This is a genomic window from Lactiplantibacillus sp. 30.2.29, assembly GCF_018991255.1.
GTDB lineage: Bacteria > Bacillota > Bacilli > Lactobacillales > Lactobacillaceae > Lactiplantibacillus > Lactiplantibacillus pentosus.
Genome location: NZ_JAGYGU010000002.1, coordinates 230,685 through 273,624 on the forward strand (window position 1 = coordinate 230,685; position 42,940 = coordinate 273,624).

At 47.0% G+C, this 42,940-nt stretch carries 38 protein-coding genes (1 of these 38 running past the window's edge); 11 read left to right on the forward strand and 27 right to left on the reverse strand.

What is annotated here, in order from left to right:
* The 5 genes from KGF65_RS02400 to KGF65_RS02420 form a co-directional block, all read right to left on the reverse strand.
* Nucleotides 1-271, reverse strand: partial view of a sugar O-acetyltransferase gene (locus tag KGF65_RS02400; RefSeq protein ID WP_216747967.1) — the 5' portion only. It extends 332 nt beyond the left edge of the window; 271 of the gene's 603 nt are visible here — the first part of the coding sequence; its start codon is at nt 269-271; the stop codon falls past the left edge of the window.
* Between the two features lie 14 nt (nt 272-285).
* A complete protein-coding gene (locus KGF65_RS02405; protein ID WP_050339727.1) occupies nt 286-849 on the reverse strand; it encodes an NUDIX hydrolase in 564 nt (187 codons plus the stop codon).
* Between the two features lie 115 nt (nt 850-964).
* Complete coding sequence (locus tag KGF65_RS02410; protein ID WP_101873033.1) at nt 965-1,324, reverse strand: HIT family protein; 360 nt, start codon at nt 1,322-1,324, stop codon at nt 965-967.
* 12 nt (nt 1,325-1,336) lie between these two features.
* Nucleotides 1,337-2,083: a 3-oxoacyl-ACP reductase gene (locus KGF65_RS02415; protein WP_101873032.1), complete on the reverse strand. Its 747-nt coding sequence runs from the start codon at nt 2,081-2,083 to the stop codon at nt 1,337-1,339.
* Entirely contained in the window at nt 2,083-2,304 is a 222-nt protein-coding gene (locus tag KGF65_RS02420) for a DUF2829 domain-containing protein (protein ID WP_003639475.1), read from the reverse strand. Before KGF65_RS02420 ends, KGF65_RS02415 begins: the two co-directional genes overlap by 1 nt.
* Nucleotides 2,305-2,468: 164 nt before the next feature.
* Between KGF65_RS02420 and KGF65_RS02425 the strand changes: the two genes are divergently transcribed.
* The 4 genes from KGF65_RS02425 to KGF65_RS02440 all read left to right on the forward strand — a co-directional run bounded on the left by KGF65_RS02425 (nt 2,469) and on the right by KGF65_RS02440 (nt 6,882).
* Nucleotides 2,469-3,560: a DUF871 domain-containing protein gene (locus KGF65_RS02425; protein WP_101873030.1), complete on the forward strand. Its 1,092-nt coding sequence runs from the start codon at nt 2,469-2,471 to the stop codon at nt 3,558-3,560.
* A gap of 41 nt (nt 3,561-3,601) precedes the next feature.
* Nucleotides 3,602-4,783 carry an enhanced intracellular survival protein Eis gene (locus KGF65_RS02430; RefSeq protein ID WP_216747968.1) on the forward strand — a complete coding sequence of 394 codons (1,182 nt, stop codon included), beginning with the start codon at nt 3,602-3,604 and terminating at the stop codon, nt 4,781-4,783.
* A 279-nt stretch (nt 4,784-5,062) separates the two neighbouring features.
* Nucleotides 5,063-6,364, forward strand: coding sequence for an MFS transporter (locus KGF65_RS02435; protein WP_105923832.1), 1,302 nt, complete (start codon nt 5,063-5,065; stop codon nt 6,362-6,364).
* A gap of 125 nt (nt 6,365-6,489) precedes the next feature.
* A complete protein-coding gene (locus KGF65_RS02440) occupies nt 6,490-6,882 on the forward strand; it encodes a tautomerase family protein (protein WP_050339733.1) in 393 nt (130 codons plus the stop codon).
* Between the two features lie 171 nt (nt 6,883-7,053).
* Here the strand turns inward: KGF65_RS02440 and KGF65_RS02445 are convergent, their stop codons facing one another.
* Nucleotides 7,054-7,563: a transcription repressor NadR gene (locus KGF65_RS02445; protein WP_101873026.1), complete on the reverse strand. Its 510-nt coding sequence runs from the start codon at nt 7,561-7,563 to the stop codon at nt 7,054-7,056.
* Between the two features lie 142 nt (nt 7,564-7,705).
* On the opposite strand from KGF65_RS02445, the gene KGF65_RS02450 reads away from it, so the two are divergent.
* Nucleotides 7,706-9,142 (forward strand): nicotinate phosphoribosyltransferase, encoded by a 1,437-nt coding sequence (locus KGF65_RS02450; protein WP_216747979.1) that lies wholly within the window; start codon nt 7,706-7,708, stop codon nt 9,140-9,142.
* 240 nt (nt 9,143-9,382) lie between these two features.
* Here the strand turns inward: KGF65_RS02450 and KGF65_RS02455 are convergent, their stop codons facing one another.
* The 14 genes from KGF65_RS02455 to KGF65_RS02520 form a co-directional block, all read right to left on the reverse strand.
* Complete coding sequence (locus tag KGF65_RS02455) at nt 9,383-10,054, reverse strand: TetR/AcrR family transcriptional regulator (RefSeq protein ID WP_101873024.1); 672 nt, start codon at nt 10,052-10,054, stop codon at nt 9,383-9,385.
* A 4-nt stretch (nt 10,055-10,058) separates the two neighbouring features.
* Entirely contained in the window at nt 10,059-11,306 is a 1,248-nt protein-coding gene (locus tag KGF65_RS02460) for an ABC transporter permease (protein WP_105923831.1), read from the reverse strand.
* On the reverse strand, nt 11,284-12,027 hold the full coding sequence (locus KGF65_RS02465) for an ABC transporter ATP-binding protein (RefSeq protein WP_101873022.1): 744 nt from the start codon (nt 12,025-12,027) through the stop codon (nt 11,284-11,286). The genes KGF65_RS02460 and KGF65_RS02465 overlap by 23 nt, the downstream gene beginning before the upstream one ends.
* A gap of 372 nt (nt 12,028-12,399) precedes the next feature.
* A complete protein-coding gene (locus KGF65_RS02470; protein WP_216747969.1) occupies nt 12,400-12,777 on the reverse strand; it encodes a PTS glucitol/sorbitol transporter subunit IIA in 378 nt (125 codons plus the stop codon).
* Between the two features lie 23 nt (nt 12,778-12,800).
* Complete coding sequence (locus tag KGF65_RS02475; RefSeq protein ID WP_050339742.1) at nt 12,801-13,829, reverse strand: PTS glucitol/sorbitol transporter subunit IIB; 1,029 nt, start codon at nt 13,827-13,829, stop codon at nt 12,801-12,803.
* Nucleotides 13,830-13,843: 14 nt separating this feature from the next.
* Complete coding sequence (locus KGF65_RS02480; RefSeq protein ID WP_050339744.1) at nt 13,844-14,395, reverse strand: PTS glucitol/sorbitol transporter subunit IIC; 552 nt, start codon at nt 14,393-14,395, stop codon at nt 13,844-13,846.
* 10 nt (nt 14,396-14,405) lie between these two features.
* A complete protein-coding gene (locus KGF65_RS02485; protein WP_050339746.1) occupies nt 14,406-14,903 on the reverse strand; it encodes a transcriptional regulator GutM in 498 nt (165 codons plus the stop codon).
* Nucleotides 14,903-16,747, reverse strand: coding sequence for a PTS sugar transporter subunit IIA (locus KGF65_RS02490; RefSeq protein WP_253954348.1), 1,845 nt, complete (start codon nt 16,745-16,747; stop codon nt 14,903-14,905). Before KGF65_RS02490 ends, KGF65_RS02485 begins: the two co-directional genes overlap by 1 nt.
* A gap of 38 nt (nt 16,748-16,785) precedes the next feature.
* Nucleotides 16,786-17,586, reverse strand: coding sequence for an SDR family oxidoreductase (locus tag KGF65_RS02495; protein WP_050337647.1), 801 nt, complete (start codon nt 17,584-17,586; stop codon nt 16,786-16,788).
* 261 nt (nt 17,587-17,847) lie between these two features.
* Complete coding sequence (locus KGF65_RS02500) at nt 17,848-19,158, reverse strand: D-serine ammonia-lyase (RefSeq protein WP_216747971.1); 1,311 nt, start codon at nt 19,156-19,158, stop codon at nt 17,848-17,850.
* Nucleotides 19,159-20,447: 1,289 nt separating this feature from the next.
* Nucleotides 20,448-21,890 (reverse strand): 6-phospho-beta-glucosidase, encoded by a 1,443-nt coding sequence (locus tag KGF65_RS02505; RefSeq protein WP_101873019.1) that lies wholly within the window; start codon nt 21,888-21,890, stop codon nt 20,448-20,450.
* Between the two features lie 17 nt (nt 21,891-21,907).
* Nucleotides 21,908-23,347, reverse strand: a complete 1,440-nt coding sequence (locus KGF65_RS02510; RefSeq protein WP_101873018.1) for a 6-phospho-beta-glucosidase — start codon at nt 23,345-23,347, stop codon at nt 21,908-21,910.
* A 189-nt stretch (nt 23,348-23,536) separates the two neighbouring features.
* On the reverse strand, nt 23,537-23,884 hold the full coding sequence (locus tag KGF65_RS02515; protein ID WP_003639489.1) for a PTS lactose/cellobiose transporter subunit IIA: 348 nt from the start codon (nt 23,882-23,884) through the stop codon (nt 23,537-23,539).
* Nucleotides 23,885-23,984: 100 nt separating this feature from the next.
* Entirely contained in the window at nt 23,985-24,302 is a 318-nt protein-coding gene (locus tag KGF65_RS02520) for a PTS sugar transporter subunit IIB (RefSeq protein ID WP_003639490.1), read from the reverse strand.
* 191 nt (nt 24,303-24,493) lie between these two features.
* On the opposite strand from KGF65_RS02520, the gene KGF65_RS02525 reads away from it, so the two are divergent.
* The 3 genes from KGF65_RS02525 to KGF65_RS02535 all read left to right on the forward strand — a co-directional run bounded on the left by KGF65_RS02525 (nt 24,494) and on the right by KGF65_RS02535 (nt 27,896).
* Entirely contained in the window at nt 24,494-25,201 is a 708-nt protein-coding gene (locus KGF65_RS02525) for a GntR family transcriptional regulator (protein WP_050337656.1), read from the forward strand.
* A gap of 92 nt (nt 25,202-25,293) precedes the next feature.
* Complete coding sequence (locus tag KGF65_RS02530; protein WP_050337658.1) at nt 25,294-26,028, forward strand: glycosyltransferase family A protein; 735 nt, start codon at nt 25,294-25,296, stop codon at nt 26,026-26,028.
* Between the two features lie 1,193 nt (nt 26,029-27,221).
* Nucleotides 27,222-27,896 (forward strand): histidine phosphatase family protein, encoded by a 675-nt coding sequence (locus KGF65_RS02535; protein ID WP_050337660.1) that lies wholly within the window; start codon nt 27,222-27,224, stop codon nt 27,894-27,896.
* Here the strand turns inward: KGF65_RS02535 and KGF65_RS02540 are convergent.
* Entirely contained in the window at nt 27,880-28,362 is a 483-nt protein-coding gene (locus tag KGF65_RS02540; RefSeq protein ID WP_216747972.1) for a hypothetical protein, read from the reverse strand. The genes KGF65_RS02535 and KGF65_RS02540 overlap by 17 nt on opposite strands.
* Nucleotides 28,363-28,567: 205 nt before the next feature.
* Nucleotides 28,568-29,401, reverse strand: a complete 834-nt coding sequence (locus KGF65_RS02545; RefSeq protein ID WP_088770865.1) for an HAD family hydrolase — start codon at nt 29,399-29,401, stop codon at nt 28,568-28,570.
* A 705-nt stretch (nt 29,402-30,106) separates the two neighbouring features.
* Here KGF65_RS02545 and KGF65_RS02550 point away from each other — a divergent pair.
* Nucleotides 30,107-31,126 (forward strand): ketopantoate reductase family protein, encoded by a 1,020-nt coding sequence (locus KGF65_RS02550; RefSeq protein ID WP_216747973.1) that lies wholly within the window; start codon nt 30,107-30,109, stop codon nt 31,124-31,126.
* A 430-nt stretch (nt 31,127-31,556) separates the two neighbouring features.
* Nucleotides 31,557-32,489: a DMT family transporter gene (locus KGF65_RS02555; protein WP_216747974.1), complete on the forward strand. Its 933-nt coding sequence runs from the start codon at nt 31,557-31,559 to the stop codon at nt 32,487-32,489.
* A 136-nt stretch (nt 32,490-32,625) separates the two neighbouring features.
* On the opposite strand, the gene KGF65_RS02560 is transcribed toward KGF65_RS02555, so the two are convergent.
* From KGF65_RS02560 to KGF65_RS02570, 3 genes are all read right to left on the reverse strand, one after another.
* The gene (locus KGF65_RS02560; protein WP_101873014.1) at nt 32,626-33,576 is read right to left on the reverse strand and encodes a phosphoglycerate dehydrogenase; all 951 of its coding nucleotides are present in this window, start codon (nt 33,574-33,576) and stop codon (nt 32,626-32,628) included.
* Between the two features lie 413 nt (nt 33,577-33,989).
* A complete protein-coding gene (locus tag KGF65_RS02565) occupies nt 33,990-34,562 on the reverse strand; it encodes an NADPH-dependent F420 reductase (RefSeq protein WP_050337669.1) in 573 nt (190 codons plus the stop codon).
* Between the two features lie 338 nt (nt 34,563-34,900).
* Nucleotides 34,901-37,345 (reverse strand): hypothetical protein, encoded by a 2,445-nt coding sequence (locus KGF65_RS02570; RefSeq protein WP_105923825.1) that lies wholly within the window; start codon nt 37,343-37,345, stop codon nt 34,901-34,903.
* 229 nt (nt 37,346-37,574) lie between these two features.
* On the opposite strand from KGF65_RS02570, the gene KGF65_RS02575 reads away from it, so the two are divergent.
* A complete protein-coding gene (locus KGF65_RS02575; protein WP_003639501.1) occupies nt 37,575-38,021 on the forward strand; it encodes a flavodoxin in 447 nt (148 codons plus the stop codon).
* Between the two features lie 173 nt (nt 38,022-38,194).
* Here KGF65_RS02575 and KGF65_RS02580 read toward each other — a convergent pair whose 3' ends face one another.
* Nucleotides 38,195-41,488 carry a bacterial Ig-like domain-containing protein gene (locus tag KGF65_RS02580; protein ID WP_105923824.1) on the reverse strand — a complete coding sequence of 1,098 codons (3,294 nt, stop codon included), beginning with the start codon at nt 41,486-41,488 and terminating at the stop codon, nt 38,195-38,197.
* A gap of 23 nt (nt 41,489-41,511) precedes the next feature.
* The coding region (locus tag KGF65_RS02585; protein WP_216748753.1) for a bacterial Ig-like domain-containing protein at nt 41,512-42,940 on the reverse strand (1,429 nt) is incomplete at its 5' end.

Sequence of the window (42,940 nt, forward strand, 5' to 3'; positions counted from 1 at the left end):
CCAGCATGACACAGTCATAGTTGGCGTAGAAGTCATCGCCTAAATGAATGTTGCGCCCAAACTCCACCCGAAAATTAGGATTGACGAAGGGTCGTTTGCCAGCTGAACCGACCAGTTGGCGCAGCAGTGTTTCTTTGGTTGCTAAGTCGGCCGTCGCATTGACCGCATTCGTGGTCAAGGTCGCTTGGTCGCGGATGGCCGTCAGCTCATCATCGGTATCCCGATACGGTTGGCCAGTCGACATATAAGCAAATTTTTCATCTAAGTTCATGCGCGTTCACACTCCTATTTACGGATAAAGTTCAAGTACCAAGTCAAGGCACAGATGCCTTGAGCCGAGTGAATCTGACCTTGCCGAAGTAAATCAATGACCTTGTCCAGTGGCACGAGCTGCGTGTTGACGTACTCATCCGCGTCAAAATGCCGTTCTGCCCGTTCATTCGGGTCGATGTGGGTCAAAATCAGACTGACCGTCTCATTGGTGAAGCCTTCTGAAGAACTGATTTCGGTCATCACTTGCGGGTCATGGGCCACGTAGCCCGTCTCTTCCTGCAGCTCACGTTTCGCCGCCGTTAAAGGATCTTCGCCCGGATTGATTAATCCAGCCGGCAAGCTAATCGTCTCCGCGTTGCGGCCAACCCGGTATTCTGAGCCTAACACGACCTGGTCATCCGCCGTAATCGCCAAAATCGTCACGGCATTTCCGTGTTGAATCAAGTCACGTTTGACTTCCAAGCCATCCGGCGTTTCAATCGTCTGTTTGACCAAATCAAAAATTGGCCCATGATAGACTGGTGTCGTCGACAAGACTTTGCCGGGCCGACCGACCTTTTCAAATATATCTGCCATTTGTTGTGGCTCCTTTGTTTGACTTCTTAAGTGGAAACTTCTTAATTTGGTAACTTCCTAATTCGTGATAAATCTAGACCGCACCACTGACTAAAATCCAATCAGCGTTTTAATGTTACTGCGCCTCGTGAGGCAGCATCTTGCGAATGCCCCCAGCTGGATTCGGCACGTCACCGTGGTAGCGTGGAATCAAATGAATATGGCAGTGCATCACCGTTTGTCCAGCAGCCGCATCGACATTGATGCCAATATTATAGCCATCCGGATGCCGTGCTTCATCGAGCATGACTTTCGCTTGGTCGAGTAACGTTAACATCGCCGTCCGTGTCGTTTCAGGAACATCAAAATACGTCGCGTAGTGCGCCTTAGGGATGATCAATAGGTGTCCCGGGCTCACCGGATGCAGGTCATAAAAGGCCGCCGCTAATTCATTTTCTAAGACATACGGTTGCGGCTGACAAAAAATACAAGCCATCGCGTTCACCCCCTACTTTGCGAGCCACCCGCCGTCAATCGGAACGACGGTGCCATGAATATAATCGGCGTGGGCACTCGCTAAAAATAACGTTAAGTCCGCAACTTCTTGCGGCTGGGCCCACCGTTTGGCAGGGGTCTCATCCGCCACCCACTTCGCCATCTTGCCATCACCAGCAAAATCAGCGGCGTTCATCGGGGTATCAATGGCGCCTGGTGCCAAACAATTGGCCCGGATTCCCTGACTCGCATAATCTAAATCGAGCTGTTTGGTGTAGCCAATCACGGCGTGTTTCGCAGCGGTGTAAGCCGCCCCACCGCCACCACCAACCAAACCAGCAATCGAGGCCATGTTCACAAAGACACCGTGGTGCTTTGCCAACATCTCCGGTAACACTGCGTTAGTCACAATGAACTGACTGGTCAAGTCGGTGGCAATGATTTCTTGCCAGGTTGCTAAATCCGTCGCGAGTGTTGGTTGATAACCATCCAACTTGCCGGCGGTGTTGCAAACGATTGATGGTGTGCCCAAGGCTTGAATTCCCGCAGCAATCGCCGCCGTCAAACCGTCAGCGTCCGTCACGTCAGCGACTTGGTAATGCAAGGCTGTCGTCGTTGCTAAAGCTGCGGGTTGGGGTTGGCGGTCAATCGCAATCACCCGTGCGCCCTGCGCTAGAAAACTTTGGGCCTGTGCGAGACCGATGCCAGATGCCGCACCCGTCACCAGGACCGTTTGCCCCACGTATTCTTCAAATTGCATTAGTCAACCAATTGCCAGTCAGTGGCTAAAATATCACAATCCGTTGGTGACCACATACTATAGGCTTCATCCGCCGTTTTAATCAAAAAGTAGGGATTCAACGGATCGCCTTTAAAGGTCGTCGTCGCTTGCAATTCAACAAATAATTCCGTGCCTTCCCAGCCTGTCCGTACTGCCCGTTTACCCGCTTTTAACTCTGGTAAAATTGCTTCAAATGTCATCATGTTGCCTCCAATTATTAATACCCAAATCGTATCATAATCCCGCAACAAGTGACAGGCAAAAATTGGTACCAACAAATTGTCTGTTTTGCTGGTACAGACCAATTATTTGTGCGATAATGTAAACGAATACAGAAATTAATTAATACTTGGAGGAATTTTAAATGAGTAAACTCGGTGTTTCGGTTTATCCCGAACGTTCAACTTTTGAAAAGGATGCCGCATACCTGGACTTGGCAGCCAAATACGGTTATCAGCGGGTCTTCACCTCGCTGCTTGAAATCAAAGGGGATCAAGCCGCGGTCGTTGCGAACTTCAAAAAAGTGATTTCATATGCGAACCAACTGGGCTTGCAAGTGATGGTCGACGTCAATCCCGACTTGTTCAAACAACTCGGTGTCTCCTATGATGACCTCTCATTCTTCCATGACTTAGGTGCTTGGGGCGTCCGACTCGACCTCGGCTTTACGGGTCAAGAAGAAGCCCGGATGACGCATAATGAATATGGCATCAAGATTGAAGTGAACATGTCTAAAGGGACGCACTATGTCGATACGATTATGGACTACTCCCCAGCCAAAGATAACTTATTGGGGTCACACAACTTCTATCCACAACAATATACTGGCCTCGGTTACGATTACTTTGTTCAGACTTCTGAACAATACCGGCAATACGGTCTGAACACCGCCGCCTTCGTTTCATCGAATGCCGCCACGTATGGGCCATGGCCGATGCAAGATGGGCTGTGCACACTTGAAGACCACCGTGGCTTACCAATTGCCGCTCAAGTTCAACATTTGAAGATGACCGGCTTAATTGACGACGTTTTGATTGGGAACGCCTACGCTAGCGAAGCCGAATTAAAAGCAGCAGCTGAAGTCTTCTTCAGCCCTTACCCACTATTACACGTCGATACGGTCAGCGACTTATCAGCGGTCGAAGAAAAAGTGCTCTTTGCGCAACCACAAACGTATCGTGGTGATTTCTCGGATTACGTGATTCGGTCTTCACAAACGCGTGTGATTTACAAAGATGAAGACTTCCCCGCTCACCATTTGGACGCCATCCACGCCGGCGACGTCTTGATCGACAACGATGAATTCGGTCAATACAAGGGTGAATTACAGATTGCCCGTCGCGACCTCGAAAATACCGGCCGTATCAACGTGGTTGGTCACGTCGTTGCGAGTGATTTACCTTGTTTGAAGTTGCTCCAACCATGGGCGGACTTCAAATTTGTTGCAGCTGAATAGTCAACATTGAACCTATCGTAAACTTTGATGGAGGTGCTCAAATGACAACTGACTACCGTTTAACAAGTGATGCCGACCGGGAAGCGTTCTACCAGCTTTATCAATATGCGTTTAACAATCAAGATTCACCACAACGGCGGTGCTTCTTCATGGATCGTTATCAACATGGCTGGATTTATGGCCGTCACGACCACGGACAATTGGTCAGCGGCTTATACAGCTTGCCCCTCGCCGTTAATTTTCATGGCGTGACCTACAAGATGAATGGCATCGGCGACGTTATGAGTGCCCCCGAATACGCCGGGCAAGGTGGCGCAGGCCAGTTATTGACCGCTGCGTTAAACGAAATGGCAGCTGAGCACGTTACCCTGTCCTACTTGGCGCCGTTCGCATACGGCTACTATCGCCGATTTGGCTACGAGCACGTCTTCGACCAGGCCCACCAAGTCATGGCCGCACGTGACCTACCACGTATCAAACCAACCGATTGGACCGGTACGATTACACGCTACGGCAATGACGGCCTCGCCTTAATTAATGATTTTTACGCGGCTCAAGCGCAAAATCAGCGCGGGGGCTTGATTCGTCCAACTTGGTGGCAACACTATCTGACCTTGAAGCATGATTGGTCAGTCGCGATTTACCGGAATGCCGACGCCGACATTGAAGGCTATCTGATTTACGAACGCCAAGCCACTAATTTTGCTATTCAGGAGTGGTCGACGAGTACCCCCACCGCTTTCGAGCGACTCGCCGACTTTATCACGAAACACGGTACGACTTTTGAAACGTTTAGTTATGACGATCCCAGTGCGACGAACGGCCTCGACTTGTTGGCTGACCCGTATACCTTGCAGGTCACGATCAAGCCTTACATGATGGCGCGGATCGTTGATTTATATGACTTCATCAAACGCTATCCGTTTACCGCCGACATATCCTCGATTCGCCTTGCCGTAACTGACACCACGTTGCCCGCTAATCAAGGCATCTGGGAACTACAACGGGCAAACGGCCAAGTGACGCTCAATCGCGTCAGCACTGACCTGACCGGAACTGCTGACATTAAACTCTCAATTCAACAACTCACCACCGCCTTGTTCGGGTCGCAATCACTGCGACGGGTTTATCTGCATGGCCAACTGACGGGCGACCTGAACGCCATCGACCGGTTGGACGCGAGCTTAGTTAAGACGCGACCTGCCTTGATCGATTACTTTTAGGTAGCTGTTCTGAGCTGGTGGCGCGAAACTCGGCCATCGTTGCTTAGTTTGTTGCTGGAGCGTATGACCACATCAAGGTGAGACTGAACTAAACGGTATCCAATAAGCTTTATTCACAATCCGCAACAGTCGGAAGTTCGTATTCTGACTGTTGCGGATTGTTTTGGTTGGACGACGCTTTAGGACTAGAATTGACAATCAGATTAAAAACATTAGAATTAGATTAAAACTATAACTTGCTGGTCTGCAATTGTCGCAATAGGCTGAAAGGAAGTCCCTATGTCTAATCCTAGTCCCGAATCAGTGCCAATGATTAGTAATCGCCAATCTAACGCCCAAATTATCAAAGCCTTTATCAGTAATTTCATCAGCTCCTTGAGTGGTAAGATGTTTTCCTTTGGCCTCGGACTGATGTTACTTGACGAGACCCACTCTGCAATCAGCTTCGGCCTCAACATGCTGATCACCCCCGTCATTGGTCTACTCTGTCTAGTGCCCATCGGTAACTTGGTAGATACCTACCCACATAAAGCGGTGCTGACGGGGAGCTTGTTGGCGCGCATCACAGCACTGTTTTTATTTGCCATCAGCATTAATTTTTTTATCGGAAACAACAAATTAATTCCAATTGTCTTATTCTTAATTGTCGACGCCATCTCGACCAATCTCAACGATACGTGTTACTCAGCTGCCATCCACGAACTTGTGAACCGCCACAGTGTTCAGCGGCTGAGCTCACTGACACAAAGCGCCATTTCTTTATCTTCAATTCTTTCACCGGCACTGGGCGTCGGCCTGTATAGTTTCGTTGGCTTTACAGGATTTATTGGCTTGGAAATTATCGCAACGATTGCAGCTTTCGGGGTGATGTTGACGATGCATTTCCACTATCAGCCACGCAATCAACAAATCGCACCGCAATCACACCATGATCAACTGAAAAGCTTTCGTTTAGGCATTACCTACATGCAATCGCGAACCATGATTAAACTCACGATTCTGCTCAGCGTTATCCTGAACTTCTTTTATACTGCTGTCACGATTGGCACACCCTATATTCTCAAAGCCCAACTGCATACCAGTAACGGCCCCGTGGGTGTTCTCGAGACTGGTAGTGCCATTGGAATGCTACTCGGCAGCTTGATGCTGAGCATATTTCCAACGGGTAATCAAAAACGACTCTTTTGGAAGTTAATGATGCCAGTGTTAGTCATCGATATCCAAATCGGTCTACTAGGATTACTATTCAGCACGTCACAATCAGCAGCCAACTATGCCATTATTGGTAGTCTCATCATGGGCATCCTAGCTTTGGCACTCGTGATTTTAAACATCACCTTTCAAGTTTATTTACAGCAAACGGTCCCTACCCAGCTCTTGGGTCGAGTCGTGGCAACCATGACAACCGTCAATAGCTCGATTATGCCAATTGGGACGCTATTATTCACCATTATTTTCCAAAACACCCACCACGGCGGACTGGTACTCATCGTCAATAGCTTGTTGTTGATTGGGTACACGTTACTACTCCTAAAGCCATTGCATCAGGCGATTCGCACTGACCAATCATCCTCAATTTGAGTCGTGCCTTGCGCTGTTCCCAGTTCAGATATCGTGATTCAAGATTGTTCCAATCGCACTTTGATACTACGCCAGCGATCCAATCAGCAGTATACTTGATGTATCAACTTTTAGGAGGTCCCACCATGCCCTTAATGCGCATTGATATGATTCGCGGACGCTCACAGTCTGAAATCAAACAAATCTTAGATATTGCTTACCACGCAGCTAGTACCGCGCTTCACTTACGGCCCCGTGACCGTTATCAAATCGTCACGCAACATGACCCAGATGAAATGATTATTGAAGACGTCGGCCTGGGTTTTGAACGAACCTCGGCTTTCTTAATGTTCAGTCTCACTTCTAGCCCGCGCAAGGTGGAAGATAAGCAGCAGTTTTACCAACTTCTGGTTCACGACTTACACCAGCAACTTGGGATTGCGCCAGCAGATGTGATGATTAATATTACGACGAATAGCTATGAAGATTGGTCCTTTGGCGATGGTCAAGCTCAGTTTCTCAACGGCGATTTAGCTTAGTTACGACGCCACTTAGCGGATACGAAAAAGCCACCCTGGAAATTCAAAATTGAATTTCCAGGGTGGCTTTTGTCATGAGTCAGAACCAGTTGAATAATGGCAGACTTATTTGCAAAAATAAATTGAGCACCGCAGCTTAATTATCAATGTAATATTGACCTTGTCTTGACATTAATTTTCATATAAATAGCCCGCGTCACGCAACGCCTTTTTGATGGCCGCTAACTGTTCCGGGGTCTGATAAGCAACCGTATGGCTGTGCACACCATCCGTCAATTCAGACAGTAAATGCCCCTGTAGTTGTTTGAGTCGCCCCATAAATAAATTAATGTCGCCAATTTCACGAATCTCTAATTCACCCCGTAAGCGGCCATACAACGGATGTTCCACTTCGACGTCTTTAATAATGCCACCGGCTTCAATAATCAGTGCCATTTCTTTGGTCGCCTCGTTAGGAAAATGACGACAAACAAGGACGGCAGTGGGCTGATTGGTTGCTTCTAACTGGTAACCCTGTAAGGTGGCCGCAATTGCCGCACCATGAGCCCGTAACAATGAAATATCCCCGACGATTGTCTGCCGACTAACTGCGAATTGTTTTGCTAACGTCGTGGCACTGATTGGGGACTGTGCTTGTGATAATTTTGCGCGAATTTGTTCTCGCCGTTCTGCTCCTGTCATGACTCACCCTTCTCACTAGTTCGATAGGCTTATTCTAACAGAAAACTTGCAGAATAGCTTTCATCAATTAACAAACTATGCTAAACTAGGTTCACTTCACATAGGTGTCAAGACACCTAAATTCAAACAACGGGATCGATGCATAATGCGCAATTTATCTTTATTAACTGACTTATACGAGTTTTCGATGGCCAATGGATTTTATCACGATTTGCCAACCACCAACGCCACCTTCGACCTCTTTTATCGTCGGGTGCCTGATAACGGTAGTTTTGTGATTGCTGCCGGCTTACAGCAAGTGATAGAGGCACTTCAAAATGGACAATTTTCTGATGATGACTTGGCCTACTTCCGCCAATTAGGCCTGTGGGATGAGCAATTCTTAACGGAATTAGCAAATTTCAAACTTACTTGCGAACTACAGGCGTTACCTGAAGGCACACCCGTCTTTCCACGCGAACCACTGCTCACCGTGACCGGCCCACTGTATCAAGCCCAGTTATTAGAGACCTTACTGCTCAACATTGTCAATCACCAATCCCTGATTGCGACCAAGGCCCGTCGTTTGAGCGAAGCGGCAGCCGGACGACCGATTATGGAATTCGGCGCCCGCCGTGCACAAGGTCCCGATAGTGCCATTTATGGCACACGCGCGGCTGTGATTGGTGGCGCCAGTAGTACATCCAACGTTCTGGCTGCCAAACAATTCGGCATTCCAGTAGCCGGTACGATGGCACATAGTTGGATTGAAGCCTTTCCTGATGAATTGACCGCTTTTCGGCAATGGGCCAACCGTTATCCAGATAATAGCGCGCTACTCGTCGATACTTACGATGTCTTAAATTCCGGACTCCCAAACGCCATCACCGTCTTTAAAGAGCTCCGTGCCGCGGGCCATGAACCCGTCGGTATTCGAATCGACTCTGGTGATGTTACCAGACTCTCTCAGGCTGCTCGTACCCAATTAGATGAAGCGGGCTTTCCAGACGCTAAAATCACCATTTCTAACGCCCTCGATGAAGCGATTCTGACGTCATTACGACACGAAGGTGCGCCAATCGATAATTTTGGTATCGGTGAAAAACTGATTACTAGCGCCTCATCACCCGTGCTCAGCGGTGTTTACAAACTCGCCGCAACCGAGCTGGATGGCAACATCGCACCCAAAATCAAGGTCAGTGCCAGTCGTGAAAAGCTGACGATTCCGGGTCAAAAACAAGTCTACCGACTCTATCATCGTGGCACCCAGCAAGCCTTCGCGGATTTGATTGCCCTAACTTCGGAAGCAATCGTCGAACAAACTGAACTAACGGTCGTCAATAGTGACCCAGTCAGTGTCGAGCGTGAACAACAACTGACTAATTTTGAGGCCCGACCATTGCTTGAACCCGTCGACCTGACGACAACATCGGCCGTGTCAGTCCAAGCCATTCAAGCAAATATGAAGGCCCGACTCGCCGAACTACCACGCGCAACCCAGCGATTGGTCAATCCGGACAGTTATCCGGTCTACATGACGACGACCCTCAGCCATTTACAATCTGAGTTGTTGACGCAATTGACGGTGGGTTCGGACTAGCGGACTGCGGCTTATATTTTTGCTCAAAATAGCCGAGATACTTCAGTATGGGAAAACTGAGGTATCTCGGCTGTTGATTTTGCAAGCTCATGCCATTATTTACGTTTAAAATCATCGATTGGCAATCCCACCTTGCCAACATCCGTCTCCCCAACCAGCACAAAACAAGCGTTGGCGCTCGAACACAGTCCGCACGCCAACGCTTGTTCAAATTTTTATCTGCTGATGGTTACAAAAACACTAGTCAATTTCTAACTGGTCGTTTTCACCAGGCGTCAATACTTTCGTTAGCACCGCAATCAAGTAAGTTCGTTCGCGGTCAAAAGACGTTCCAGGAAACCCCATCATCAGCCGTGCAATATAGCCAAACACCTGGGACAATAGTGTTTGAATGATTAAGTCGTTAGGCCAATCAACCATCAATTTGTCAGCTTTGAGTTGGTCGAGCACACTGCCGACTTGCTGGACCATTTGCGGCGCAATCTGACTTAAAATACGCTCACGCCGTGTCGCATCAAACGCCGCCATCTCAAAAATCACTTTTAGTTCTTTAAGATTATTTTGGACAAACTGCATCCGGTCGTTGACGACTGCCGTTAAAAAGGCCTGCAAGCTCGGATAGCGCCGATGCAATTCATCTTCAGAAAAATCACTCGCCAAGATCGGTACAATCTTAGCTGCAATCGGTGCTAACACCGCATCACGCAACGCCGCCTTCGTTTTGTAACGGCGATAGACCGTTCCCTCTGCGACGCCGGCTCGCTGTGCGATGTCACTCGTGCTCGTCTGGTCGAAGCCCTTTTCCGCAAACAAGTCCAGGCTAGCTTGTAAGATGGCCCGTTGCTTAGGTGTGATATTCTGATTTTGATCTAAGTCTTGTTGAAAATAATCTCGTATCCGTGGTCGTGCCATGCGCTCACACCTTTCGATAACGTTTCATTCCAACGATATTTAACATCGTCAGAACAACCATGAATCCTACTAATACTAACAAATCAAGGCCGATGTCTGCAAATCCAGCCCCCTTAGTTGCGACTGCCGTTAACGCATCAGCGCCATAGTACAGTGGCATAATGTGGGCAATCACTTGTAACCAGTTGGCCATGCCGTCAACAGGAATTAATCCCGCAAAGAAAATCTGAGGGACCACCACCAACGGAATGAATTGAATCATCTGAAATTCTGAATTGGCAAACGTCGAAATAAAAATACCCAATGTCAATGCAACCAACGCCAACAACAGATTCGTCAGGAAGACCAATCCCAGGCTCCCCACTAGATGAATCTTAAAGACCGTGATGGCAAATAGGACCGTCACTAGCGTTTGGATGATGGCAAAACAGCCGTAACCAATCAAATAGCCACAAATAATCTCGCTGCGCCGAATCGGCGTCGCTAACAACCGACTGAGCGTGCCAGTGGTCCGTTCATTCAGTAGCGAAATTCCCGAGATCAGGAAAACAAAGAAGAAGACGAAGAACCCCAGAAAGATTGGGAGGAAATTTTCAAAAAAGGTCGAATCACTACTGCCATAAATATAATGAGACTTAGTCGTATAATTTGTTGCTTTAGCTGACTGAGTCGAATTAGACGTCGCGGCTGTGGCCTGCTTGAGTTGCTTTTGTAATTTTTCAGCAGTTGCCTGGTCACCGCGAGCCTGGGCTTGTGCAATGGCAGTTTTAAGCTTCGTCACCGTTGCTTGTGTCTGAGCTGCTGTCAGCTTCTTCAAAGCGGCTTGTTGCGATTCGAGGGCCGCGCGCTGTTTCTTAGTAACGGTCACCAGCGTCTTCATTTTCAACTTAACTAATCCTGATTGTAAACTCGCCTTAATTAAAGACGTGTTGGTTGGATTGCTATTTGAATAAGTAATCGTCAATTGACCATTTTTCTGAGTCAAATAGCCATCTAAATCATGCTGCTTAATCATTTTCCGTGCTTGTGAACTATCATAATGATGAATCGTCACGTTTTTGGTATCAATCACGTTAACCACGGATTGGTCAACATGATGAACACCCAAGCTCGCTACTTGCGTCGTATTATTTTGAAATAAGAAATACATCAGCGTCATAATCAGTAATGGTGCCAAAAACATTAAGGCTAACGTCCGCTTATCTCGTAACAGTTGCTTAAAAACTCGTCTAACGATTGCCATTGTTCGCATCTTGCATCCGCCCCGCTTTCAAAAAGACTTGTTCGATTGTGGCCACATCATACTGTTGTTTCAAATCATGGGGCGTCCCTTGAGCTAACGCGATCCCACCACGAATCAACATTAAATAATCGCACCGTTCCGCTTCATCCATCACGTGGGTCGTCACCAACATGGACTTGCCCGTGGCTTTCAACTTGTTCAGTTCGGCCCAAATTTGTTGCCGTAATTCCGGATCGATTCCGACGGTCGGTTCATCCAAAATCAACAATCGTGGATCTTGGATCAGTGCGATTGCTAATGATAACCGGCGTTTCATCCCACCAGAATAACCACTGACCCGCTGATCCAATTGACTTGTTAAATCGACCAATCCCGCTGCATAATCAATCATTTGGACTAACTTCTGCTTAGGCACTGACATCAACTGGCCGAAGAACTTCAGATTCTCACGGGCAGTTAGCGTTTCATACAACGCATCACTTTGCGCCATATAACCAACTTGCGCCATCACCGCCCGATTAGGCATCCGCGTGCCCATCACATCCACGGTGCCCGAATCCACCGCTTCCATGCCTAAAATACTTTTAATCAAGGTTGTCTTCCCAGCACCAGATGGCCCAATCAAGCCGTAAATCATCCCGGATGGCAGTGTTAAGTCAATTTGATTCAAAACTTGTTGTCGCCCAAAACTCTTGCTAACTTGTTGTGCAACCACATAATTCGTTGTCATCTCAAACCCCTTCTTTCAAAAGTGAGTGTTCACTCACTCATTTATTGACTTTAGTATAAAACCGCTAAAGCTTGCTGTCAATGAAAATATGAGTGAACGCTCATTTTTATGTATTGCAACAACATTCTAAGTTCATCTCACTAGAAAAAACGCTTTTGTTTCCTAAATTAATTGTAGCCACTATTATCCATTTTTAGAGGTCGCGTCTTTCCACTGAGAGGCGCGAATGACAAGTCAAGCATGCCGAAGTAGCAGATCTATCCAATGATTACGAAAAGCATAAAAGACTTTGCAGCTGCCTTGCCGACAAAGTCTTTTCTAACTAATGCACTTTTTCACAGTTGATAGGTCGCTCATAGCAAGCGCTATCATTTAAGCCTTCACAATTTTGATTTGGCTGCCAACCTTGATATCAGGATAGTCTGCTTGTTCAACATACAATGAGCCTGGCAGTTTAGCAGTCGTTTCACCTGTAAAACAAACCGCCGTATGTCCCAGACGCCCAAGATTGGTTTGGACCTCATTACCAACCGCCGTAATCTGATATGTCTGATTATCGATTATCAAGCTCATGCCTGGTTCAATCGTGTCTTGCAAGGGCTTGACATTGATAATAAAGCAAGATGGTCGCAACGCGTCCGGTGCTTCATTACCAAATAAAATTGCCATACCAATCGATTCAAAATCTGGTGTCTCGGCACCAACTTCTAATACTTGTGTCTCAAAAATCGTTTGATTCTTCGTCATCATGATAATCACCTCAAAAAATTATACTATTTTGTATATAGTCCAAAACTAGCGATCCAAGCAACAAACACCCGTGGGACCCCATTAATAAACCGACTATACAAAACTGATGGAACCCCAACTTCAACCGTCTTTGCATCCGCTTCAGCTAACCCCAATCCAACGGGAATAAAGTCACAACCGTTTTGCGTATTAATCGCAAACAATGCGGGCAAGGCATATTGTGGTGGAATATTACCTTTTCCAATCTCAACACCAATCAAAGTGCCGACCACTTGTCCGATAACACCGCCAGGGCCTAATAGTGGGGATAAGAATGGCAGTGAACAAATCAGTCCTAAAATCATAAGGCCCCACACGTTACCGGCTAACGGCTCCATCACTTTAGCAAATACTTTCCCAATGCCTGAACCGTTGATAATCCCAACTAGTAGTGCCACAAACGCCATGAACGGGATAATCGTGTTGATAACGGTCTGCACCGCATCCTTAGCCGCTTGGTTGAACGTCGAAACCACTCGTCCAGCACCAATCCCGATTTTAGTTAAAACTCCCGGATTCTGAGCCTGTTGCGTTAACGTTTTTGATTGATCAATACCTTCTGTTGCTGTTTGTGACTCAGTATCCGCAGCTACAGGTTCAGCTGATTTCACGGTTTGAACCGGAACATCATCTTCGGTCCCTAACAACGTGATTTGATCCACGTCCACGTTCGAAACATAATTATCTTCACGCATAAACTGTGCTAATGGGCCACTTTTCCCAGTTGGTAAGACGTTGATCGTCGGAATTCCTTTTTTAGGATAAATCCCACAACGCAAGGTTCCACCACAATCAACAATTGCCAGTGCAGTCTCTTCATCTGGAATCGCCGTTTTAAAGCCATCGACTGCTTCCATCCCAGTCAATTTGGCAATTTTATCGACGATTGCAGGTCGATTACCACCGGTAACATAAATAAATTTGTTTTTGTCAGCAGTTGGTGTGATCGTAAGTGGGCCGCCCCAGCCACCTGCACCTTTAACAACTCGAATGCTATGATATTCTTTACTCATCATCTATCCCTCACTTATCCATCTAAATCGACAGTCTTAGACAGTGTAATCCCTTGTTGTTTACAAACATAGGCCGTTGTAAAGTCGGTGATCCATCCACCAATAAAGTTCATCACAAGCCCGACCAACAAATACCGAACAGCTAAGTCCATCGTATTTAAGCCTAGTTTTTGAACCCCCTGTGCAATTCCTAACCAAATAAAATATTCTGAGGGATTAATGTGTGGAAAAACACCATTACTGGTATGACAGAATTGCGCAATTGCTGCATACCAACTTGGCTTATAATATTCCGGTAAGAAGCGTCCCATTGAGTGGGCCATTGGATTTCCTAACATGAACGCTGAAACAAATGGTAAAATCAAATATCGTGTCACTGGATTCTTGGATGACGCTTTCGCCAACTTAGCCATTCGTTTATCCCCGATGAAGGCAATGATGGCATTCATTAAGACTAACAGTAACAGGACAACTGGAATGATGGAGGACATCCAGCCAACGAACGTCTTACCACCACTCTGAAAAAGTCCCATAAAACCGGATGCGAGATCAGTAATTATTTTCATTATGTTCACCTCAATCATTCATTTGTTTATGCCGACGAGCCATCGTCAGTTTATAAAAAATCGACTTCGCTTTTTCAACCATTGGTAGGCTCCAAATCTTGATTGACGAATCGAATTCACTTGGCGCCAATTGCTTCGTCCGGTAGTTGATGAAATTCTTATAGGCATCTAAGATACAAGCGCGGGTCAATTTATCAAATTCACGTAATGTTGAATAGGATGCCGCAACTTCTGCTAAATTCTGATTTTTCAGAGATTTAATCTCTTTGAACGTGGCAAAAATAGTCACACCCTTCATCATCTGCGCTTCCAAAATGGTCCCTTGTGAGTTCACAGCAATTAAGATTAATGTGCCAGAACGAAACTTTTTGGGCTTTTTACCAATTGCGACCGGTGCTAAGGTTCGCAGGTGGTGAAAAGTTCGTGAAAAACTATTAATTTGATGTAATCCTAACAATCCCTGCAATAAAAATGCCCCAACTAATAATATCCCGAAATAAATTAACATTATATTGCCTCCATTAACTGAATAATTGAGCGCGTACTATCATAATTCTTCAAATTATTATAAATATTGCCATTCGCTGCAATACTTCTTATTAAATCATAAACTTGGGACAACACGCGACTCAAATTTGCATCCAGTTGCTTCGGAATTGCGACTAAAAAGACAACCCTAACCTTCTGACCATCAAAACTCGTTGGCATCTTAAATAGTCCCACTGTCACTAGAATTCGTTTCAAGCCCGAGTTATCAATAACATGTGGTAAAGCAACCCCATCACCGAAAATGTTACTCGACTTACGCTCTCGAGCTTTCCAATCGGCAATAAAAGAATGCAGCAATTGGCCTTTATCAATTTCGGTCTCAATGAGTTGTTCAACGGCATTCATATACTTGATTGCCTTGTTAAAATGCGTCACTGTGAACTGACATAATCCTTGACTGATGGCATCTGCAACCAACGAAATCTGCAATCGCTGTCTGAGAATCCCCTGATTAAGGATTGAATTAAAGTGAATGACCGGCGCACGCTGGATCAACTCATTTTCGGTAATCAATTGATTGGAGAAAATCAGCAAATATTTTTCAGGGCTCTTCCGTAAGGCTTCTTCAGAGTTAAAAACATCAATTTGTAAGTCTTCATCAACAATGGTAGTCAACTGCTCACTCAAGAACTTTTTCATGCTCTCACTGAAAGGCTTCACTAACGCAATGCGATGAATAATTGGTGTCGTCATATATTCTTCCAGTTCCATTTGGAAGTAGACGGCTAGATAACCGACTTCTTGTTGCTTAATTTGTAACTGTAATCGCGTCGATAAAGCGGCCACAGTCTCACTAGCCAGTTCAGCAGCAACTGGATATTTATTCAGCATATCATTAGAAATGAAATTTTCAGTTTCCACATGGAAGACCGCGCGATTGATTAAGAACAGTAAATGATATTGCAATTCGGTCAATAATCGTTGAAAATCTAGCTGAACGTCGAGATGAGCCTTTATTTTTGGAAAAATAGCTTGCATTAGTGTGCCTATTTGACTGAGACCGCTTGTAATTAATTGTGGATCATCAATCCCCAGCTTCTTAATACTAAGCGGATAAGCGATAAAGGCCCACTCAGTAGTCGTCAGTGGCTGTCCGACAATCGTCGTTACTAATTCACGAAGCGGTTGGGTTTGTGAATCATTAACGACCACCGTATAATGTTTGATCTGATCATCAATACGGATATCGTATTGTTGTAACCACTTGACCACCGCAATATTTCGTTTAATCATACTAACCGTATTGTCACTCGCATCAAGCTGCTTGATCAGGTTAACCAATTTCACATCAGTTTGTTGTTTCCAAGTCAACTCCAATTCATAGTACTTACCAACCAAATTTCTGGTCACAGCAGCTAATTCATAATCGCGAGCAGCCGCCAACCGGATACCCCGATTAGTTTTGGCCTGAATCGTAATACCATACGGCGTTAGTTTAGCTTTCAATTCTTTCAGGTCATTGGTCAATGTTCCATGACTAACCGCCAAAGAATCCGCCAAATCGTCAATCACAAGATAGTTTGATAAGTGTTTGATTAATTCTTTTAAAATGGTCACCTGCCGCTTATCTGGATCATTAAAATCCAAATCACGCTTCAAAAAGAAGGTTTGAATTTTTGCGACTTCGGCATAATTGTTAATGATCAGATAAAACTTTGACCCGTTCATATTTATTTTGGCAATCCCATTCAAATACTCGTTAATATCACGAACATTCTTAATGATTGTTGACCGCGAAAGCGCGAACTGATTGCGAATTTCTCTGAGCGTTAATGCATCATTATTGATAAAAAAATTTAGCATTTCAAAATTCTGTCTGTTCATTTTATCACCACGCTATTCTAGCCGCGGCTCTTTCCACCCGCAACATTGATTGTAACGCCCGTAATGTAGCTGGCCCGATCTGATAATAAGTAATTAACTGCATCTGCAACTTCAGATAATTTGCCGCTACGTCCTAATGGCGTCGTTGTTGTACTCTTGTAGCCGGCCCGAATATCAGCCACTGTCTTGTGCCGAGTATAGGCCAGCGCTTCTTCATAACTTGAGGTGCGCAATCCCGTTGCTTCCATGATACCTGGTGCCACACCAACAACTCTGATATGATGCTCACCTAATTCTTTTGCCCATGAACGCGTGAAACCATTAATGGCCCCCTTAGTTGCAGAGTATACACTTTGACCCTGAGAACCTTCAAGTCCCGCTTCGGAGGACATATTTACGATGACACCATACTGTTGCTTCTCAAATTGATGCGTTGCCGCTTGTGACATCAGAAAGACGCTTTGCACATTTACCGCAAACATTTTTTGAAAATCTTGTTGGGTAAACTCATATTTTCCAAACGGTTCTTGCGCGTCTGCCAACAGCCGTGGTAAATTAATCCCGGCATTATTGACCAAGCCATCGAGCTTACCTTGATCCGTGACGACCTGTTTTACTAGTGATGTCACCGCATCCTGATTCGTAACATCCGTTTCAACAAAATGTAAATTAGGATGATTTAATTCTGGCTGATTCAAATCAGCATCATAGACAATTGCTTCGTTATTCAACAATTCCGTCACAATGGCTGCACCAATACCAGATGATCCACCCGTTACCACGTAGACGCGACCAGTTAAATTAATCCAATTATTCATAAAATGACACTCCTCGTATAATGTGACTTGCTTTTGTTTACAAATACATCATAGATGAAAGCGCATTCACCATTAAGCCAACATTTTACGACCACTGAGTTCAAATTATTAGCTTAATTGTTTCAATCTATTCTTACACAACAAAAAAGACGTAGCATCGTTTGATTACTGCGTCTCAATACATCTCTATTAACAGGCACATTATTAATACATGTTGTCCGCCGATTTAGTTTCTACTATCTTCATGTAATAACGAACTACCTACTCGCCCTCAACCGCCAACAACAATTTCCGTCCTAGATCATAATCCAATTGCCGTTCGGATTCCGGCATCATGTCGCCACCGGTTGCCCAGACGATGTGAGTCACATTTTTGCCAGCGAGTTCAGGAAACTGATTAGTGATGGGTGCGATGGCGGTAAACCCAGCGGTTGCAGATGGTTCGACCATCACTTGCTCCGTGTCCAACAACTTAGTCAAATACTTATAAAGCTCATTGTCTTCAAAGGTGGCGGTTCCTAATAGTAAGGTCCGCATGATTTTGCCCGCTAACCGGGATGGGCGACTAACCGCGAGTCCATCCGCTGCCGTCAAGCCATCTAAACCGATATCCTGAACAGCGATTTTTTCATTGAGCTTGGTCATCATGCCCAGGGTGACGGATGGCACGTGGGTCGGTTCGCAAAAGACCGGATAGATGGCGTCGCCCATGATCATCTTCAGCCCGAACGCCACGCCACTCGGACTACCACCGACGCCGGCTGGCAGATAAACGACGACTGGATGTTGGTCGTCTAACGGAATGCCCTGCGTCTTTAATTGGTGCTGCAAACGCACACCGGCCACCGCATAGGCTAAGAACAAGTCCCGAGAGCCCTCATCATCGACAAAATGGGTATGCGGATCCTTAGCTGCCGCCGCTCGTGCGACTGGAATCACACTGGAAAAGTCCGTGTTCAGTTCTTCAACTGTGATGCCATTAGCACGTAACTTATCTTTCTTCCACTGCCGAGCGTCGTGTGACATGTACACCGTCGTTTTAAAGCCAAAGGTTGCGGCCATGATACCCACGCTGAGTGCTAAATTACCAGTCGACGCTACAATCACACCATATTGTGCGAACAAGTCATGATACTTGGGCGTGGCCAGTACGCTATAATCGTCCATGTACGTTAAATCCGTATGCGTCATGGCGACCTGTTCGGCGAATTTCAGCACTTCATAAATGCCACCGCGTGACTTGATCGACCCTGAAATCGGTAACTGACTGTCCGCCTTGAGATACAATTGCCCTGCCAAAGATTGATGATTAATGGCCTCCCACGCCGGTTGCATATGCTGGAGCTTCAGTAGTGGCGATTCAATCACGCCATTCATCGCTGCTGTTTCTGGAAAAGCGACGGCTAAGAAGGGCGCAAAACGCTCCCAGCGCACCACCGCATCAAAAATATCTGCCCGCGTCAATGGCAACTCAGCCGATTCGCCATAATCCGGGTTACGCCAAACAATCGGCTGTTCTGCCATTAAATCCTTGATCTGTGGGTGCTTTTCAATCATTACCGTTGTATCCATACTTTCAGGTCCTTTTCGTTTAATTGATTCATGTTAGATAACATGACACCACTTTCGTTCATCATTTAACCACACTTAGCCCGCTTTAACAATCCTTGGCGCCAAATTCACCTGAATTGTTGGTTGAGCGACCCAACATGCGGGGAAGCCTGCAAAAGGAATGACCGTATACACATTGTGCTAGTTAGTGGATTCCTGTTCGTCAGCCGGTGAGCTTCCTATTCCGACTTCCAGGGCAGGCTGACAATTGCTGGAACGTAAGCCGACGTCGATTTGAACTCACGCAGAAAATCACTGCGCAATTTCAAATACGAGTCTTATTCTAAGCCGGAAGAAGACCACTTCCGACTAAGAATAATTTGGCTACTGAGCATTGTCAGCCAGCCCCTACAGTCGGGAAGCCACTCGAATGGCAGATGAACGGCCACCTATCTGGGTGCAATTGACCGCTGAACATTAAGCGACTGGCCCTTCATGCGAACTGCGAATCAACATCTATAGTATTCGTACTCTGGCAAGACTGCCTAATGATTATTGTATGATTCTTAGGCTTACGAACAGACGATAAAATTACCATTCATGTAAAATTCAAGGCTCTAGTATCTGAGTTGACGTGAGAAAATTCACCAATGTTCGCCGATGCTCATGATTCATAGTCTCAAAATATGGGCAAGTAGCTAAAATATTACCAATAACTAGGCTTACGTTGAATGTCAAAACGACTGTTAATTCAAACTTAGCGATCAGTCCATCAAATATTGAGTTCGCATATATTTGCCTTCCGAATACCATCCCGGATGGAGGTATTCTGGGCAAGGCCCAGTGTCTTTCAGCCTGTGAGGTTCAGACAGGTTTGGACTGAGGATTAGCCTAGCTGGAGCGTTAAGCGGTGAACTTCCGCTTGGCGTTCTGGCGTAGCTAACCGGAAGTCCCAGTCTGACTCGAGCACATTTTATCCATATCACAGTTAACATGAAAGACCAGTATTTAAGACGTGGTTTGTCGGCTTAAATCTGTGTCCACTACGTCACGGCCATTGTCCAGAATGCCTGGAAGCCGTAGTAGGATGTGTCTATCACTGCAATTTTATACTAACTTGCTTTGTTTCCAGCGGGTCTTAGCTGGCTTTCTTTGAACGAGAAATTGGCATGTACTTAATCCTTTTTAATCCCAAATTCAAAAACGGCGTTCAAAGCCCATTCGCTTTAAATACCGTTTGCTGATTCATTGTTAACTTTAGTAAACTAACTGCTCAGTTGAGTATAACCGGTACATCGCATCCGAGAACCCTATTTCAAGTCTGCACCGTTAGTCCGGATGACTTTTTGATACCAGTAGAATGAGTCCTTCTTGGAACGGTCTAGTGTCCCCTGGCCTTCATCGTCTTTGTCGACGTAAATGAAGCCGTAACGTTTCGACATCTGACCAGTCCCAGCGGAGACCAAGTCAATGCAACCCCATGGCGTGTAGCCAATCAGGTCGACACCGTCTTCATTGACCGCTTTGATCATCTCACTGATGTGCGCGCGTAGATAGTCAATCCGGTATGGATCGTGGATACTGCCATCGGCTTCGACCTTATCGCGAGCACCCAGCCCGTTTTCAACGATCATCATTGGCTTGTTGTAACGGTCTTGCAACCAGTTCAAGGAATAGCGTAGGCCTTCTGGGTCAATTGGCCAATCCCATTCACTCGTCTTCAGATATGGATTATCGACCGCTTCTGGACCGACATAACGATAATCTGGGTTGTCATCTTGAGCAGCGACCGTGTTGGAGTTGTAGTAACTGAACCCAATATAATCCACGGTGCCTTCCTTCAAGACTTGCCGGTCTTCCGCCGTGATGTCAGGCCGGAAGCCAGTCCGCTTGAAGTAGGCTTCCATGTTATTTGGATAGTAGCCCCATGATTGCACATCCGCAAACCAGTAGCGCCGTTGCATGGCTTTTTCAGCTTGCATGATATCTTGTGGCTTAGCCGTTGCTGGGTAAATTGGCGTCATGTTGATCATGTTCCCAATCTGGAAATCTGGGTTGATCGCATGCCCAATTTTAACTGCCAAGGCACTCGCAACCACTTCGTAATGGGCGGCTTGATACATCAAAGCTTCTGCATCAGGGTCATCTGGTTTGAGGACCAAGCCGGAATCAGTTGCCATCAAGAATTGATTGGTATAGTTCGTTTGATTGTTGATTTCGTTAAACGTCATCCAGTACTTCACTTTGTTCTTGTAACGCTTGAAGACCGTTTCAGCGTAGTGTACAAAGAAGTCGATGACCTTGCGCGAACGCCAACCACCGTATTCTTTGACTAAGTGGTATGGCATTTCGAAGTGCGCTAAGGTGATGACCGGTTCGATGCCGTACTGGTGACAAGTATCAAACATGTCGTCGTAAAACTTCAAACCTTCCTCATTTGGTTCCGTTTCGTCGCCATTCGGGAAAATCCGCGTCCAGGCAATCGATGTCCGGAAACACTTAAAGCCCATTTCGGCAAATAACTTAATATCTTCCTTATAGTGATGATAAAAATCAATGCCTTCATGGTTGGGATAATTTTTACCGGCAATCACGCCATCAGTAATTTCACGTGGCACCCCATTGGCACCAGCGGTCATGACGTCAGCGACACTGACCCCTTTACCGCCAGCTTGCCAACCGCCTTCTAATTGATGGGCGGCAACCGCGCCACCCCATAAAAAGTCCGAACGTAATCCACTTGTCTCTGCCATACTACTTCATCCTTTCGCTATAAATCTTCACCATCACTCGCAATGACCTTCTGGAACCAGTCAAAGGAGTCCTTCTTCGAGCGGTCAAAACTACCATGGCCATCGTCATCCGCGTCAACGTAGATGAAACCATAGCGTTTGGCCATTTCACCGGTACTTGCCGAGACCAAATCAATGCAGCCCCATGGCGTGTAACCAATGAGGTCGACGCCGTCTAAGGCAACCGCTTCTTCCATCGCTAAAATGTGATCACGGAAGTAGCTGATACGATAATCGTCATGGACACTGCCATCGGCTTCCTTCTTATCATATGCACCAAAACCATTTTCAACGATGAATTGTGGCAAGTGCCAACGATCCTGCATCCAGTTCATCGCGTAGCGCAGCCCAGTTGGGTCGATCTGCCAGCCCCAGTCCGACTTTTCAACGTACGGATTGTCAACAAAATCATCCGGTTCCTTGAAGTCGTAGTCCGAGTCACCATCATGGCCCTTGGTCACAAACGACATGTAGTAGCTGAAGCCAACGTAATCGACCGTGCCGGCTTTTAACGTTGCCAAATCAGCCGCCGTAATATCCATATCAAAGCCTTTACGTTCAAAATACTTCGGTAACCACTTTGGATACTCGCCTAAGCAGTGGACATCGCCGAACCAGTAACGTTTCTGCATTGCCCGTTCGGCCATCATGATATCCGCTGGTTTGGCCGTCAGTGGATAGATTGGGCACATCGCCACCATACAACCAATCTGGAAGTCCGGATTAATCGCATGTCCCGCCTGAACGGCCAGCGCGCTCGCCACGAGTTCATAGTGGGCAGCTTGATACATCGCTTGTTCCCAGTTGTCATCCTTACCGAGTTGTAACCCGGAGTTTTGTAATAACGGATGGGGGTCGCTCCACGCCGTCTGATTATTGATTTCATTAAAGGTCATCCAATACTTGACCTTATCTTGATAACGTTCAAATACGACCTTCGCAAAGTGCAAGAAGAAGTCGATCATCTTCCGATTGCTAAAGCCACCATACGCCTTAACGAGGTGATAAGGCATTTCAAAGTGGGATAGCGTCACGACCGGCTGAATGCCGTGTGATAGCAAGTCATCAAATAAGTCGTCATAGAATTTCAACCCTGCTTCATTTGGCTCAGCTTCATCACCATTCGGGAAGATTCGGGTCCAGGCAATCGATGTCCGGAAACATTTAAAGCCCATTTCGGCAAATAATTGGTCATCTTCTGGATAACGGTGGTAGAAGTCATTGCCCCAATGGTTCGGGTAGATTTCCCCTTCCTTGACGCCATCCGTGACCTTGCGGGGAACGCCATTGCGCCCGGCCGTCATGACATCAGCAATGCTGACCCCTTTACCGCCAGCTTGCCAGCCACCCTCTAATTGATGGGCCGCGACCGCGCCACCCCACAGAAAATCTTTCGGCATTTTGTATCCTTTTGTCATGAACTAATTCCCTCCATTAATGCTGCTCAGTTAGCCTGAGTTACAGTCTTCGTAAGCTTAACAAACATTGGCCGCGTAACCGCCACGTCCACGCGTTAAGCACCCGTCATCATCTTTGACTACGGCATGAATGAAAAAACAAGCCCAGACCAACACCAGCAGGTATTTGCCTAGGCTCCAATTAATTAATTACTTTGCTTCGTCAGCAGCTAAGCGACGATAAACGTCCACGACTTCACCAGCTAAATCCCGGAAAGTAATGGCATTCATGATATGATCTTGTGAATGTACGAGTAATAATGAGACGTGGGTATGTTCACCCTGTGCTTCTGCGGTCAGCATCGAAGTTTGTGAATTGTGTGCTTCCGTCAAGAAGTTATCGGCTTCCTTCAACTTCGCATCCGCAGTTTCAAAATCGCCTTCCTTAGCAGCTTTAATTGCTTCGAAAGCGGAACTCTTTGCATTACCACCATTAACGATCAGTCCCATGATAGTTTCAAGACTTGCTTCAACTTCTTTAGTTTGTTCTTCTGCCATTGCCCTCATCCTTTTAGCGTTTTTTTCGTGTGCGTGACAATCAAAATGCCACCACGCCCGGTAAAACTACCGTGGCATGGTCGCATCGATAATTCATTGATTAGTTAGCTTTTGCAATTGATGCTTCGGCTTCCTTCAAAACTTTTTCGCCGTTCATCATCCCGTAGTCTTGCATGTTGATTACTTCAACTGGAATATCCACGCGCTTCTGGAAATCACTTAACATGTAACGAACTTGTGGTCCAAGCATTAAAATGTCAGGATTCTTTTCAGCCAACTTAGCATCGGCGTCACTGGCAGCGGTTGCAAAAATATCTGCATCGATACCTTCTGCTTCAGCAGCCTTTTGCATCTTGGATACTAATAATGACGTTGACATCCCAGCGGCACATACCAACATAATTGTTCTTTCAGCCATAATAAACACGCTCCTAGATCGTTTTAAATTTATATGTTACAGCGGTTGCTTTAATAAACCGCTTTCATTACAATTAGAATTATAAGTCATGGGTACAAATTTGACAAGCGTTATTAATCAGATATCTTCAATTTATTTAATTTGTACCCACAAATTAAACTATGACATTAACTTTGAAAGAAGTGGTTTCTATGTATCGTGAGATTGCGACCAAGCTCGTCGCCGCCATTCAAGACGGTGTTTTTACTGTCAAATTACCCACCGAAGCACAATTAATGGAACGCTACCATGCGAGTCGGAATACGATTCGTAAAGCCATCGATTTAATCTACCAACAGGGCTTACTCCGCCGGGTTCAAGGGAGTGGCTATTACATTACCAATATCCAGTTACAACATAAAACGGTCGTCAACTTGTCGGCTCGCTCACTCTTCAATAGTAATCTGCATCCGCGCAACCTGAAGTCCAAAGTGCTCACCTTTGATACCGTCAAGGGTGACAGTGCATTGAGTCACCAACTTGGAATTCCAATCGACGAAGAACTGTACCGCATCATTCGTCTGCGCTACTGGCACGACCAACTCTACTGCCTGGAAAAAGCGTACTATCTACGTTCGGTCGTCCCCTACCTCTCCACGGAGGCCGTCAATAGCTCGATATGGGATTTCATCAACGAAGCATACGGCATCGGCATCGCCAATAGTGATGACTACCTGTCTCTCACCAACTTGAGTAAGGAAGAGGCCGAGCTGATGGACCTCGGGCACGGTGATACTTATTTGGCCCTCGATTCATCCAATTATTATAAAAATAATGGATTGCTTGATTTCTCACACACCGTCTTCGTTTATCCCGACTTAGCGCTCTATTTCCATACCACCAATTTGGCAAATAATTAATTTATGGCTAAAAAAGGGGATTTGACTACAAATTCATCACAATTTATGGGTATACTAGTAATAGTATTCAAATTTACGATGGAGGAATTAGCGTGTCAGCACCCCTTTTTTCAGTGGTTGTACCAGCTTACAACCAGCATAAATTTATAGACAGCTGCTTGACTAGTCTGCAACGCCAAACCCTGACCGACTTCGAAGTCTATGTGGTTGACGATTGCTCGACTGACGACACTGGCGAACAAATTGCCGCGTTAATCAAAGGTGATGACCGGTTCCACGTGATTACCCACACGACTAACCGGGGCGTCTCCGCAGCTCGTAATTCCGGTATGGCTGCTGCCAAGGGCAAGTACCTTTGTTTTGTTGACGGCGACGACTGGGTCGAACCAGATTTTCTGGCCACCTTCCTAGCCGCCTATCAAGCAGCCCCGAATACGCAACTCGTTGTCTGTGGGCACTATGGTTACTTAGCTGTTCCTAGTCCCGCTAAAACTTACAGTCAAAAAGATTTGATTGCCAACATCAATTTTGGGACCGTCGGCGGTTTTTCGTGGAATAAAGCATTCATTCGCGAGATTATTACCACCCACCACCTGACCTTCAACGAAGATATCAACTTTCTGGAAGACCAACTGTTTGCCTTCCGCTACGCCAACTACGTACAGTCCTCCGAATACGTACCGGATCGGACTTACCATTACCGTTGGCGCTTCCGGAGCAACCTCGCACATATCGGCATTCCGTTCTTCGTTGCCCGTCGCAAAATGATGAAGATTCTCAAGCAGGAAAAAAAGCAAGTTCTGAATGAAGATTGGAATAATCAATAAGCTTAAGACGTCCCTTATTTGGGACGTCTTTTGTTTTAGCTGATCACTATATGTATGATGATCGCCGTTATTTTCTGGCATGAATCATGATTGAAATGCCAGTTCTTAAGTTCAAAGACAGCCAGCTGAGACCCGCTGGAAACAGTGCGAGTTACCGTAAACTTGCTGTGGTGGATGCTTCCTAGTTTGGCTTCCAGGCATTTATGACAACGCTGGAACGCGATGGACACAGATTTAAGCCGAAACCCACGTCTTAAATACTGGCCTTCCACTAACCAAGCACACAACGCTTGCTAAGTGGAATTTCATCGCTGAGCATTGTCAGAAACACCTTCCAGCCGGGATGGTATTCGAAAGGCAGACATGTGCGGACCAACATTTTGTTGGATTTGTCGTTGGTTCCTTGGTACACAGTCATTTTTACATTCAACTGTCAGACTGGGTTTTAATGATAGCTAAGGCTCCTTACACATGCTGTCAGATAAGCAACTTCAATGAGTTTCTCTAGTAGTTTGAGATAGCGAAATCTCGGCTTCTAAGCGAAGGTAATTTTATCGAACAAATACAAGATTACTTACCATTGAAATTAGTGGCATTAAGATGAGTGAATAATATTCAGGTGATTTTCTCAGTAATTAAATACCAGAAGTCATCATCAATGCCGCTTATAAGCTCGCCCGAAGAACCAGTCACCTAATGTTCAACGTTCAATTGCACCCAAATAGGTGGCCGTTCATCCGCCATTCGAACGGCTTCCCGACTGTAGGGGCTGGCTGACAATGCTCAAGGGCGAAATTCTTCTTGTCCGGGCGGTTTTCCCGGGCTAGAAGAAGACTCGTATTTGAAATTGCGCAGTGGGGTTCTGCGTGAGTTCAAATCGATGTCCGCCCTGTTCCAGCGTTGTCAGCCAGCCCCGGAGGTCGGAATAGGGCGCGCTTCCGCTGACGAACAGCAATCCAACTTAGCATTTTTAATCATAATTCGTGACAAATTGACTCACACAATATGTTTGTTACCTGCCGCGTTAGATTTGAAATCAAAAGGTTGTCAAGACAGGGCCAACAGCTTTATCGCTTGTTTGGTACACGGCTTGTATCAAAATAAAGTTTCCATTAACAATTAAAGGCTTGTTGAATCTTAGGCCAGGCCTTACAATTGGATTATGTTCATCAAACTGCAAGGGAGGGTCAGCAATGGCAACGATTCACTTATACTTAGTTCGACATGGCCAAACAAAACTCAACGCGGCCGGCCGCCTACAAGGCATTTACGATTCAGAATTGACACATAACGGCGTGCGCGATGCGGAACGGTTGGCACGGATGCTCGCCGATACCCATTTTGACGCCGCCTATACGAGTGATCTAGGTCGAGCCCAACAAACCAGTCGCATTATTCTGGCGCACCATCCCGAAATTAAAAAGCCGACGATCGACGTCGGCTTACGCGAATTTAATTTTGGTGGACTAGAAGGCACCCGTAACATGTGGATCGTTAAGCAAGTCCGCAAACAATTGGGCATTGGGACCTTCATCAAGCTCATGCTGAGCCGTGAACGGTTTGCGACGCTGCTCTGGGTCTTCAATTCTCTTGACCAGACACGGGCAGCTGAGACCCTCGTCGGTGTTACGGACCGGATCAGTCGCACCCTGCGACGCATCTGTTTATACGAATCACAACATGGCGACCACGATAAGAACATTTTAATCGTCTCGCACGGACTCGTCCTAAGTGCCTTCTTATATCAAATCAGTCCTGGTGAACTGCCGACACGCTTGCTCAAAAACACCAGCGTAAGTCGCGTCGACTACCAAGATCGTCAGTTTGACTTAATCGACATCAACGTTACCCCTAAGAAGCGGGCCTAGTCGTTTCTAGACTGACCGGTTCCGCAGTACAACTTGGGAATTGTAACCGAGCTTGAATGCCGAAGAAGGCCTTGATTTTACGTTGGAGTTCTTGACCAGTCGCGTGCACCGATTCCGCACTGTCCGTCGTATCACCAATCACGACCAGAATTCGACTACTCTTACTATCAAGATTGGGTGCTAACGCGCTCGTCGTGGCAAGCTGAGCCCCCTGTGCCGTCACTTGTAGCTGCACTTCATCAGTGCCCAGCGCATTCATATCCCACGCGTTGATGGCCACCGGATGATGCGCATGAATCACTTGAATCAGGTCGGCTAAGGCACTCTGTGGTTGCGCGACAGGAATCTGCTGAGTCGTTAATTGCTTTTCAATTGCCGGGTTCAGCTCACGGTTATCAAGGTTGGTCATCGACAAAATGGCTAGCGGAATCTCCGCGGTGGTCGTCGGTAAAATTTCAATTTTCAACAGTTATCACTTCCTAAAAACACTTCATTACTAAGTGTGCCAAATTTGACGCAAATGTCAAACAACACTACTTGAGTCTTTGTGAAATATTAATCTTACCACAAAAAGGCGACCTCCGGGGATATTTCTGGAGATCGCCTTGAATGTCGTTTGACGCTATCAATCATTGCGACTAGGTCACTAACCGGCCGATTGTAAACTATCTTTACTTAACGTCTGCTAACGGATGCTCGGCAAAATAGCGTTCTAAGAACAGCGCCAACCCATCGTTATAGTTGGTATCCGTCACGTAGTTTGCAATGGTTTTCACTTGTGGTAACGCGTTGCCCATCGCGACTGATAAATCTGCTTCGGCCATCATGCCCACGTCATTTAACCCATCGCCAAAGACGAAGGTATGGGCGGCATCAACGTGCTGTTCCCGTTGGATTTGTTTAACGGCCGTCCCCTTATCCGTGTTGAGCGGAATCATTTCAATGTTATTCGGATTAGATGACGACAACCGCAATAACTTACTGTTGGTCAACTTTTCACGTGCAGAATCTAAACGTGACATATCCTCGCGACTGAGGATTACGCCATTCGTGATTTGGTCCTCGATGGTTGCCAATTGTGTAAAACTCTTAACTTCTTCATAGCCGATTGAAACTTCATCCGCATCAAAATTGGCCGCGTTCCGAGCAACAAACCGCGGAATCTGTTCGGTGTAATAAGCCATATCAGGTGTAAATAACATCATTGGCAAATTATCACGCCGCGCAATCAGATAGGCCAACTCTACGGCAGCGCCCCCCAGTTTAGTCAGCTCACGACCCTGAGCACCGTCAAAGACCGCCCCATTCGAGGTAACCAACCGCACATCCGGATTGAGTTTGTTACGGACGATTTTAGCCAATTCATACATCCGCCCCGTGGCAATATAAAATAGCACGTCCTGCTTCTGTAAGCGTTCAATCGTCGCTCTGGTCCGCTCTGAAACGTATTGATGTTCAGTCAAGAGCGTCCCGTCAATATCCATAAAAACTAAATATTTTGGCATAAGTGACTCCTCCTACGTAATTTACACTTACAATTGTACGCTATTCTTTCACAGAATGGAAATCGCTTTCAAAATTACTGAACATACCGCATTTTCATGATTAAGACAGCAGATTCATTCATTGCCGACGCACCAACACGTCTTACCTGACACCATGATTCACGCCCAATTTTCCCTTTTGCACCATTCCGGCAGGCTGCTCGGGCTAGAAATGCCAACACGCATCCTTAAATACCAACATTTTTGGTTTGCGACTGATTCAACTGACTAAATAATCTTAAGTTTAGATGCCAGGATGGTTCCTATTTTCCCACCTATGACCTAATATCCCAAAGTCTTTCCACCATCACTTGACTTTCTACCGCCAAACCACTAAATTAAAGAACAATTAATAAACGATGATAAAAACTTTGAACAGTCCAGTAATTGCCGTTATGCAGCCCAAGCGAGTCTGAGATGGTGTAAGCAGACCTGTCAACGGACAATGAACATCAACTGTGAGCGTGCGAGTGAATCGAAGTAACTCGTGCTGGTTTGACACTCATTACCGTGTCGCACATTGACAGCGATGTGCTGAAGGTCAGGAATGTGAATTGCTGATGAATACCGGTGGTAACACGCGTTTGCGTCCGGCAGGCTTACGAGTCTGTCGGACGTTTTATTTTTCATTTATTAATTAAATCATATTAAAGGATGGTCATACATATGCATTTTACAGTACTCGGCGCAGGCGCCATGGGATTACGTTACGGTGTGTTATTACAAGAAGCAGGCAATCAGGTCGATTTTGTGGATACCTGGCAGAAAAATGTGGATCAAATTCATCGGCAAGGTGGCGTGTACGTCTCCCGCGACCATCAAAATCGCCACTTAGTTCCCGTCAAAGTCTCGACACCAGAAGACTATCATGATAATCCGGATGTCTGGGTCGTTTTCACTAAACAGATGCAGCTTGCCGACTTTTTGACTCGCACCGCCCACGCATTCAACGACGAACAGTACGTCCTCACTTGTATGAACGGCATGGGACACGTTGAAAAATTATTACAATACTTCAAGCCTGACAAATTATTAGCAGGAACCGCATTAGTCGCAACGGTCTTAAACGGCCCTGGCGACGTCGACTTTATTGGTGCGCGTGGTGCTGGCACGATGAATCTGGCTAATTATACGGAACAACCAGACGAGATGACTCACAAAATCATTGCTGAATTGGACAAATGTCAGTTTCATCCGAACTTAACGACTAATTTCCGCGGCACCCTCTTGGCTAAAGTCGTCTTCAATTCCGTAGTCAACACCCTCTGCACGTTATTCGAAATCACGATGGGCGAATTTGCCGCTTATCCTGGTGCCGATGAACTCAGCCGCCAGCTCATCGATGAAGCGTACGATGTCTGTGAACGCGACGGCATTACGATGCTCAATACGCGGGCTGAAGAATTAGCCTCGGTCAACTACGTCAGTAAAGTCGCCAATCCGCTCCACTACCCATCGATGTACCAAGATATGTCGCACAACCGGCCAACCGAAGTGGATTACATCAACGGCTACTTAGTTAAATTAGGCCAAAAGCACCAGTATCAGGCTAAAACCCACGCATTCCTAACTCACCTCGTCCACTTGGCTGAAACGACGCGTCAAGCCGCTGAAAAGACTGAACAAAAGACTGAACAAGCAGATGCAACGGCGACAACTTCAGCTACAGAACAAGCGAGCGCCTAAGCTGTCGTCAGGGCGTCAAACGTCGCTAATAGGGCCCGATTACCGCTGATACCCAGATCCTAACGATGGTCAATTATTAATGATTGTCGGTGACTGATAGTTGCTGGCGACTAATGGTTGTTGGTGATTAATAGGGTTCGATTACTTTGGCTTCCTAATACTTGCGCACGATGATCAATGCCGTGTAAGTATCGGGAAGCCGTTTTGTTTGGATGTTGTGAGACTGGTCGTCCTTAATTCGTTGATGACCTGCATTGGTGAACAGACCACCCAAAATCTAGAACCGCCCTGCAGTTGGCGACATGCTGAACACGCGCGTTTAGTTGCTAGCGGCATGCTAATTCCTGAACAACTAAACTCCCCCGCCCCTTTTCAGGGTAAAATCATGTACAATGGAAGTTAAGTGATTGATACAGGGAGGCGGTATATCATGCAGTTCAGTCGGGAATTTAAGGGGATTTTTCTGGCCAGTATCAGCGTGACTTTTTGGGGCGTCTCTGGTGCCGTGGCGCAAACCCTTTTCGACACGACCGATATTAACTCAATTTGGCTCACTGGGATTCGCATGCTGGGAGCCGGAATTGCGTTGTTCCTCGTCAGTTTAGTGACGCACGTTGATTTGTGGTCAATTTGGCGACAGCCCCGTGACTTGCTACAAATCGCAGCTTACACGTTGCTCGGGCTGATGCCAGTACAGTTCACGTATTTCTTGGCGGTTGAAGCGAGTAACGCCGCTACGGGAACCATTTTACAGTTCATGGGACCAGTATTCATCGCCCTCTGGATGTTAGTGGCGCACCGTCAATTGCCGACCCGCGCCGAGGGACTTGCCATTATTTGCGCCTTATTAGGGTCATTTTTACTAGTGACCCACGGCAATCCTGGCACACTGGTCATCTCCGTCTGGGCCTTGATTTGGGGACTGTTATCCGGGGTCTCCTCGGCAACTAATACTTTATTGCCGACCAAGCTACTTACCAAATACGATCCGATGACCGTCAATACCTGGTCGATGCTACTGGGCGGGATTCTATTTAACCTCGTTCAACCAGTCTGGTCGATCCATATACCGTTGACGGCACTGAACATCAGCAAACTGGTCTTTGTTATTTTGTTCGGAACGTTGCTAGCCTTTCTATTCTTCCTGCAAAGTCTGCAATACATCCGCCCAACCGTCGTGAGTTTGCTTGATGCTTTCGAGCCACTGTCAGCGACCGTCATTGCCGTCGTTTTACTGGGCGTCAGCTTTGGCTGGCTCGACATTCTTGGCAGCATACTCATCATTAGCACCGTCTTCATTCTCGCAATTGGGCAGGGTCCCAATGACCGTACCGCTGAAAATTTCAAGGAATCTGAACACTGACTTATTTAAGCTCAAAAATCCGATAACGCGCATTTCAATAATGAATTGCGTATTATCGGATTTTTTGCATTTTTCATTCAAACTGAACACGCCGTTCAGTAATGACCCTGCGTCTGGCTAGCCAGCAATAACTGGGCTAATAACCACGGTCAAGATCAACTTGGTTGCGGACAAGCGTGCCATCCTTAACGAACTGCGCAAAGTTTGCGGCAAAAATTGGAAAGACTGTCGCACGAAAATGGGCAATCTGGCCGGAAATATGTGGTGTAATCAACACGTCATCGCGTTGCCAGAGCGGATGATCCGCCGGTAATGGTTCGGGTTCCGTCACATCAAGGGCCGCCATGCTTAACTGGTGCTGGTCCAAGGCCGCCATTAAATCAGTCGTATCGACTGCGGGTCCACGACCAATATTGATCAACATAGGCGCCTGTTTCGTCTGTGCAAAGAGCGCGGCATTAAATAGGTGATGCGTCGTCGGCGTCAATGGCAAGGCGTTAACGATAAAATTAGCCGTCGCCAACACTGGTTCCGTCGCCGTAAAAGCAACCGTTTCATGAAAATGTTCAGCTGGATGACCGGTCGTATTCACGCCAATCACATGCATACCCAGTGCACTGGCCTTAGCTGCCAAGGATTGCCCAATTTGACCAGTCCCATATATCAATAACTGTTGGCCAGTCAATGTCGAAGTCGTCATTGGTAATTGCCAAGCACGCTGCCCTTGTTGATTCAACCAGGCCGCATGGTAGCCACGAACGACTGTTAGCATCGCTGCCAAAACGGATTCACTGATGGCATCCGCATGAATGCCGCTGGTGTTCGCAACCAGGACACCCGCCGCTTGTAGATCTTTCAGTGGCAGGTAGTCCACACCAGCCGAAATCACTTGCACGAATTTCAGCTGATTGGTGGGCCGCGCTAATAATGTCTTGAGTAGCGGGTGATTGCCGTACAACACTTCCACTTCATCATAGTCCGCTGGCGTTATCGCGTCGGCATCCTTAAATTGCCACCCCGGATACTGTTCCTGCAACTGTTGCCGTTGCTCTGGTTTCGTTGCCTGCGCCATTAAAACGATTGGCATACTCATGACCCCATTTCTTCTTTATTCTCATGCTCAATGATACCACTACTTGATCTGAAAACTGTCCTAATTCGCTTAAAGCAGCAAGCTGCCGGCTGTTCAGTTTTGTTCAGTTGTGCCGTGGCTTTGTTCAGTCACCCGATAGTTCAAACTGAACACGACTTGTTGTATCTAATACCATGTTTGCCTCATATTCATGGCTAGTGCACCAATTATGCCACCATTTTGAGTATCAAAAAACAGGTAGCTAAGTCCGGATTACCGTTCCACTACCTGTTTCATCCTCAAAAATCAACGGTCAGCCTTTGAGATAATCGCCAAAGATCAAATTCAAAGACCATTTAGACCACGTGCCCAAAGCTGAACGGCTGATTTAGCACGTCCAACACCGTTCAACCTAGTCGTCGCTGATGCTACTTGATGACCGCAAAGCCGCCGTCCCAGCCAATTTGTTCACTAGCTGCTAACGTCATCTGCAAGAAGCCAACTGCTTCCAATTCACGAGCGCGCTTGAGCTTACCGGCGTCCTTGACTTGTAGCGGGCTTCCGGCTAACGCTTGTGCTAATTGGTGTTTGGCATCGTCATCATCACCGGCAACTAGCACGGTCGTGGGTTCTTTGCCATTGACCTGTCCACTTTGCAAGGTGGCAGCGAAGGTCGTGTTGAACGCTTTGAGCACCTTGCTGTCAGGCAATTGCTTCTGCAGCTCCTGCGCCGCAGAACTATCGGCAGGCACCACCAGGCTGTCCCAAGTATCAAAGTTCAATGGATTCGTAATATCAATGACGATTTTACCCTTCAATTCAGTCGCATACTGCTTTGCAAGGGCTGCTAGGGCTGGGTATGGCACTGCCATTACGATCAGGTCACCAAATGTCGTCGCTTGATCTTTAGAACTGTAATAAGTCACCGTTTGACCAGCTGCTTCAAAGTTGTGCCCAATAGCTTGTCCCATATTACCCTTACCAAAAATTGTAATTTGCATCGTCTATCCACTCCCATATTATTTTTAATAAATATTTCAGTACGATTATCATAGCATTAATTATCTTCCGATAGGGGAATCATGCTTCTGCCGTTCCAATCACCTGGATAGCTGCTTAGTTGGTTGAATCATTTCTGCAGTAGTTCAGGCGTCATTGCGCACCCAGATAAGTATCAGCAGTCAAAATGAACAGCCGTCATCATTTAAGCAAAAATGCCTCGCGACCGCCCGTCACAAAATTGTTTGCGGGTGGTCACGAGACGTTTAATCAACGTAACTGATGACTAAAGACAAGTGTCTCAGTCGTGCGTATTTAATTGCGGATCGAACTAGTCAGCTTAATTAGTGCCCGTCCCATCACCATACGTGGTCGAAGTGGTACTTGAACTCGTTCCAGTAGTGCTTGATGATGACGTGGTGCCATAGTCAGTCGTCGAACTGCTACTATCGGCCGCACTATAACTATAGCTATAACTAGAAGCCTTTGAGCTGGAAGTTGCCGAACTCGTATCCGTATCATTACTATAACTATAAGTATCGTCCGATGAGCTACTGTCGCTATAAACTGACGACGAAGAACTCGAGGATGATTCTGGTTCGCTGTAACTGTAGCTATAGGTGCTGGAGCTTGAAGATGATGCGGATGCCTTGTTAGCCTTCGCCAACTTCTTACGATCAGCCACTAACTTCACGTAGTCGTTTTCGGCTAACTGTGATTTTTTGCGGTAGGCCTTTAAGTTTGCGGCCACTTTATCAACCGTCGTTGACGGGGTCGAGGCCTTCAACTTGTTCTTCTTGTTATAGAGTTTCTGGAAGGCCGTGTCATAGCTGACCACCTTTTTGACGGTCTTACCGGTCTTTTCAAACAACTTATCATACTTCTTAGCAAAATAAGCCTTGTTCGTCGTCAAACCAGTACTGGTCAACCGTTGCTGATTCTTGGTGATCGTATCCATGGTGACATCCGCCTTGATACGCCCTTGAGCATTACGCAAATCTTGATAGTTCGTCCGGACCTTGAGCATTTTGGCTGCAGTGTCATGTTGCTTCTGCAAGCTCGTCTTCTCGCTCGAATCCTTCATATTATCAATATTAGTTTGTAACTTCGCCAATGTCGCACTCGTTGCACTACTGCGTAAATCGCGTTGCGCTGATGACGTGTAAACTTGGTCGACGATCCGTTCGGCACTGGTCCGTGCTTCGGCCTGCGTCGTTTGCGCATGGTTCCACATGAATAAGGCGCCACCTGCAGCGACCACTAAGATAGCCACCCCGGTCAGCATCAGTTTCCAGTTGTAATGCCGGGATTTCCGCTTCAGATGTGGATTTTGGTCATCGTTTTCAAGTCTGGATGCGTCCTGATTCTCAGCTTCCAAGTCATCAGCCGTGATGTGTTCTTCATGACGAGCGACCCGCGACATACTCGTCTTTTTAGGTTGCTTGCCGCCATTTGGTTGTTGGTCCCCATATAATTCTTCACGTGACAGTGGTAATTCTGGTTGTACCTCATCTTCAGGCTGTTCCGTCCCCTTGACCGCAATCTTCGGCTGTTGCTTACGCGCAACCGGTGGGATGTGGTCGGCAGGAATCCGCCGCGCAACTTTTGGTTGTTGTGGGGCTTCAGACTTCGCTTGTGTCGTGTTAGCGGTTGTCGATTGCGTTGCCGCCGACTTAGCCTTGTTCGCCTGGGACGATTGCCCCTTGGCTTTGGTTGAAGCTGCCGAGTTTGCCTTAGTTGCCGCCGAAGTCTGGGCCTGCGAACCAGTCGACTTGGCCGCGGTTGATGTGGCAGCCGATTTGGCAACTGCACCCTGAGCAGTGGCTGATTGAGCCGCAGCCGCCTTCGCGCCTTGCTTAGTTGCGTTCGTAGAAGTTGCTGTTGAATCATTGGTCGACTTAGCGGTTGCCGAACTAGTAGCAGCTTGGCTGGTTGCCGAATTTTCTGTCTTTTGTTGGCTCCGTTTAGCTGCAGCTTGCCGTGCATGCCGAGCCGTCCGGGTCATCGGTTCTGCCGTCGTATCGCCGGCTTGTGAGCCTGATTGGCTGCCCGTCGCTTGCTGATTCGTTGCTTGGCTAGCTGGTGTCTCCGCAGCCGCTGATTGACTCCCCTGAGCCGCAGACTTGGCTTGTGCCGCGTGCTTAGCCGTTCGGGTCGTCGGTTCTGCCGACTGTTGGTCCGCGGATGTTGCCTGGCTAGTGGCAGCTTTTGCTGATTGGGCATTCTTCGCTGCAGCCGGCTGTGATTGCGTCGCCTTAGTTGCTTGCGACGTTTCGTCCTTAGCATGCTTAGTGGTCGCCTTCGCAGCCGAACCTGCTGTTTTGGCTGATTCAGCTGAATTAGCGCCTTGCTTGGTCTGACTCGCAGCTTGTTTGGCCGCTTGTGCTCGCCGTTGCGCATCCTTCGACATGGTCGCGCTAGTTGCCGCATGCTTGGCCGTGTCCGCTTTGTCGGCCTTGTCTGACTTAGCGGCTGTCGAACTTGCTTTGCTTGTAGCGGCCGCTTTAGTGTCCCCATGCTGCTGTGCTTTTTTGGCCACTTTTTCAGGTTCAATCACTGCATCAACGGGTTGTTTACTATCCTCGGCATCCGCCTTGGAACGAGGGATATTGACCGTTGATTTTGCTTCGGGATCGTCTGATTTTGCCGCCGCTGAATCCTTTAGATCGTAGGCTAAAGGAATTTGTTCACTATCTTGTTCATCGTTATCGTCGTCAGGAATCGGCTCCGTAATGGAATTCCACAGCCGTCTACCCAACCCTTCTTTTTTCTTCTTTTTAGACAAAACCAACGCTCCTCGCCAATTTATAATTTATTCAGTCTCTGGTTAAGCGCCGACCAAAAATTAATTTATTTTCGGTAAAATAACCATTAATAGTTAAATTATAGCATGGAATTCACTGCTGAGAAACACTCGACCAACTGGTTTTGTGAATAACGCCGCAATACCTTAATTTCACATGAAAACTCTGCTATAATCAGCTTATCAAGATATTTGAAAGCGAGGAGTTCACATGGCCACTGCTAAAGTTATTTTTGCCACAATTACCGGTAATAATGAGGACGTTGCCGATATTATTACTGAAAAATTTGAAAAACTTGGAGTCGATGTTGCCAAAGAAGAAATCTCGCAAGCCGACGCCACGGAATTCAACGATGTCGATATTTGCGTCGTGGTCCCTTATACCTACGATGAAGGCGCGCTCCCTGAAGAAGGGCTCGATTTCTACGAAGACTTACAAGATCTCGATTTGACCGGCAAAATCTACGGTTGCGCCGGTTCCGGAGATACGTTCTACGATGACGATTACTGTAAAGCCGTCACCGATTTCAGTCAGGCGTTCAAAAAAGCTGGCGCGACTCAGGGAGCCAAGGATGTGTTCGTTAACCTTGCTCCTGAAGCGGATGACGTCAAGGCACTGGATGCGTTCACTGAACAACTAGTTGCCAAGGTGCAATAATTTTTAACCAGCAAAACAGGCCGCAGCTTCCGATTGGAAACTGCGACCTGTTTTTGTGTGGATTGGGAATTGTCACCTGGTACACACGAAGACTGTTCGTACACAGTTAGTCCACTTACTAGCTGGCCCATTTGAAAATTCTAACGTGTTATTGGCCAAGTTAGTGATGCGACCTACTGTTTGCGGCGTAATCCCAACCAGCCACCACATACCGTCAAGCCCAGCAGTAAGGCACCCCAGACACCGGAATGGCTTGCTTGTTCACTCGTTTGTGGTAAGTAATCCGCTCCGATTTTAGCAGTAGCTGGCTGAACAGAGCTGGATGGTGAAGCTTGGCCAAGTTGCTTCGTTGTTTGGTCGCGAACATTCAGGCCGGTGCGTGATTGCCCATCCGTTCCTGCTGATAAATCAGCAAGAACCGTTTGAGTTGCACCGTTAACATCGCTCGAATGATTGTTTGAACCATGATTGACACCAGTTTTGCCTGGGACCTTACCATTAGTCCCCTGATTGTTAGCGCCTAAAGTACCCGGTTTGCCCGCATTGTTCCCGCCTGGCTTACCATGGCTACCCGTGTCACCAGTTTGTGGTTGTTCACTAGGCTGTTCAGTCTGACTGCCATTACCAGATTGGCCTTGTTCATCAGAACCGTCAATATCATCGCCATCGTCCGGCCGAGCTGGCTGTTCTCCGGCATCCGGCTGTTCCGATTCATCCGGTTCGTTGGCATCACCGTCGCCAGGTTGTTCAGTATTCGATCCATCGCCAGGTTGTTCAGATTCATCCGTGTCATCACCGTCATCCGGCTGCTCACCGTTCGCATCACCATCGTCAGCTTCGACGACCGTCACCGTCACGACTTCGGTAAATACTTTACCGCTCGCATCGGTATATTGGTAGGTGATTTCGTAGACGCCGGCCTTCGTGGTATCCACGGTTCCGGTCACCAGCAGTTTATCAAACGGTACGGTGTCGCCATTCACGTCCATCACAACGACCACGTTTGCTTCCGGCTGCCAGGTATCGCCAACTTGCAGCGTTGAATCTTGAACTTGGAGTGCGCTCTGTGACTCGCCCTGTTCGTCATCTTCTTCAATCACGACGGTAATCGTTACCGTTGCCGCAACTAATTTGCCATGCTGGTTTTTAAACTGATATGTGACTTGATAGTCGCCAGCAGTCGTCCAATCAGGCATCCCGATAACTTCGATTGCGGACCAGTCAACGGGCTGCCCATCAACATCCGTCGCATTATGGAAGTTGGTTTGTGGCTGCCAAGTACTGCCACCCTGCCCATCCGTATGCACCGTCACGTGGTGTTGGTGAAGATTCAAACTTGCCTGATTTTCTTTGACCGTCACCGTGATAGTCTGACTCTGATTGCCAACCGTGTAGGTCACTTGATACTCCCCGGGTACTGCCGAGTTGACGTCGCCGGTCACCGTAACGTTGCTAAAATCAATTGGCTGACCATCCTTGTCCGTTGCGCCGTCAAACGCATCCTGTGGTTGCCAAGTCCCACCGGCATGCAAGTCAGTATCATGAACGTTTAGACTAGTTTGGTCGGCTTTGACGATCACCAAAGCCGTCACCGTTTTCCCCGCATACTTAAACGTCACTTGATACGTGCCTGGACGTTTCGTGTTCACGCGGTCCCCGCGCAGTTTGACCGCCTTGGGATTGGCGGCATACAGGGCTTGCACATCGACCGGATTGCCAAACTGGTCAACTAGCCTGTCGATACTGTTGGACCAATTCCAATCGTCACCGGCATCGATGGTCACATCATGTAAGTCGATGATCGCCCGATTGGCCTCCCAGATGTACGTCGCCATAGCAGCACCGTTGCCGGAATAGCGCGCAATCAGCTCTTGAGTGGTCAAAGTGTCATTTGGGTCGTCAAGGTTGACCCAACGGCCGCTATATTTTTCGGACAGATAGGGGCCGGGTAAACCAACTGAAGGCGCCTCGAGAAGTTTAGATAAATTAGTGTTGGGACCTAGCGTTAGCTTTTTAAGACTAAAATCACCCAGAAACATACCATTGTTCTCTGTAACCCGTGACATGTCTAGACCGGAAATATCCAACACTTCTAATTTGGGACTATACACAAATAAAGCACGGAAATTCTGAACTAATGCTGCGTCAAACTTGGAACCAAGTTTGATACTTGTCACATTACGCATTCCACCGAACATCCACAACATTTCTGTCAAACTTTCACTAGAAAAATTAGAGACATCCAAACTGCTGAATGCTGTACCATAAAACACGGCGGTCATATCTGTGACTTTTTCAGTATTAAATTGTTCCAATCCAATCACTGTTCTGAGGCTACCGCAGTATAAAAACGCACCGGATAGATCAGTCACATGGCTCGTATCCCAACCAGCTAAGTTGATACTCGTCAACTTAGAAAATTTAGGCCTATCATAAATTGCGACTCCAAATATCAGTCTCATCTCTTCAAGTTTGCTTGTATTCCAGCTGCTCAGGTCTAAGGTCGTCAAATTTAGATTGTCCATAAAGAGTCCCCGCATGCTGACAACCTCACTGGTATCAATTTTATCCAAGCCAACATAGCTTTTCACATTTTTTAAGTCGGAAAACAGTCCAGCCATATTTTTATCCGCAACTATCGTATCCGTGATAACCACTTTAGTTACTTGTTCAAACCACGTATACCATTCCCAAGGGCTGCTCATACTATGCCACGGCTTTAGTTTTCCCCCACCTAGTGATAACACGCCGGTTTCACCATCAAACCACCAGTTAACACCAATGTTACCTGTTACTTCTGTTCTTCGCGTGTCTTGAATGCCACGTTCTAATTCGTTAGCACGTGGTTCCTGGCGACGCACCATGTCTTTTGATTCCGTTAACACAGGTTGTTCATTGGCCGTTGCAGTGACATCGGGGCCAACAAGCAAACTATCTGGTATCTCAGTCGCTTCATCAGCCTCATGATCCGCAACTTGTCCTGAATCAGAGTGTACTGATGAACTATCATGATCGACCACAACATCCGGCGCTGGCTCAACAGGCAGTTGTCCATCTGCAGCGGGAGCTTCAACACCTTGGTCGGAAACCACTGACTGATTTGGTTGTTCAGTAGAAACTTGCACTGAAGCATCAGCATGACTTTCAGCGGGCGCTGCCACCATGGATTCCTGGACAGTGTCCGCCGCTTGTGAGTCGGTTGTCACGGCTTCAGCACTTGCCGGTGCATCACTGATTTCTGCTCTGGCTGCATTATCGCCAGATGTTTGTTCAGTCTTGTTCAGTGTCAGCTCGGGTTGCTGCTCGGTTGGTAAAACTTGGGTTGCAGTATCCGTCACCGGGGCCGCATCAGTGTCATCCGCGCGCCCATTAATCATGGTCAGGTTTAAGGTAATCAGCGTTATTCCAGCAAATACCCAAATTTTACCACTTTTGTACATTTTATACCGTTTTGCTTGTTCTCTCATTTGTCATCCACTCCTTAATCTAATTAGCCTCGCCGACGTTTAATTCCCAGTACACTCGCCAAACCCGTCGCCATCAAGATCATTAATCCCATCAATCCAAGGTGGTTAGACTGTTCACCTGTTTGCGGCAAGCTTTCACTCGCAGTTGTTCGAATTGCATCCGTTGTAACCCGTTCCTGTAGCGGGGTTACGACTGCAGTCTCCTGGTCTGAACGCACCAAAGCAGATTTTTCCCGTTGCTGATCAACTTGTTCGGACGAAATCTTCTGACTAGCATCCCTGTTCAGACCGCTTGTAGTCGCTAAACTAGGTCCGGTAACGTTCGGTCGTTGCCGTATTGATTCTTGATGTCCCGCATCGGTGTCAGCAGTTGGGCCACTTGGTTGGGACGGCTGCGTTGGTGCTTCTGGGCGTTCTGGAACTTCTGGATGTTCTGGCATTTCAGGGCGCTCTGGTACTTCCGGGCGTTCCGGAGCTTCGGGATGTTCTGGTTCTCCTGGTTGCTCTGGTTCACCCGGCACTTCTGGTACTTCTGGTTCTTCCGGTTCCCCCGGTACTTCCGGCTCTTCTGGTTCTCCCGGCACTTCTGGTTCCTCAGGTTCACCAGGTACTTCTGGCTCCTCGGGTTCTCCTGGCACTTCTGGTTCACCAGGCTCCTCGCCGTCCCCGTCACCCGTATCAGCCTCATTTTCAGCCACCGTCACGGTCACCGTGGCACTGACCAATTGTCCAGTCATATCCGTGAATTGGTAGACCACTTCATAGCTGCCGGCTGTGGTTAGGTCTGGGGTTCCAATGACCGTGATGCCTGACCAATCAACTGACTGGCCATCCGAATCGGTGGCATTGGTAAAATTATCTTGTGGTTGCCACACGGCGGTTCCCGTTGACGAATCGATTTCAACCGTCACGTCACTCGCTTGAAGATTCAGTTGACTTTGATTCTCTTTAACGGTGACCGTTACAGTCGTTTGATGGCCAGCATAGGTCAGCGTCACCTGATAAGTCCCCGGTTTGCTTGTGTCGACGGTATCGCCACTGACTGACACTGCTTGCGGATTGGTGCTCAATAACGTGCTAACATCGACAGTTTGACCATTCGCATCGATTAGCTGTGTCACATTTTGTGACCAATCCCAGGACTGATTAACAAAAATCTCACTATCTTTGGCCGTAATCGACGCTGCGGATTTCGTCTCCCAAACAAAGGTTGCTTTTGGCGCTGATTTACCAGCGTACAAGGCCAACAATTCAGTACTCGTTAGTGTTTGCGATGGATCATCAATATTGACCCACTTTCCCGTATAGGTGTTATTCTTGGGAACATCCGGTAAATCGACGAGCGGTTGATTGCCGTGGCGACTGAAATCAAGTCCCGGTCCGAGCACCAGTGTTTGTAAACTTGTCAAACCAGCTAACATTTGCCAATTAGCTTCGACGTTTTTTATATTA

What these genes read in the sequence shown, in the direction of transcription:
- KGF65_RS02455 (WP_101873024.1), bottom strand. Translation starts at nt 10,054, where the DNA reads ATGGCACGACCACGGATACGAGATTATTTTCAACAAGACTTAGATCAA.
- KGF65_RS02580 (WP_105923824.1), bottom strand. Translation starts at nt 41,488, where the DNA reads ATGAGAGAACAAGCAAAACGGTATAAAATGTACAAAAGTGGTAAAATT.
- KGF65_RS02465 (WP_101873022.1), bottom strand. Translation starts at nt 12,027, where the DNA reads ATGACAACGAATTATGTGGTTGCACAACAAGTTAGCAAGAGTTTTGGG.
- KGF65_RS02470 (WP_216747969.1), bottom strand. Translation starts at nt 12,777, where the DNA reads ATGATGACGAAGAATCAAACGATTTTTGAGACACAAGTATTAGAAGTT.
- KGF65_RS02490 (WP_253954348.1), bottom strand. Translation starts at nt 16,747, where the DNA reads ATGCTAAATTTTTTTATCAATAATGATGCATTAACGCTCAGAGAAATT.
- KGF65_RS02460 (WP_105923831.1), bottom strand. Translation starts at nt 11,306, where the DNA reads ATGCGAACAATGGCAATCGTTAGACGAGTTTTTAAGCAACTGTTACGA.
- KGF65_RS02440 (WP_050339733.1), top strand. Translation starts at nt 6,490, where the DNA reads ATGCCCTTAATGCGCATTGATATGATTCGCGGACGCTCACAGTCTGAA.
- KGF65_RS02405 (WP_050339727.1), bottom strand. Translation starts at nt 849, where the DNA reads ATGGCAGATATATTTGAAAAGGTCGGTCGGCCCGGCAAAGTCTTGTCG.
- KGF65_RS02560 (WP_101873014.1), bottom strand. Translation starts at nt 33,576, where the DNA reads ATGCCAATCGTTTTAATGGCGCAGGCAACGAAACCAGAGCAACGGCAA.
- KGF65_RS02430 (WP_216747968.1), top strand. Translation starts at nt 3,602, where the DNA reads ATGACAACTGACTACCGTTTAACAAGTGATGCCGACCGGGAAGCGTTC.
- KGF65_RS02525 (WP_050337656.1), top strand. Translation starts at nt 24,494, where the DNA reads ATGTATCGTGAGATTGCGACCAAGCTCGTCGCCGCCATTCAAGACGGT.
- KGF65_RS02545 (WP_088770865.1), bottom strand. Translation starts at nt 29,401, where the DNA reads ATGCCAAAATATTTAGTTTTTATGGATATTGACGGGACGCTCTTGACT.
- KGF65_RS02555 (WP_216747974.1), top strand. Translation starts at nt 31,557, where the DNA reads ATGCAGTTCAGTCGGGAATTTAAGGGGATTTTTCTGGCCAGTATCAGC.
- KGF65_RS02475 (WP_050339742.1), bottom strand. Translation starts at nt 13,829, where the DNA reads ATGAGTAAAGAATATCATAGCATTCGAGTTGTTAAAGGTGCAGGTGGC.
- KGF65_RS02435 (WP_105923832.1), top strand. Translation starts at nt 5,063, where the DNA reads ATGTCTAATCCTAGTCCCGAATCAGTGCCAATGATTAGTAATCGCCAA.
- KGF65_RS02425 (WP_101873030.1), top strand. Translation starts at nt 2,469, where the DNA reads ATGAGTAAACTCGGTGTTTCGGTTTATCCCGAACGTTCAACTTTTGAA.
- KGF65_RS02520 (WP_003639490.1), bottom strand. Translation starts at nt 24,302, where the DNA reads ATGGCTGAAAGAACAATTATGTTGGTATGTGCCGCTGGGATGTCAACG.
- KGF65_RS02480 (WP_050339744.1), bottom strand. Translation starts at nt 14,395, where the DNA reads ATGAAAATAATTACTGATCTCGCATCCGGTTTTATGGGACTTTTTCAG.
- KGF65_RS02550 (WP_216747973.1), top strand. Translation starts at nt 30,107, where the DNA reads ATGCATTTTACAGTACTCGGCGCAGGCGCCATGGGATTACGTTACGGT.
- KGF65_RS02485 (WP_050339746.1), bottom strand. Translation starts at nt 14,903, where the DNA reads ATGTTAATTTATTTCGGGATATTATTAGTTGGGGCATTTTTATTGCAG.
- KGF65_RS02505 (WP_101873019.1), bottom strand. Translation starts at nt 21,890, where the DNA reads ATGGCAGAGACAAGTGGATTACGTTCGGACTTTTTATGGGGTGGCGCG.
- KGF65_RS02565 (WP_050337669.1), bottom strand. Translation starts at nt 34,562, where the DNA reads ATGCAAATTACAATTTTTGGTAAGGGTAATATGGGACAAGCTATTGGG.
- KGF65_RS02445 (WP_101873026.1), bottom strand. Translation starts at nt 7,563, where the DNA reads ATGACAGGAGCAGAACGGCGAGAACAAATTCGCGCAAAATTATCACAA.
- KGF65_RS02515 (WP_003639489.1), bottom strand. Translation starts at nt 23,884, where the DNA reads ATGGCAGAAGAACAAACTAAAGAAGTTGAAGCAAGTCTTGAAACTATC.
- KGF65_RS02510 (WP_101873018.1), bottom strand. Translation starts at nt 23,347, where the DNA reads ATGACAAAAGGATACAAAATGCCGAAAGATTTTCTGTGGGGTGGCGCG.
- KGF65_RS02535 (WP_050337660.1), top strand. Translation starts at nt 27,222, where the DNA reads ATGGCAACGATTCACTTATACTTAGTTCGACATGGCCAAACAAAACTC.
- KGF65_RS02500 (WP_216747971.1), bottom strand. Translation starts at nt 19,158, where the DNA reads ATGGATACAACGGTAATGATTGAAAAGCACCCACAGATCAAGGATTTA.
- KGF65_RS02420 (WP_003639475.1), bottom strand. Translation starts at nt 2,304, where the DNA reads ATGACATTTGAAGCAATTTTACCAGAGTTAAAAGCGGGTAAACGGGCA.
- KGF65_RS02410 (WP_101873033.1), bottom strand. Translation starts at nt 1,324, where the DNA reads ATGGCTTGTATTTTTTGTCAGCCGCAACCGTATGTCTTAGAAAATGAA.
- KGF65_RS02575 (WP_003639501.1), top strand. Translation starts at nt 37,575, where the DNA reads ATGGCCACTGCTAAAGTTATTTTTGCCACAATTACCGGTAATAATGAG.
- KGF65_RS02415 (WP_101873032.1), bottom strand. Translation starts at nt 2,083, where the DNA reads ATGCAATTTGAAGAATACGTGGGGCAAACGGTCCTGGTGACGGGTGCG.
- KGF65_RS02495 (WP_050337647.1), bottom strand. Translation starts at nt 17,586, where the DNA reads ATGAATAATTGGATTAATTTAACTGGTCGCGTCTACGTGGTAACGGGT.